The organism is Claveliimonas monacensis (assembly GCF_014982975.1).
GTDB lineage: Bacteria > Bacillota > Clostridia > Lachnospirales > Lachnospiraceae > Claveliimonas > Claveliimonas monacensis.
Genome location: NZ_JADCKL010000004.1, coordinates 173014 through 227792, shown reverse-complemented (window position 1 = coordinate 227792; position 54779 = coordinate 173014). Strand labels below are relative to the sequence as shown.

Below are 54779 nucleotides of genomic sequence, written 5' to 3'. Positions count from 1 at the left end.
CGGGATGGACTGGCCGCTGGTGTATCTGTTGACTTACCAAGGTCATGGCAGAGTAGCCAAGCCGGGAAGGGATAAACGCTGAAGGCATCTAAGCGTGAAGCCCCCCTCAAGATGAGATATCCCTACGAAAGTAGTAAGACCCCTTGAAGACGACGAGGTAGATAGGGCAGAGGTGGAAGTGTGGTAACACATGGAGCTGACTGTTACTAATCGGTCGAGGGCATAACCATAAAGGTTCGGGAAGAGATGGAAGATAGAGAATTTCTTGTATGTGGTTTTGAGGGTACATAATAGATGAACCAGAATGAGTCGTAAGAGACGCGTTCTGGTTTTTTATTGTGTCGCTTTTTGTTGGCCAGACAGGTGCGCCAGGGTGTATAATATTCTCAAATACAAAAGATACGGATGATGAGGGAATGAGAAAGAGAATATTTGTACTGGCAGCGCTGGCTGTTTATCTGGAACTTGTGTTCCATCTGTATATGGGGCTGGATATGCGGTATGCTCCTGTATTTTTGTGCGCTGCGGCGGCTTGGGGACTTCTTGCCACGGCTGTGGTCTTACTTTTGCCCAGGAAGGTCCGGCGGGCTGTGGGAGCCGTCATCACGCTTCTGATGACAGTGGTCTATATGGCGGAGTGCATCTGTAAAGTGATCCTCCAGCAGTATTATCAGATCATAGGAGGGCTGGAGACCGCCGCCGGCAATCACCTGGGAGACTACAGTGCGGCTGTGTGGGGAGCCCTGGCGGAGAACATCCCGGGTATCCTTCTTATGGTGGTGCTGCCTCTGGGCGCATATTTCCTGGCGACAAGGGAGACGAAGAAAGATCCCGGAGAGGCTGACATCGATGGACAGGCAGACAGCGACGTGAAAAAAGAGAAACGGACAGAATGGAAACAGGCGGTCCTGGCATTCGTGGCTGCATGTGTTTTTGGTGCTGCCTGTCTGGCGGCGGTCTTTCTTCTGCCCTGGAAGGGGGATATCAACCCTGCCTATCTGGCTCGGACAGACCTTTACACAGACGACCAGGTGGAACAGCTTGGCCTTGGGACCATGCTGTTGCAGGATGTCCGCCACAGTATATTCGGAACTCCCGGGGAGACGATGCCCCAGGTGGAGGAGGCGGCGGAAGGGCAGCAGGAACCGGAGGAGCCGGTGTATGATTACAATCAGATGGATATTGATTTTGAAGGGCTGGCAGCAGCGGCGTCCAGCGATGAAGAGAGATGGCTCAGTGAATATTTCGGAAGTGTGCAGCCGGCACAGCAGAACGAGTATACGGGCATGTTTGAGGGGTACAATGTGATCTTTATCACAGCGGAGGGCTTCAGCGGCTATATGATCGACCCGGAGCTTACGCCCACCCTCTACAAAATGTCCACAGAGGGATTTGTGTTTAAAAACTTTTATTCTCCGCTTCATTTTACAAGCACGTCGGGCGGAGAATTTCAGGATCTGACAGGACTTTACCCGAGGGCAGGATTTCCGGTCAGCCTGACAGAGAGTGGAAAGCAGTCTACATACCTGCCGTTTACACTGGCAAATGTGCTGAACGGGGAGGGCTATACTTCCATCGGATATCATTTTAACCAGAATATGTACGGGCGGGAACTGTCCCACCCCAATCTCGGATATGAATGGCGGCAGGCAGATGCCTGCGCACGTCCGGTGACAAAGGAGACCGACGAGGGCGGCCGCGAATACTGGCCCCAGTCGGACGACTACATGGTACAGCAGACGTTTGAGGACTATGTGGATAAAGAACCATTTAACATCTACTATCTGACTATCAGCATGCATCTTCCCTACGGGTATGACAGCAATGAGATGTCCAGGCGAAACTGGGACCAGGTGGCCTCTCTTCCCTACTCGGACAAGACAAAAGCCTACCTTGCGGCAGGGCTGGAGCTGGAGAAAGGACTTACCGATCTGGTCAGCAAACTGGAAGAGGCAGGGATCGCGGACCACACACTGATCGCAATGGCGCCGGATCATGTGCCCTACTCGGATCTGGATATCCTGGAAGAACTGGCAGGGCGGGATTTCGGTTCTGACTCGGTGGAGACGCTGGACGAGGAAAATGTGAGCCTGGATGTGTACAAGAATACCTGGATCCTATGGTCAGCCGGCATGGAGGAACCTGTGGAGGTGGAGAAAGTCTGCTCCCAGGTGGATATACTCCCCACCCTTCTCAATCTTCTGGGCGCAGAATATGACTCCCGGATGCTGGCGGGCATTGATGTGCTGTCTGACCAGGAAGGGATGGCGGTCTTTTTCTCCAGATCCTGGATCACGGACCAGGGGACTTACAGCAGATATACAGAGGAGTTTCAGCCTGCACCGGATGTGGAGATGACAGAGGAAGAAAAGAATGTGTATGTGGAAAATAAAAAGTACCTGGCGGACTGCCGTCTGCGGCTGGGAGAACTGATCATTGAGACGGATTACTACCGCAAGGCGCTGCCGTAGCCTTCCGGTTTTTCTGGTATTAATAGGGCCATGCAATAGTCGCATGCCTCTATTTCGGGCATATGACAGAAAAGTTATTGACATATACCCGAAATAAGACTATACTTTACAGAAGAGAAGGTGACAGTCACCAGAAAAGGGAGAGAGAAATGCGACAGGAGGAGATGAAAAATGCCAAGACCCAGAAAATGCAGACGGGTGTGTGAGTATCCCCGGACTCTTGTATTTGCTCCGGCAGGGGGCAGGAAGAAAGAGACCGTGAACATGACTGTGGACGAGTACGAGACGATCCGTCTCATCGACGGCGAGGGATATTCCCAGGAGCAGTGCGGAAAGCAGATGGAGATTTCCCGCACCGCGGTCCAGCTTGTCTACGCCTCCGCCAGAAAAAAGCTGGCGAGGGCACTGGTGGAGGGGCTGACTCTCTCCATCGGCGGAGGGGATTACCAGCTCTGCCGGGGAGACGGGGACTGCGGGGCCTGCGGCGGATGCTACAAATACGCCATCAGCCGGAAATATGAAAAACCGAAGGGAGACAGGATCATGAGGATAGCAGTTACATATGAAAACGGACAGGTGTTCCAGCATTTCGGACACACGGAGCAGTTTAAGATTTACGATGTGGAGGAGGGGAAGGTCATCGCCTCGGAGGTGGCGGATACGGACGGACAGGGACACGGAGCCCTGGCAGGCGTGCTCTCTGCTCTGGGTGCGGATGTGATCATCTGTGGAGGAATCGGCGGAGGCGCCGTACAGGCGCTGACTGCCGCAGGTATACAGCTTTACGCCGGAGTGTCAGGGGATGCGGACCAGGCGGTGGAGGAGCTGCTGGCAGGAAAGCTCTCGCCTAACGCAGAGGCCAACTGCGACCACCACGGACACGGGGAAGGACACCATGACTGTAAAGGACATGGCGAGGGACATCACGGGTGCGGAGGACACGGAGAAGGGCACCACGGGTGTGGACATTAAGGAGAGTAGGGGAAAAGCACAGGAAAGGCATGGGAAAAGTACGGAATTCAAATATAAGAAGATAAAAAGAGGCAGGGCGCCCTCTGCTAGCGATCAGCATGCAGAAGGCGTCCTGCCTTTTCCATTTCTTCAGCAGAAGGGGGAAGGACATCTTCCAGAGAGTAGGGGATGCCCAGTTCCTTCCACTTGTAGACTCCCAGCGTGTGGTAGGGAAGCACCTCCACCCGCTCCACATTGGCGAGGGAGCGGATAAAGGCATCCATTTCACGCAGGTCCGTCTCTTTATCTGTGAGGCCGGGGACAAGGACGTGGCGTATCCAGACCGGCACGCCCAGCTCATCAAGGAGGCGGGCCATGTCCAGGATGTTGTCATTTCCCCGGCCGGTCAGCCCAAGATGTCCCGCCGGGTCCATCATCTTCAGATCCAGGAGCACAAGGTCCACGTACTTCATCAGCTCCAGAAACCTGCTGTAAAAGGGCTCTTCCCGGGTAAAGGGGGCGCCGGAGGTGTCGAGGGCAGTGTGGACGCCGGCCTCCTTTGCCTTCCTGAAAAACTCCACCAGGAAATCTATCTGGAGCAGGGGCTCCCCGCCGCTGACCGTGATGCCGCCGCCTTTGCCCCAGTAGGGACGGTAGCGGAGAGCCTGGGCGAGAAGCTGGTCAGCGCTCACCCTGAGAGCCTGGCCGGAGGTCAGCGCCCAGGTGTCCGGGTTGTGGCAGAAGCGGCACCGCAGGGGACAGCCCTGCAGGAAGATGAGAAACCGGATGCCCGGTCCGTCCACGGAGCCGAAGCTTTCCGTGGAGTGGACAAGGCCCCTGATCTGGCCTTTGACGCTGCCCGGCTGTGACAAATGTTCTGACAGGTGTTCCATCTGCAAGTTCCTCCTGTTTGATAGGTGAGCGATAGGCGTGTTACATGGTCTTGTGGCAGGTCCGGGCGATCACGTCCAGCTGCTGTTCTCTTGTCAGGCTGATGAATTTCACCGCATAGCCGGACACCCGGATGGTGAAGTTGGCGTACTCCTCCTTCTCGGGATGCTCCATGGCGTCAATGAGCTTCTCCACGCCGAATACATTGACGTTGAGATGGTGGGCGCCCTGGAAGAAATAGCCGTCCAGGATGGAGGTGAGATTGCGCACCCGCTCTTCCTGGGAGTGTCCCAGAGCGTCGGGGTGGATGGTCTGGGTGTTGGAGATGCCGTCCAGGGCCCACTCGTAGGGGAGCTTGGCCAGGGAGTTGAGGGAGGCCAGAAGCCCGCTCTTTTCTGCTCCGTAGCTGGGATTGGCTCCGGGAGAGAGGGGTTCTCCTGCTTTGCGCCCGTCAGGCAGGGAGCCGGTGGCTTTGCCGTACACCACGTTGGAAGTGATGGTGAGGATGGAGGTAGTCGGCTCGGAATCCCGGTAGGTGTGGTGCTGGCGGATCTTCTGCATAAAGGTTTTTAAGAGCCAGACCGCAATGTCGTCCGCGCGGTCATCGTCATTTCCGTATCTGGGGAAATCCCCGATCGTCTCGTAGTCCGTCACGATGCCGTCCTCATCCCGGATGGTCCGGACTTTGGCGTATTTGATGGCGCTTAAGGAGTCCACCACATGGGAGAAGCCGGCGATGCCCGTGGCAAAGGTGCGGCGCACGTCGGTGTCGATGAGGGCCATGAGGGCGGACTCATAGTAGTACTTGTCGTGCATGTACTGGATCAGATTCAGGGCATTTACGTAGAGCCCTGCCAGCCATCCCATCATGGAATCAAAGCGGTGCATCACCTCATCGTAGTCCAGATACTCGGATGTGATGGGCCTGTTTTCCGGTCCCACCTGCTCCTTGGTGCGCTCGTCCACACCGCCGTTGATGGCGTAGAGGAGACATTTTGCCAGATTGGCCCTGGCACCGAAGAACTGCATCTCCTTCCCGGTCTGGGTGGCAGACACGCAGCAGCAGATGGAGTAGTCGTCTCCCCAGATGGGCCGCATCACATCGTCATTTTCATACTGGATAGAACTGGTATCTATGGAAATGCGGGCAGCGTAGGCCTTGAAGTTCTCCGGAAGACGGGTGGAGTAGAGGACCGTCAGGTTAGGCTCGGGAGAGGGCCCCATATTTTCCAGTGTGTGGAGGAAGCGGTAGTCGGTCTTTGTCACCATGGAGCGGCCGTCCTGCCCCATGCCCGCCACCTCCAGGGTCGCCCATACGGGATCCCCGGAGAAGAGCTGGTTGTAAGAGGGGATGCGGGCGAATTTCACCATGCGCAGCTTCATGGCCAGGTGGTCGATGAGCTCCTGGGCCTCACGTTCTGTCAGTATGCCTGCGGCAAGATCCCTCTGGATGTAGATGTCCAGGAAGGTGGAGATGCGCCCCACGCTCATGGCAGCCCCGTTCTGGGTCTTGATGGCCGCCAGGTAGCCGAAGTAGAGCCACTGCACTGCCTCCCGGGCGTTTTCGGCGGGCCGGGAAATGTCAAAGCCGTAGGAGGCCGCCATCTCCTTCATCTGTCCCAGTGCCCGGATCTGTTTGGCCAATTCCTCCCTCTGGCGGATGATGTCATCTCGCATGGAGCCGTAGCCGCAGTGGTCGAAATCCTCCTTTTTGGCCTGGATCAGAAGGTCGATGCCGTAGAGGGCTACCCGGCGGTAGTCCCCCACAATGCGGCCTCTGCCGTAGGTGTCCGGCAGGCCGGTGATGATCTTGCTGTGGCGGGCCTTCTTGATCTCCGGGGTGTAGGTGTCGAACACGCCCTGGTTGTGGGTCGTGTGGTACTCGCTGAAAAATTTGTGGAGCACAGGGTCAGGGGTGTAGCCGTAGGTGGTGCAGGCCTCCTCCGCCATGCGGATGCCGCCAAAGGGCATGAAGGCCCGCTTCAGGGGCTTGTCTGTCTGCAGTCCCACCACCTTTTCCTGGTCCTTCAGGGCCTGGCTTATATAGCCGGGCCCGTGGGAGGTGATGGTGGAGACGATATCCGTGTCCATGTCCAGGACGCCGCCTTTCGCCCGCTCCTCTTTCTGGAGCTTTTGCAGCTCGTTCCAGAGAAGGCGGGTGGAGTCAGCCGGACCCTCCAGGAAAGAGGCGTCCCCCTCGTAGGGCGCGTAGTTGTGCTGGATGAAGTCCCGGACATTGATCTCTTCCCTCCAGAGCCTTCCCTCAAAACCATTCCACTGTGTTTTCTGCATCATATGGTCATCCTCCTTCATACACTGCCCGGGATCTGTCCTGCACCTGCCGGCCTGGAAGACACAAAAAAAGACCGTCCGGGCATACATTTTATGCCCAGACGGTCGGCTCTTATCATTCCCTATACTTCATGTGGTCCATTCCACTTCCGTCAGTCGTATAAGTACTTTCTAATATAGCATTTCCAAAATAAATGTCAAGTGAGAAATTTTGCTTACTGCATATCCTCCTGCACCTGCCGGATCTGTTTTTCCAGACTCGCAGCCGCCTCGGGAGAGAGGCTGTCAAGAAGAGACTGGATGCCCGTGCGGATCTTCTCCGGGTCATAGGGGATTTCCAGGGCAAAGTCGCTGTAGGCGCGGATCTTCTGGAAGTAGAGGAAGGCCTCCTTCTCTTCTTTTGCGTCCCGGCACATCTGGTACATGGCCACACAGTCTGTGGCGTCCACATCGGTGCATTCTTTGCAGATCCATTTTCCAAGAAAATAATATGTTCCGCCTGCCTGGTAGATAAATCCCGGTAGGCCAAGAAGTGTCTCGAGCATGATGATTGTTCCTCCTTTTTGTGACCGCCCTGCACAGAGGGCGGGTTTCCATTCTGTATCAAGTATAGCATAAAGGAAGAGGGGCGAACATGAAAACTTGTTATTTTTCCTGCCTGCCTATATAATGAGGATACCGGGGTCCCGGGCGGGACTTCGTGATTTTTGAAATTCTTGTAAAGGGCAATGACCTGGGAGGAGGACAGACGATGGAGCTGAGCCATTTTGAGGAGAGCGGACGGGCTGTCATGGTGGATGTGACAGAGAAAAAAGACACAGAAAGACAGGCAGAGGCCACGGGGAAGATCCTCGTGAACCGGCAGGTCTTTGACGCTATAAAGGCAGGCACTGTGGGCAAGGGAGACGTGCTGGCAGTGGCGCAGACAGCCGGGATCATGGGGGCCAAGAGGACCTTTGAGCTGATCCCCATGTGCCACATCCTGCCCATCACCGGGTGCCGTATCCACTTCGACATGGATGAGGAGGAATGTGCGGTCCGCTGCACCTGCACAGTGAAGGTTACCGGCAAGACCGGGGTGGAGATGGAGGCCCTCACCGGCGTGAGCACCGCCCTTCTCACGATCTATGACATGTGCAAGGCGCTGGATAAGAGCATGGAGATCACAGAAGTCTACCTGGTACACAAGACGGGCGGAAAGAGCGGTGAGATACGCAATGAAAAGCACAGAGCTGCGCAGCAGGCAGAACAGACAGGAAAGAGGCTGAAGACATGGGATTAGAAAAAGGAATGAAGCTGATACGGACGGAGGATGCGGCGGGGACAGTTCTCTGCCACGATATTACACAGATCATTCCGGGCAAGGTAAAAGGCCCGGTGTTCCGCAAAGGGCATATTGTCCGGGAAGAGGACATACCGGTCCTTCTGTCTGTGGGAAAAGAGAATTTGTACGTGTGGGAGACGAAAGAAGGGATGCTCCACGAGAATGAGGGAGCTGAAGTTCTGCGGCAGGTCTGCCAGGGAGAGCATATGAGCCCTTCGGAGGTAAAAGAGGGGAAGATCGAGCTGACGGCAGATACAGACGGACTTTTGAAGGTAGACAAAGAGAAGTTGGACCGTATTAACGGCCTTGGGCAGATCGTCATCGCGTCCCGCCACGGGAATTTTCCTGTGAAAAAGGGCGACAAGATCGCCGGCATGCGGGTGGTGCCACTTGTCATAGAGGAGGAGAAGATGGACCGGGTGAAGGAGATCGGCGGGCAGGAGAGCATTTTCTCCCTTCTTCCCTTCCGGAAGATGAAGGCCGGCATCGTGACCACGGGAAGCGAGGTCTACCACGGCAGGATCAAGGACCAGTTCACCCCTGTGGTGAAGGAGAAGCTCCTGGAGTATGGCATGGAAGTGCCGGGCAATATCCTCTGCAGCGACGACGCCTCCATGGTTGAGGATGCTATAAATGAATGGATCGAAAAAGGCATGGATCTGGTGGTGTGCACAGGGGGTATGAGCGTGGACCCGGATGACCGGACGCCTCTTGCCATCCGGAGCGCATCGGATGAGGTGATCACCTACGGGGCGCCTGTCCTTCCCGGAGCTATGTTCATGATGGGATATAAAAAGCGGGCGGAAGGCGGCGACATCCCGGTGCTTGGACTTCCCGGCTGTGTCATGTACGCAAAGCGGACCATCTTTGATCTGCTCCTTCCAAGGATCGCGGCGGGAGAGCGGCTGTGCCTGGAAGATTTCACGGGAATGGGAGAGGGCGGACTGTGCCTGTCCTGCCCGGTGTGCACATTCCCCAACTGTGGGTTTGGGAAGTAGGAATTAGATAGCGAAAAACAGATAATGATTGCTTGTCTGGTATTATTATGTTACCATTTAAGCGGGGAAACCGAAGCCGGGCGGCTTACCCTCTGATTAGTTGGAGGGGCAACCCTCCATTTACAAGAAAGGAGGGGATGCCAATGAATGTTACATACTCGGACTTGATCCAGTTGCTCATTTTCATTGTTGCCCTTGTCAGTCTGTGTTATCAGATTTTCAGGGAAAAGAAATAGCCGCCACTACTGCAATAGTGACGGCTGCCCGTTAGGGTAGTAAGAATTCTATTGGGGTACGCCGCTTTCGGTTTCCCTTTTCTATATAAAAATATAGCATGGAAGCGCGTAAAGTTCAAGATGTGCCTTGCAAGGAAAGCCTTGATTTTGAGAGGAAGACATACTAAGATGAAAAAGAATAAAAGCAGGACGGGATAAGAAATGAAGGGAAAAGAATTCTATCAGATATTAAAAGAGAGGCAGGCAGCCGGGGCCACCGATCTGACAGCTGCGACCATTCTGGAGGGAGCGGAGGCCGGAGAGAAATTTCTTCTGGAGGGAGAGGAAAAGGTCAGGGTGTTTGCAGACAGTTATACGGAGCCACAGGTGTTCATGGAGCGGCTGGGGCGAAGCCCAAAGCTCCTCGTCTTTGGCGCCGGCCATGTGTCCATGCCCATTATACGGATCGGAAAAATGCTCCAGTTCTCTGTGACTGTGCTGGAGGACCGCCCCAAATTTGCGGACCAGGCCAGGAGAGCCGGAGCGGACCGGGTGATCTGTGAACCTTTCTCCCAGGGGCTGGAGCAGGTGGAACTGGAGCCGGATACCTATGCGGTGATCGTGACGAGAGGGCACCGGTACGATGAGGATTGTCTGTACGGTGTTCTGTCCCGGGAGAAAGAGAGCGGGACTGCCTGCGCCTATGTGGGGATGATGGGCAGCAGGCGAAGAACTGCCATGGTCCGGGAGCGGATGAGGGAGCTTGGTATTGCCGAGGAGGAGATCCGGCGCCTCCACGCGCCCATTGGCCTGGCTATCGGTGCGGAGACACCGGAGGAGATCGCCGTCTCCATATTTGCCCAGATCATCCAGGTAAAAAATGAGGCAGAGCGGACAGAAGGGTATTCGGAAGAGCTGCTGGATGCCATCCTGGAGGGTTATGGAAGCGGCGAAAAGACCGGGCGGGCTGTTCTTGCCACTATCATTTCCAGGCAGGGCTCTGCCCCGAGGAGCGTGGGGACCAAGATGCTGATCCGGGAGGACGGGACTACCCTTGGCACCATCGGCGGGGGCTGTGCGGAGAGCGCTGTCATGCAGAAGGCTTTTCAGATGATGCGGATCCCGGAGAGTCCCCGATTCCTGGTCACGGTGGTGGATATGACGGCCCGGGAGGCGGAAGAGGAGGGCATGGTCTGCGGAGGACGCATTCAGGTCATGCTGGAGGTGACAGGAAGTTGATCTTAAAGAAAGAAGGAGGAACCTACAGGGCATGTTTTTCCCTGCTTGAGGCGCTGGATCTGGGAGAACGGCGGGACGTGCGGGTCTGCGCGGCGGGAGCCGGCGGGAAGACCACACTGCTGAAGCGGCTTGCATCGGAGTACAAAGAGAGGGGAATCCCGGCTGTGGTGACTACCACCACCCGCATGTATGCGGAGGATGATCCCCGTTTTCTGCTGGAACCCTCCCCGGCGAAGATGAGGGAGATCCTTGAGAGAGAAGGGGTAGTCTTCCTGGGAAAAAAGGACAGGAATGGGAAGATGAAAGCCCCGGGGAAGGAGTGGATGCAGGACATCCTGGATCTGCCATTTCCGGTTCTCATAGAGGCGGACGGTTCCCGGCGCCTGCCTGTGAAGGTACCCGGGGAGGCGGAGCCGGTTTTCCCGGAGGAGACGACCCATGTGGTGTATGTGTACGGCATGAGCGCCCTGGGGCGCAGCCTGGAAGAGATCTGCTTCCGCCCGGAGCGGGCGGCGGCTCTTTTGGGCCGCAGGAAAGAGAGCCTGGTGGAAGAGGCGGACATTGCCCGGCTGGCCGAACATCCCCTGGGAGGAAGAAAGAGTGTCCGGGACGCATGGCCTTTCACCGTGGTGCTTACCCAGGCGGACCGCCCGGGACGGCTGGAGGCGGCGGAGCGGATCGGTCTGCTGACAGGGGAGCAGGTGCTGATCTGCTGACGAAGAGAAGGAGAATGGAGACAGGAGAGAATGAAGATACTGATCAGGGGAGCGGGAGATCTGGCCACCGGCATTGCGGCCAGACTGTACCGCTGCGGACATGAAATTCTTATGACGGAGATAAAAGAGCCACTGACTGTGAGAAGGACCGTGGCTTTTTCCAGAGCTGTCTACGAGGGGCACGCAAGGGTGGAGGATATGGAGGCTGTCCTTGCAGGAGATCTGGAGGAGGCCCGTCAGATCCTGACCCGGGGAGACATCCCCGTCATGGTGGATGAGAGAGCCGATGTGCGGGAGACCTTCTGCCCGGACGTACTCATCGACGCCATTATCGCCAAGAAAAATACGGGGACAAAGATCACGGATGCGCCTTTTGTCATCGGGGCAGGACCGGGATTTACAGCGGGGAAGGACTGCCACTGTGTCATCGAGACAAAGAGGGGACACACCCTGGGCAGACTGATCTGGGAGGGGACAGCTATTCCCAACACAGGTGTGCCCGGCAATGTGGGCGGCTACACTATAGAGCGGCTTCTGCGGGCTGCAGAGGAGGGACGGATCGAGCCTACAGTGTCCATCGGCAGTCAGGTGGAGAAGGGGCAGATCGTGGCCTACACAGGGGGCGTGCCTGTCTATGCGGCCATGTCCGGTATTGTGCGGGGCATGCTCCAGGAGGGAGCAGAGGTGAAAAAGGGCATGAAGATCGGAGATATTGATGCCCGGTGTGAGACTGCCCACTGCTATACCATCTCCGACAAGGCTTTGGCTATCGGGGGAGCGGCTCTGGAGGCAGTGGAGCTGTACGGGAGGATAAAGGGAAAATACGGTCTTGTCATCCTGGCAGCAGGCCGGGGGGAACGATTTGGCGGGGACAAGCTGTCCAGCCAGATCCACGGCAGGCCGGTCTATCAGTATACGCTGGATCTGGCCCGCTCTTTTCCCGGCGTGGAGAAGATGATCGTCACAGGCAATGAGAGGATTGCACAGGCGGCTCTGGAGGCGGGAGTGACGCTGGTGGAGAACCGGGAGCCGGACAGGGGCATTTCCTGGTCTCTGAAGCTGGGCCTTAAAGCTATGCGGGAGAAGAAACCGGAGGTGGAGGGCATCCTGTTCTGTGTCTGCGACCAGCCCGGCCTTCGAGCTGCCACCATACAGAAGATCTGGAATCGGGCAGCAGTCAAGCGGGAGAAGATCATCTGTGCCGGCCACGAGGGGAGGAGCGGAAACCCGGTGCTGTGGCCGGGGAAGTATTTTCCGGAACTCATGGAGCTGGAAGGCGATGTGGGGGGGCGGGCAGTGATGGCCCGGCATCCGGATCAGGTGGAAATCGTGGAGTCCAGGGATACAGAGCTGCGCGATATAGATCGAAAGGAAGATTTAGAAGAAATCTGGGAGAGAAGATGGGGGATCTGAGCAGAGGACGGCGATCTTACGGACAGGATTGAAGTGATTTATAATACTGTAGACACTTCAAAGGCAGGCATATATGAAGTGACCTACAGGGTGACGGACAGCCAGGGCGTGAGCTCTGAGAAGACGATCAAAGTGACAGTCACGGAAAAGACAGTTCCGCAGACACCGGATAAGGACGGTCAGATGACAAACGGATCGACTTCAGATAAGGGCGCGCAGACATCAGTGAAGACAGGAGATCCTGTCCATCCGTTCATATGGTCTGCGTTGTCGGCTCTGTCCTTGACAGGAATTCTGTTCGCAGTACTGCATAGGCGAAGAAAGCAGACCTGGACAAAATAGCATAGAAGATTTATCGGGCCCGCACAGCAGCCAGTGCGGGCTCTTTTTATAGGGGGAGAACTGCCTTTAGTCATGATACTATTTCTGTTTTCAAGTTGTTTTTGAAAATAACTTGCTATATACTGAGAGTGTCTCACATGAAAGTGACAGGATGAAACATACAGACAGGGAGGTATATGAAAATGAAAAGAAACAAGATCAGTCGTCTGCTGGCAGTATCTATGAGTGTATGCCTGCTGGCAGCGGGAGTGACAGGGTGCTCGTCTTCCCAGGAGGACAGCGCGGACCAGACAGCAGAAGAGAACACATCAGAAACAGAAGGGGAGGAGACAGAGATCCTTGTGGCAGCGGCAGCCAGCCTGGAGTACGCCTATGAGGAGGAGCTGATCCCCATGTTTGAGGAAGAAAATCCGGAGGTGACTGTAAAGGGAACGTATGACAGCTCAGGAAAGCTGCAGACTCAGATCGAGGAGGGACTGGAGGCAGACGTGTTCATGCCAGCGGCCACCCAGCAGATGGATGCCCTGACGGAGGAAGGCTTTGTTGACGGGGAGAGCGTGACAGATCTTCTGGAAAACCAGATCGTGCTCATCACATCTGCGGAAAATGAGCTGGGACTTGCGGAGTTTACGGACATTACAAAAGCAGATACCATTGCCATCGGTGATCCGGCCAGTGTTCCGGCAGGACAGTACGCCCAGGAGGCCCTCACCAGCCTGGGAATCTGGGACGAAGTGCTGGCAAAATCCAGTCTTGGGATCAATGTGACAGAAGTGCTGAACTGGGTAGCAGAAGGAAGTGCCCAGGCGGGGATCGTCTATGCCACAGACGCGGCTACCACAGACAATGTAAAGGTGATCGCCCAGGCGCCGGAGGGAAGCCTGGCAGAGCCGGCTATCTACCCGGTAGGACTTGTGTCCGCTTCTGCACACCAGGAGGAAGCACAGGCATTTCTTGATTTCCTGCAGAGTGACGAGGCGATGGCTGTGTTTGAAGCCTATGGATTTACCAGCCACGCAGTCAGTGAATAGGAAAAAGATCAGTGAAAGGAGGGGGGACAGATGGATCTTTCGCCTGTTTGGATATCGGCAAAGACAGCGTCAGTCTCCATTGTCATTACATTTTTTCTGGGAACAGCGGCGGCATTTTTCATTTTCCGGATGCGCCATGAGAGGCTGAAGATACTGTGGGATGCCATCCTGACCCTCCCGCTTGTTCTGCCCCCCACAGTGGCGGGATTTTTCCTTCTCTATATTTTCGGTGTCAGAAGGCCGGTGGGCGCCTTTTTCCTGGAGTATTTCGGTGTGAAGATCGCCTTTTCCTGGGGCGCCACCGTGCTGGCCGCAGTAGCCATCTCCTTCCCTTTGATGTACCGGTCAGCCCGGGGGGCGTTTGAGCAGGTGGACCGTGATCTGCTGGATGCAGGGAGGACTCTTGGCATGTCGGAGTGGCAGATTTTCCGAAAGATCCTCATGCCCGGCGCCATACAGGGACTTTTGTCCGGCGGTATCCTGGCTTTTGCCAGGGGGCTGGGAGAGTTTGGCGCCACGGCCATGATCGCCGGAAATATTGCGGGTCAGACGAGGACCCTTCCCCTGGCTGTCTACTCGGATGTGTCAGCGGGGAATATGGAGTCGGCAGGCAGGTATGTGCTGATCCTGGTGCTCATCTCCTTTATTGTTGTCACCGGGATGGGCTATGCAACGTATGTGTTTCAGAGATTTAGCCGGAAGGAGAACCGTTGAGGATGCTGGAGGCAGATGTTTCAAAAAAACTGAAAAGCTTTGATCTGGATGTCCGCTTTGAGGTGGAGGGAGGATGTCTGGGCATACTGGGGGCTTCCGGCTGCGGGAAGAGCATGACGTTGAAGGCTGTGGCAGGGCTTGTGAAGCCGGATCAGGGACAGATCCGCAGAGACGGACAGGTTCTTTTTGACAGCGCCCGGAAGATCGATGTTCCGCCCCGGAAAAGACAGGTGGGGTATCTGTTCCAGAATTATGCTCTGTTTCCCAACATGACGGTGGCGGAGAACATTGAAGCCGGGCTCCTTAAGGGGCGGCCAGGCAGAGAGGCCCGGAAGGAGCGGATGAGAGAGCTGGTCCGCCAGTTCCGTCTGGAGGGGCTGGAGAACCAGTATCCTGCGCGGATCTCGGGAGGGCAGCAGCAGCGGACCGCCCTGGCCCGGATCTTTGCGTCGGATGCCAGGTGTATTCTACTGGATGAGCCGTTTTCTGCCATGGACAGCTATCTCAGGGAGGAGATGCAGATGGAGCTGGCCCGGATGATTCGTGAGTTTGACGGGTGCATGGTTCTCGTCAGCCACGACCGGGATGAGATCTACCGGCTGTGCAGCCATACCATGATCATGGAAAAAGGGAGAAATGTAGTCTGCGGACAGACAAAGGAGCTCTTTGACCAGCCCCGGAAAGTGGCTGCGGCCAGGCTTACCGGATGCAAGAATATTTCCAGCATACAGAAGACAGGGGATTTTCAGGTGTACGCAAAGGACTGGAAGGTCCTGCTGCACACAGAGATAAAGGTGCCGGATGCGGCCACCCACGTGGGGATCAGGGCCCACGACATCCTGCCGGCGGCAGCGGGCGAGAACGTCCCCAACCGGATCCGGGTGCTTCCTGTGGAGCAGGTGTCCTCCCCCTTTGAGTGGACGCTGATCTTTCAGAACCGGGAAGATCCCGGGGCGGGCATCTGGATGAAGAGCGACCGGAGCCAGAACCAGATTCCCGGTGAAGTGACTGTGGATCCGTCAAAGATCCTGCTTCTGGAGTAATAATATCTGTAAGAAAAAAGGCTGACAGGAGGAATTCCCTTGGAAAGAGAAGAAATGAATGGAAATGAAAACGAGAAAGAAGAGAAAGGCTTCCATTTGCGGGTAAAACTGCAGATCAACACGGATGAGCCGGTCCTGGGACCGGGCGTTGCTGAACTGCTGGAACTTGTGGGGGAGACCGGATCCATGAAAGAGGCCTGTGGCCGGATGGGCATGTCTTACAGCAAGGGCTGGAAGATCATAGGCAGAGCAGAAGAGCAGCTGGGATGCGCCCTTATCCGCCGCCATCACGGCGGAAAGAGCGGTGGGAGCTGCTCCGTCACGGAAGAGAGTCTTTCTCTGGTAAGACGGTACAGAGAGCTGGAAGAGAAAGTGAAGCAGTATGCAGAACGCGCATTCCATGAGATATTTGCAGAGTTATGACCTGCTGTTATCTCATCTTGGAATTTGGATAGAGCTGCTTCATTTTTGTGTCGTCAAAGTGGGTGTCTATGATGCGCTCCCAGCCGGAAGTGGCGGCAGGGCCGCCGTCCCGTACGCCGTAGCGTATGAGCGCTGCGGCGGAGACAAGGATATTGGCAGCCATGAAGGCCACCAGGATCCAGGTGGCTATGTACCCGGCGGCTTTTGGGATCTTCTCGATCCAGGCTGCGAAGTGAGGGTAGAGCCCTTTGATCCACACGACGGCAGCAATGCCCCAGAAAAAGCAGTAGAGCAGATTGACGCGGCCGCCCAGATTGAAGGGAATCTCACTGTAGTCCCAGAAAACCTGGCCGAACACCAGCTCTGACAGGACGCTGCATGTATACTCGTAGGCGCCCCCGAGAAAGGTGCCGATGAGAAAAATGTGGCGGTCCGGTTTATCCCGGTCCTTGTAGAGAAGGGCCGTGGCAAGTACGATAGCAAAACCCCAGACAACGCTGAAAGGACCCCACACGAGACTGCTTCGGAACATCCATTCTCCGGCAGTGAGCCGGCAGAAGATGGTCTCCGTGATGTCGCCCAGCAGTGAGCCGATGAGAAAGAGCCAGAAGAGCTTGTAAAATCCGCAGCCCTCGGCAAATTTTCCCTCCCGGAGGATCTCTTCGGTCTTTTCCTGGATCACAGGGTAGGCTTTTGCCATACGGTGCTCTGCAAAGCGGATCAGGACGAGCCGCGATTGCTCTGTGCTGGAGGTGCGAAGGTGCAGCGCCGCAGCCAGGGACACCAGCGCGTCCAGGAGCACGTATCCCATCAATACCCAGACAAGGATGGAAGTGACAGGCTCCGGTATCTGCCTGTACAGAGTCATAAAGAGGGGATTGCCGCCTTTCAGGCAGATGACGCCCAATATGCCCCAGAGGACTGTATACTGGAAGCAGATATATCCGTCAAAGTTCCATTTTTTATCTGAATAATCCCACCATTTATGATGGTTCAGCCGTTCCAGCGTCTTTCCTGTGATCCACTCTACAATGGTGGCCTGTATGGCGCAGCTGACAAACAGAAGAAAAAAGTTGTCCAGCAGCTCCGTCAGAGTCACGGTCATAAGGATGGCCCCGGCTCCGTATACGAGACAGAAGGGGCCTGTTGAAAATCCGCGGTTGATAAAGCTTCTTTTTTTGATCGTTCCCACGGCGGCCTCGATGATCCAGCCGATAAAGGAATAGATGAGGAACAGCCAGAAAAGTTGTGTAAATGTGTACTCCATGATGTTTATCCTTTGTCAGTAAAATCTTTCTTTAAAAGTTGCTAATTGTTTCCATCATAATATGAGGTGGAAAGCAGGTCAAGCAAAGTCTGAAAACTTAAGAATTTCTTTATTCAAAAATAGAAGACGATCCTTTTGGCATGACAGCATATAGAGTGTGTCTATAACTGTATAGATAAAAACGATTTGTAGAAACGTATCTCCAATGCTATGATTTTGTAGGAATCGAAAGGATGGAAGCTATGCAGAAAATCATATTTGTTTCACATTGTATTTTGAACAAAGCAGCCAAGGTGGAGCAGGATGAAAGTGAACTGAAGGAGGAGTATGAACTCCGTGCCAGACTTCTGGAAGAGATCGTCAGACAGGATGTGCAGGTTATCCAGCTGCCATGTCCGGAGTTTGTCATGTATGGATCCAGAAGATGGGGGCATGTAAAAGACCAGTTTGCACATCCATTTTACCGGGATACATGCCGGAAATTGTTTGAGCCTGTACTGATGCAGATCGAAGAATATGCCGGAAACCCGAAGAAATTTCAGCTTATTGGTATTGTCTCGGTGGAAGGAAGCCCCAGCTGTGGCAGAAGCCTCACCTGCAGAGGGGACTGGGGAGGAGAGCTGTCTGATCTTGACAAAGTTCAGAAGAAAGTGAAGAGACTGACGATGGAGCAGGAGATGGGTGTCTTTATGGAAGAGATCAGCAGAATGCTCAGGGAAAGAAATATTCAGCTTCCGATATTTACGATGCAGGAAACAGTCGCATATCTGTGCGGCGGAGAAAATGGAAAGGAATGAGTATCATGAAAACAAATAGGAAAGTATACGTAACAGCCTTCTGCGGTATCGCTATCGCAGTCAATATTGTCCTTGGAATTGTCACAAGTGCCCTTGGAATTCCGCTTTACCTGGACACACTGGGAACAGTCCTGGTGGCAGCTCTTGTAGGTCCGCTTCCGGGAGCTGTAGTAGGAGCCCTCACAAATATCATTACAGGACTTATGTACAGCGTTACAGATATCCCGTTCTGTCTCGTCAGCATTGCAGTGGCGCTGATCGTTGGATTTACTGTAAAGAAATTTAAATTTACCCTGCCGGTGGCTATCATTCTTGGTCTTGTACTTAGTGTGGTATGCCCGGTTATCGGTACACCTATCGGCATCTTTGTGTACGGCGGACTGAACGGATCTTTCTCCGATGTCCTTGTTATGGGGCTGGTGCAGAGCGGACAGTCTATCTTTGCTGCTTCCTTCCTGAGGAATATAGCATCCAACCTGATCGATAAGGTGGGAACTCTTGTCATTGCCTGGGCGATTGTGAAGTGGCTTCCAATGTCCATTATGCAGAATTTTAAGAAAGAAAAATAAAAATGATAAAAGTATCAAATCTTGTCCACTCCTATTTAAAGTATGGAAAAACTGAAGAAGATACGATTTCTGTTAAAGCGCTGGACCATGTGGATATGGAGATTGATAAGGGGGAATTTATTGCCATCATCGGGCACAATGGATCGGGGAAATCAACATTGGCAAAACATTTTAACGGGCTTCTGTTTCCGGCTGAGGGCACTGTGTGGATCAATGAGCTTCCTACCAGTGACCATAAGAATCTGGGACAGATCCGCAGGACCGTGTGTATGGTATTTCAAAACCCTGATAACCAGATCATAGGCGCAACAGTGGAAGAAGATATCTCCTTTGGACTTGAGAATATGCAGATCCCGCGGGAACAAATGCAGGACAGGATTGACCGGAGCCTGGAGGCTGTCCGGATGACCGACAAGCGTCAGGCCAATCCGGGCAGCCTTTCTGGCGGTCAGAAACAGAAGACGGCGATTGCAGGGGCGGTGGCGGTCTCCCCTGAATGTCTTGTGCTGGATGAGGCCACAGCCATGCTGGACCCAAAGGCACGCAGAGAAGTCATCGGGATCGCGCGGGAACTGAACGAAAAGCAGGGAATTACGATCATCCTGATCACCCATTTCATGGATGAAGTAGCCCATGCGGATAAAATTTTTGTCATGGATCACGGGATTGTGGCAGAGAGCGGCACCCCGGAAGAACTTTTCAGGGAGCCGGAACTCTTAGAGAAGTATCGTATGGAGCTTCCTCCGGTAACAAGGCTGGCATATTCCCTCAGAAAAAAGGGCCTGCCTGTCCGTCTTCCGGTTATGGAGCCGGAAGATCTGGCAGAGCAGATGGAGAGGATATACAGAGGTGAACAGATATGTTGATGGAAATTGAAAAGCTGAACTACACATATCCGTCATCCGGCGAGGAGGCAGTACATGCTCTCCGGGACGTCACTCTTTCTATTGAGGAGGGCGAGTTCCTCGCTCTGGCAGGGCGGTCCGGATCCGGCAAAAGCACATTTGTCAGACACTTAAACGGACTTCTCCGGGCTGACTCGGGAGATATAAAATACCGGGGACAACCCATCTATGCCAAAAAATATCCTCTGGGGAAACTCCGGCAGAAAGTTGGACTTGTCTTTCAGTATCCGGAGCATCAGCTCTTTTCCAGAACCGTTTTGGACGATGTGGCTTTTGGTCCCCAAAATATGGGGGCCGACAAGAGCCAGGCAGAGGACATGGCCAGAAAAGCCCTGGAGAAAGTGGGGATTGGAGAGGAGCTTTTTTCCTCCTCACCCTATGAGCTGTCCGGAGGGCAGATGCGCCGTGTAGCCATTGCCGGCGTCCTGGCTATGGGGCCGGAGGTACTGGTGCTGGACGAGCCGACGGCAGGACTCGATCCCTATTCAAAAAGGCAGCTCTTTGCACTTCTCAGGGAAATGCAGGGAAATGGCACAACTATAATCCTCGTCTCTCACTCCATGGAGGAGATTTCCGAATACGCGGACCGGGTTGTCGTGTTTCTGGACGGGACTGTATGTATGGACGGAAGTCCGGAGGATGTCTTTTCGCAAAAGGAGCTGCTGGATGGAGCGGGCCTGGAAATGCCCCAGATCATGGAAACTCTGTGGAAAATGCAGCAGAAGGGTATCCCCGTTGAAAGGCTTGTCTGCGATGAGGAGAAAGCGGCGGAAGAGATTTTTAACGCAGTAACAGACAGGAGAGGTGGAACAAATGCTTAGAGATATCACAATAGGCAAATATTATAATAAAGCCTCTGTCATTCACCAGATGGACTGCCGCACAAAGCTGGCAGGCACACTGCTCTATATTATAGCCCTGTTTTTTGTGGAAAATCCAATCGTGTACATTCCCTGCCTGGTCTATCTTCTGATCCTTTACAGACTTGCCGCTATACCGTGGAGTTATATCCTGAAAGGGCTGAGAGGATTTGCTCTTCTTTTGCTCTTCACCTTTGTTTTCCAGAGTCTGATTACAGATGGGAGAGCGCTTTTCTCTATAGGGATTTTTACTGTGTCTCAGGAAGGGCTTCTGAAGGCAGTCCGGCTTGTGTCCAGGATCGTTTTGATGGTTCTTATGGCCTCGCTTCTGGCCTACACGACCACGCCGACGCAGATGGCGGCGGGGCTGGAAAAAAGTCTTGGCTTTCTGGAAAAAATAAAAGTACCGGTCCATGAAATGGCCATGATGGTGTCCATTGCATTTCGCTTCATTCCTGTGTTTATTGAGGAAGTCAATATTATTATGGATGCCCAGGCTTCACGGGGAGTGGATTTTCACAGCGGAAATGTGGTTAAGAGAATGGGAAAAGTTATGCCCCTCGTAGTGCCTCTGTTCGTATCTGCCATCCGCAGGTCTGCCGACCTTGCCATGGCCATGGAGGCCAGGGGATATACAGATGCAGGAAGCCGTACCAGATACAGGGAGCTGGTCTACACATCAAAGGACAGAACCGCTTATCTGGTGATCCTGGTCATGACGTCAGCGGTCATTGCTGCAGGCCTGCTGGTATAAGATATGTATATGTATAAAAGAAACAGCGTGCAGATCGCACGCTGTTTCTTTTTATAATCTGGAAATTGGAAATCGTGATGGAAATACAAATTCGGGGCTATTTTTATATATTTTGTATTCCGAGTACAATATAGCACAGGGGGAATTCTTTGAATATATTTTTTTGATACATATATTTGGAAAATAATTGTGATCCGAGCACAAAAATGATATCCTTATATACAAAGGAGAGTTTATCTATGGCAGTTGAATTGCAATATTTGTACAGGGAGATACGCCCGGAATACGAAGTAAAACTTCACACGGCTTCCTGCTATGACAGGAAGATCAGCTGGATCCACACGGTGGAGGGCAGCGAGCTTGCCCAGTTTCTCCACGGAGACGAGCTGGTCTTTAACTCTGGACTGAATTATAAATCAGAAGAGTGGCTGAAAGAATTTTTGGAGACCATGGACAGAGCGGGAGCCGGAGGGGTGATCATCGCAGTCCGGGAAGGGAAAGAATTTCCAGGAGAGATCATCGACTGGTGCAATGAGAGAAAACTGCCTCTCTTTTCGGCTTCCTGGAAGACCCCGTACATTGACATTATGAGGAAATTTTCCGAGATCCTGCTGAAGAACGAGCAGAGGGAGACCAACCTGGTCACAGCTATGAAAAATGCTATCTTTTATCCGGAAAATGAAGAGCTCTATATGAACCATCTGGAGCGGAACGGATTCCCCAGGGATCTCTCCTACACAGTCATCATCATGAGCTGTCACGCCTATGATACGGAGCGAGGAAACCGCCTGCTGGAGGACATTCAGAGAAAACTGCATTTTTCCATGGAAAAGACCATCTTTTACGAGGAGGAGGGAAAGCTGATCATCCTGGCAGCGGGCTACCGGGGAGAATGGCTCCGGGATCAGTTCCGAAGGCTGTCCGGGGAAGACCCCAACCTCTATATCGGAGCCGGCACCACAGTGGGCCGCATGAAAGATATCCACCGGTCCTACGAGAATGCTTACACCGCCTACCAGCTGACAAAGACGACCATCCCCAGGAACTTTCTGGCCTACGATGAGCTGGGGATCTACAAGATCCTCACAGATGTGAAAGAGACAGCCATCTATCCGGATTTTGTCCGGGAAGTGCTGGGAAAGCTGATGGAGTATGACAGGGAGCACAGGACAGAATATGTAAAAATCCTGAAAGCCTATTTTGAAAACGACTGCAGCACAGTCTGCACAGCGGAAGCGCTGTACTGTCACAAAAATACCCTGACTTACAAGCTGAACAAGATCAAAGAAGTGCTGGGATATGATATACTGAGCAATGAGAACAGGGTCAGAATCATGGTGGCTTTTTATATTCTCCAGCTGGAGACAGGGGATTTTTAGTACACGGACTGAAAAAGGTAAGAGGAAAGGAGAAGAAGAAATGTCAAAAGAAACGGTATGCTGCTGTATTGAACACCACGCAGTGCTGTTTGCCCTTATGGCCAAACATGGGGTGGAACTGTGCGGGGAAAGGGGGAGAGAGTCCATCCTTAAAGGCATGACCATCTACGGGAAGGAGCGCGGACGCCGGATGGCCTGGAACGCCCGCCAGCGGGGAGATGAGATAAACACGTTGACGAACCAGGCCTACGGGGAGTGGAAGCCGGATTACGACGGACAGATGGAATTCGGACAGATCGGCATCCAGCCTGCCCTTCGGACGTACATCTCAAAATGCGCCTGGTGTGACGCATGGAAGAAGCATGGCCTTACGGAGTACGGGAAACTCTACTGTGTCAATGTGGACAATGCGGTGTACCAGGGCTATCAGGACACCTATGTCTGTACTCAGATGACAGAACCCATGAGCTGGGGCGGGCAGCGCTGTGAGTTTGACTGGGGGTGTGCCCTGACGCCGGTGGAAAATGAGGCTCTGGCGGCCAAGAAGAGGGAGCTGGGCACTTCCTGTATGAAAGATTTTACGTTCCACACGGCCCACATAAAGGCTGCCATCAGCCGCACGCTCATTCAGGATCTGGGCGAAGACGGACAGAAGGCTGTGGACATGGCGCTGGCAGAGTTTGCCGGCATGTTCGGCAGGGAGTATCTGGACGTGCTGGAGCGAGTCCCGCAGGAGGAGATCTACCCGGAGGGAGCGTTTCCGGAGGGCCCGCTCAAAAAATGAGAAAAGAAGTGAGTCAGGAGTGAGTTGTAGAAGAGAAAGGAGAGGGACATGGACCATATAAAGAAGGAGAATCGGATCGCAGCCTGGCTGGCGGATCACCGGGAAGATGTGATCCGGACTGCGGACTATATTTTCCAGCACCCGGAGACCGCCTACAAAGAAGAGCTTTCCAGCGCCTGCCTGGCCGCCTTTTTGGAGAAAAATGGTTTCCAGGTGGAGAAGAAGACAGCGGGGATAGACACTGCGTTTACCGCTGTCTGGGGAGAAGGGAGGCCGCGCATCGGGTTCCTGGCAGAGTATGATGCCCTGCCGGAGCTGGGGCATGCCTGCGGACACAACCTGCTTGGCGCCGGGGCTGCAGCGGCAGCCTGCGCCCTGAAGGCGGATATGGAAAAGACAGGCGCGCCGGGGACGCTGCGGGTATACGGATGCCCGGCAGAGGAGATCATGTCCGGAAAGATCGTTATGAATCAGGCTGGGGTTTTTGACGATCTGGATATTGCGGTGACATGGCATCCCTTTGACAGAAACCGGGTCAGCAATGACATCTGGCAGGCCCAGGACATCAAGAACTACACATTTCACGGGGTAAGCGCCCACGCTTCCCGGTCCCCGGAGGATGGCAGGAGCGCCCTGGATGCGGCGGAGCTTATGAATGTGGGCGTCAACTATCTGCGGGAGCATGTGCCCACAGATGTGCGGATGCACTATGCCTACAGAGACAACGGACAGCCGGCCAATGTAGTCCCGGATCTGGCGAAGACCAATTATTTTATCCGCTCCAGCTTGCGGGCAAGGACGGAGGATGCATCCCGGCGGGTGGATGACTGTGCCAGGGGAGCGGCTCTTATGACAGGGACCACGGTGGAGATCGAGCTGGTGGCAAGCTGCAGAGAGATGAAGATCGACCGGGGACTGACAGAACTGTATTATGAGGCCATGACTAAGGTCCCCACGCCGGTGTACACAGAAGAGGAACTGGAGTTTGCTGGCCGTATCAGCCGGGAGGCGGGGCTGGACAATGGCGGAGAGTACTTCCGCGGGCTGGAGCCTTTAGAGGACGAGCCGGTGCCAATCTCCATCGGGACAGACGCTGCGGAAGTGAGCCACACGGTTCCCCTCATCACCCTCAGCGCTGCCACCATGTGCAGGGGAACGCCCCTCCACCACTGGGCAGCAGCCCGGCAGGCAGGGATGAGTATCGGCCAGAAGGGCATGCTGTACGCGGCCCGGTGCATGGCGGAGGGAACGAAGCTGTGGATGGAAAGGAATACCGAAAAAAATTATTTTGAAAAAAGGACAAAAAAGAATCAGGAGGGAATGATACTATGATCACAAAGAAAATCGGATGGATCGGATGCGGAAACATGGGAGGAGCCATCCTCCACGGCGCTCTTAAGAGCGGGGTGCTGGCAAAAGAAAATGCCATGGTCTACGATGTCAGCCCCGCAGCGATGGAGAAGGCAGAGGGATGGGGCGTGAGCCTTGGGGCAGACTGTGCGGATGTGTGCCGGAACAGCGACCTGATCCTGCTGGCAGTGAAACCTCAGTATGCAGAGCAGACGCTGGCTCAGTGCCAGGATGCCCTGGACGGCAAGGCAGTCATCTCCATCGTGGCAGGCGTCACGGCGGAGAGATTGCGGGGAATGATCAAAGGATGCCCGCGCATTCTGCGTACCATGCCAAACGCGCCTGCCATGGTATTTGAAGGGGCTTTCGCCCTCTGCTCTGACAATGACCTGACTGCGGACGAGATGACTGCAGCGGAGGAGCTCTTTAGCTCCATCGGCGTCGTGGAACAGGTGCCGGAGAAACTTATCGATGCAGTTTGCGGCCTGAGCGGCGGCGGTCCGGCCTACGCGGCCATGTTCATTGAAGCCATGGCTGACGGCGGCGTGAAGCAGGGACTTCCCCGGGCTACAGCCTACCGCCTGGCAGCGCAGACATGCCTTGGCACGGCGAAGATGATCCTTGATATGGATATACATCCGGGCCAGCTCAAAGATATGGTCACCTCCCCCGGAGGAACCACCATCGAAGGCTGCGAGATGCTGGAAAAAGGCGGCATGAGAGGAACGGTCATGGCGTGCGTCAACGCAGCCACAGAGAAGTCGAAAAAGCTGTAAGACAAAGCTATTTGCCCGCCCCGGGCACCTGGTGCAGGGCCCGGAACTGGCGGGGCGTCAGGGTGGTGTACTTTTTGAACTGCTTGGAGAAGGAGAAGCTGTCCGGATAGCCTGTCCGTGCGGCGATCTCCTGTACGGACAGATCGTCCTGCAGGAGAAGTTCCTTGGCGTTGTTCAGACGCTTCTGTATGAGGTAGGTGTGGGGAGGGATCTGGAATTCCTGGCGGAACAGCTTCCGGAAATTCTCATATCCAAGCCCCAGATACTCAGCCGTGCCCCGGCAGCTGTCGTCCGGGATCTGTCCGCTTCCAAGGAGGTCTCTTGCCTGGTACAGGAGACTGCGCACAGATGGGTGGAGACTCTGCTTCCTGTGCATGTCATAGATGCCGAAGACAAGCTGCTGAGCCTCCAGAAGCAGGTAGGGGAGCTGCTCCGGGGAGGAGTGCTCCAGGTGGTCGTAGAATAAAAGGCACCGGTCCAGAAGGGACTGGTTAAGACCTGGGCAGAGAACCGGCTGGTCCTGGAGGAGCCCCATGTGGGTGAGGGTCCGGTAGGTCTCATACCCAAAACAGACAAAAAACTCCAGCCATTTCCCATCCTCCTTTGTGATGGTGGAATGGCGGACATAGGGAATACGCTGTATAAAGCATCCGGGATAGATCCGGGTGCTTTTTCCGTCTCTGTCAATGTAGGTGCCCTCCCCGCTCAGGAGAAGAAGGGCGCCATAGTATTTAAAAACCAGATTTTCGTTCTGGGGGAGATGGCGGGTGTGGTGGATAAATCCACAGCTTAGGATAGAGTTGTTGGGATCCAGTCCCAGCGTTCTGTGGACGGATCTGGTGACGAAAAGTTCCTTTGGGATCTGCAGCAATGAGAAATCCTCCCTTCTTTTACCAGATATGACATTTTTTCTACCATAACAGACATGTAGATCATAGCACCCGGCAGATAAAATGTAAATAATGATAAAAAAGAAAAGGAGCGGGAAACAAAGATGGATTTTGACAGGAAAAGATGGGTGCAGGACATGATCCGCCCGGGAAGGAAAAGACCTCTTCCGGTACTTTCCTTCCCGGGTATCCAGATCACGGGACACACGGTGGAGGAGACAGTAGGAAACAGCCAGCTGCAGGCAGAGTGCATGAAGGCGATTGCGGACAGATTTGACATGGCAGCCGTGCTGGGGCTGATGGATCTGTCCGTGGAGGCGGAGGCTTTCGGAAGCCCGGTGCGCTACAGCAGCCAGGAGGTGCCTACTGTGACGGCAGCCATCATCCAGGAGGAGGAAGAGGCGGAGGCACTGCAGGTGCCGGAAGTAGGGGCAGGCAGGACCGGGGAGTGCCTGGAAGGCATCCGGAAGATTGCAGAAGTGACAGAGGACAGGCCTGTCTTTGCGGGCATGATCGGCCCTTACTCCCTGGCCGGAAGGCTTCTGGACATGACAGAGATCATGATCCTCTGCTACGAGGAGCCGGAGATGGTGGAGACGGTGCTGGAGAAGGTGACAGGATTTCTCTGCGATTACGCCAGAGCTTTTAAGGAGGCAGGAGCCCACGGCATTGTCATGGCAGAACCGGCAGCCGGACTTCTCTCTCCGGGGCTTTTTAGAGAGTTCTCTGTGCCGTATGTGAAAAGGATCTGCCAGGCGGCAGAGGAGGCAGGGCTTGTGATGATCTATCACAACTGCGGCATGGTGGAACCCCTTCTTGGGGACATCGCAGATATCCCGGCACACGGATACAGTTTCGGGAACGCGGTGAATATGGAGACGGTGCTGAAGCAGATGCCGGCAGACAGGCTGGTGCTTGGAAACATCGATCCGGTGGGGATCCTGCGCAGCGGCACACCGGAGGCAGTAAAACATGCCGTGACAGAGCTTCTGGAAACCTGTGGGAAATATGACAACTTCCTGCTCTCCAGCGGATGTGATATCCCGCCGGTGACACCCCTTGAGAACCTGCAGGCATTTTTTGATGCGGCAGAAACATTTTATGGGAAAGCGTAAGAGGGTATAGAACAGAGAGGAGAATAAAGAGATGGAACTTTTACAGGAAATGTCGGAACTTCTGCAAAAAGGAAAGGCTAAGAAAGTGAAGGCGCTGGTGCAGCAGGCACTGGACGAGGGAGTGGACCCGAAAGAGATCTTAAACGAGGGACTGCTCTCGGGCATGATGATCATTGGGGGAAAATTCAAGAACAACGAGGTGTTCGTGCCGGAGGTGCTGGTGGCTGCCCGCGCCATGAACGCCGGGCTCTCCATCCTGGAGCCAAAGCTGGTGGAGGTCGGAAATGAACCGGTAGGCCGGGCTGTCATTGGAACTGTCCAGGGAGATCTGCACGATATCGGCAAAAATCTGGTCTGCATGATGTTCAAGGGGGCCGGATTTGAAGTCTGTGATCTGGGCGTGGACGTCAGCTCAGACGCCTTTATTGATAAGGCGGAGGAGATGCACGCGGACGTCATCGGTATGTCAGCCCTTTTAAGTACCACCATGTGTCAGATGCAGGCCTGCATTGACCGCTTAAAAGAGAGGGGACTTCGGGAAAAGTATATTGTCATGATCGGCGGCGCCCCTGTCACAGATGACTTTGCCCGGCAGATCGGGGCGGACTACTACACGCCGGATGCGGCTTCCGCGGCAGAGACAGCCAGAAGCGTGGTCCTGGAAAAGAAGAGTGCGTAATGCGGTACACGGATTTTCACATCAGTATTTCAGCCGAGGAGGTCTGCCGCCTGCTGGACGGGCACAAAAGCACTCTTGGCGGGGAACTGGCAGAAGAGCTGGAAGAGATGCTCCCGGAAGCCTTTGAGCGGTTGGAGCCGGAGGCGTTTCTGGGTGTGGGGGACACGGAAGGCGTCCTTTATGAGGAAGAGGCGGAAGAAGGCCAGGAGGCCCTGTACGTCATCACCACAGTGGGGGAAGCGCTCAGCGGCTGGTCCGGGGAGCTTTTCAGAGAGGGCGACTGTGTGAAGGCCATGCTGGCAGATGCCATTGCGGATCACTGTCTCTTTCAGATGGATAGGCAGCTTCGGGAGCCTGTCCTGGGGCTGTGCAGGCAGCAGGGCCTGGGGATCAGACGGCGGCTGGAGGCGCCCCAGGACGCTCCCATGGAGATCCAGAAGAAAGCCCTCCAGGTCTCCGGCGCCGGAGAGGGAGGCATGGAGATCACGGAAGGTCTTATGTACCGGCCGGTAAAAAGCGCCTGCCAGGTCTTTCTCCTTACAAGGGACAGGGATCAGTTTTTCTGGGAACATGACTGCAGCGGATGTCCCGACACTTCCTGCCGGATGCGGAAGGGCCGTCCCCCTGTTCTTGAGGTGGAGACAGTGGACAGGGACGGATTAAAGAGAAGACGGATCAGAGGCCATGTGCAGGCAGGACAGAGTATTCTGGAGACGCTGCGGGCGTGGGGGATTTATCTGGATGCCCCCTGCGGCGGGAGAGGCACCTGCGGGAAGTGCCGGATCCGCCTTGTAAAGGGTGAGCTGGCCGTGACAGAGGCGGATCGGAGCCATTTCTCTGAAGAGGAGCTGGAGAGAGGCGTACGCCTGGCCTGCCGGGCCCATCCTGCGGGAGATTGCGTGATCCGGCTTAAGGAAGCCCGGGAGGATGCCTTCTATATTCCTGGCAGCCGGGAAAAAGCCGGGGAGGAAAGCCTGGAACGTAAGAGCGCAGAAAAGGCCGGCAGGAAGGGCGTGGCTGTCGATATCGGAACCACCACCGTGGCCATGGAGCTGGCGGACCTGGAGACAGGGGAGAGGCCTCGGATCTACACGTCTCTTAACACCCAGCGGCAGTACGGGGCGGATGTCATCAGCCGGATCCAGGCGGCGGACGAGGGAAAGGCAAAGGAGATGCAGGACTGTATCCGGGATGTCCTGCGGGAAGGACTAGCCCGTCTCACGGATGGCGGGAAGGAACATATAGACCGGATGGTCATCGGAGCCAACACCACCATGGTCCATCTGCTGATGGGATACCCCTGTCATTCCCTGGGAGTCTATCCCTTTATGCCCTGCTCCACAGAGCGGATAGACACAGACGGGCAGGCGCTGCTGGGGGAGGCGGCGGAGGACTTTGACGTGTCCGTTTTCCCGGGGGTGTCGGCCTACATCGGAGGAGATATCACTGCCGGCCTCTATGCCCTGGATTTCCACAGAAAAGAGGAAGTCAGCGTTCTTGTGGACCTGGGGACCAACGGGGAGATGGCGGTTGGAAATAAGGACCGGATCCTGGCAGCCTCCGCAGCCGCGGGCCCAGCCTTTGAGGGAGACAATATCATCTGCGGCACCGGAAGCATACCGGGGGCCATCTGCGGCGCCCGGTGGAACGGACAGCAGATGGAGCTTCAGACCATCGGCGGCGGAGCACCTGTGGGGATCTGCGGCACCGGGATCATCGAGGCTGTGTACGAGATGATGGAGGCCGGGATCCTGGATGAGACCGGGCGGCTGGAAGAGCCCTGGGATGAGGAGGGATTTCCCCTGGATGGGGAGGGAAAGATACGGATCTTCCAGAAAGATATCCGGGAGATCCAGCTTGCCAAGGCGGCGGTGCGGGCCGGACTTGAGACTCTCCTTGCCGCATGCGGCGTGGAGGCCCGGGATGTGGATACGTTCTACATTGCCGGGGGATTTGGCTGCCAGCTTGATATAGAGAAGGCAGCAGGCATCGGACTTCTGCCCCAGGACTGTGTGGGGAAAGCCCGCCCTGCGGGAAATACGTCCCTTGAGGGGGCGCTGCGGTATCTGAGAGAGGCGGGCGGAGGGGCCGCTGTGGATGAGATCGCCGGAAAGGTCCGGGAGATCTCCCTGTCCACAGACCGGAACTTCCAGCAGCTTTATATGGAATATATGTACTTCGGGGAAGACGAAGAATAAAAAAGAAGGAAAGGTGAAAAGAATGACGCCAAGAGAAAATCTGCTTCATTTGCTGAGAAGGGAAGGATATGAGACCGTGCCTGTGGAGTTCATGCTCTGCCCCAGCCTGGAAAAGAGTTTCCAGGAGGAGATCGGAGGGCCGGGCGCCGACTATATGGAGTATTTCGGGATGCCCTGGCGCCGGGTAGGTGAGCTGATCCCGGAGGATACGGATATCACCAGGTTTTACCCCTACTACGATGAGATCAAGGACAATATGGAGATCGACGAGTGGGGAGTGGGCCACGAGTCCAGCCCCACCTCCATGCACATGACAAAGATGCACCATCCTCTGGAGGACGCAGAGGAGGTGGAGGAGATAGAGAGCTATCCCATCCCGGTCTACACGGAGGAGAAAAATGTATGGGTGAAGGACAGAGTGAAGGAGCTCCATGAAAAGGGGCTGGCCTCTGTGGGAAACATGCAGTGCACCATCTGGGAGACCGCCTGGTATATCCGGGGCATGGAAAATCTCATGATGGACATGTTAAGTGACGAGGAGCTGGCGGAGGCAGTCTTTGACATGGTGGAGAAGATGTCCACAGACCGGGCGCTGATCTACGCAAAGGCGGGGGTGGATATCCTCTATCTGGGAGACGACATCGGCATGCAGCACAGCATCATGATGAGCGAGGAGATGTACAGCCAGTGGCTCTATCCCAGACTGAAGCGGCTTATCTCAAAAGTGAAGGAGGTGCGGCCGGACATCATCGTCATCTACCACTCCTGCGGTTACATTGAGCCCTTTATCAATTACCTTATCGATGCAGGCATTGACGTGCTCAATCCGATCCAGGCGGAGTGCATGGAGTTTAAAGAGATCTATGAAAAATACGGGGACAGGATCTCCTTCCACGGTACCATCGGCACACAGACAGTCATGCCTTTCGGGACGCCGGAAGAAGTGAAGGAAAATGTGTGGGGAAACCTGGACATTGCGGGAGAGAAGGGAGGCCTTATGGTGGCCCCCACCCACCTGTTGGAGCCGGAAGTGCCATGGGCCAACATCCTGGCCTACGCGGAGGCATGCAGGGAGTATAAGAAAAAGTAAAACATAGACGGAGCGCGTAAAGGCTCCCGGACAGACCTAGGGCTGCCTCGAAAGAACCAGGGAAGCAGTGGAAAAGTCTATCCCTACCCGGTGACAGAAAAGATCAGCTACGAGAAGACGGACCACGTGTACCGGGCGGTGTTCCTGGAAAACCAGTATCTGAAGGTTATGGTGCTGCCGGAGCTGGGGGGACGCATCCAGCGGGCTTACGACAAGACAAACGGCTATGATTTCGTCTATTACAACCATGTCATCAAGCCGGCCCTTGTGGGGGTTACCGGCCCCTGGATCTCCGGAGGCATCGAATTTAACTGGCCCCAGCACCACCGGCCCACCACCTATCTTCCGGTGGACTGGAAGATGGAGAAGCAGGCGGACGGCAGCGCTTCCGTCCTGGTCAGCGACGTAGATCAGATGTACGGCACAAAAGGCATGGCCAGATTTACCCTGTATCCGCCAGGCGCTGACCTATCCGGAGAATTTAGGAGAGGGGCGCCTGGAAGGAACCAGGGACAATCACCTCTGGTATCACCTGGGGCTGGCCCTGCGGGAACTGGGAGATGAGAAGGGAGCCTGCGCCTGCTTCAACAGCCTTCTGGACTACGGGGAGCGGCATCTGGAAGACCGGCCCCAGGTGGACTACTTTGCTGTGTCCCTGCCGGACTTCCTTGTCTTTGAAGAGGACCGGACCTTAGCTGATCAGGTTCACTGCCACTATCTGATGGGGCTTGCCTGCTTCGGCTACGGGAGGAAGGAGGAGGCAAGCCGGGCTTTCCGGAGGGCCCTGGAGCTGGACAACAGCCACCTGAACTGCCGCATCTATCTGGAGATGGCAGAGGAAACAGCCGGGTAAATAAAATGGATAAATGAGACAGATAAATAAGGCAGCCGCTTGTCCTGCACCCTGAAATGTGTTATGGTATTATAAATAGAAATTATAGTTTTGAATTTATAAAATAAGGTTGAAGACATGTCGTTTACAGAAGCAAAAAGAGACGCTATAAGAAGGTATATGATGGACAAGATCCGGGACGGCTGCAGTGATTTCCTCAAGAGGACGGCGGAGAATTTTGGTATTTCCGAGACATCGGTGCGCCGGTACGTCAAGGAGTGCGCAAAGCAGGGAATTCTGGAGGAAGATGAGAGCTTGCCTGCAGGCTGGAAGCTGCGCACGGTCTCGGAGAACTGGGAACTGAAAAATGACGGAGAGCTTGAGGAGGACAGCATTTTCTGGGAGTACATCCACCCGCACCTGGACGGGCTGTCTGACAACGCAAAGGATATCTGGTACTATGCGTTTACAGAGATCATGAATAACGCCATTGAACATTCCGGGGGCAGCAGGATTCTTTTCGCCCTGCGGCAGGACCCTCTGTATACAGAGATTTCTATTACAGATAACGGGACAGGCATTTTTCGGAACATACAAAATTATATGAGGGAGAAGAAAGGTGTCACTCTGGACAGCGCCCAGGCGGCCCTGGAGCTGTACAAGGGAAAGCTGACAACGAACCCGGAAGGGCACTCCGGGGAGGGCATCTTTTTTGTGTCAAAAATGCTGGCGCAGTTCGCTATATGGTCAGAAAATACGGTCTATGCCTACCGGTGCGGCGACAGACACAGATTTGTGCAGTCCCATCTGATTTCCTATTATACAAGACTGGAGGGGATAGGAACTATGGCAGTGATGAAACTGGACAATGATACAAAGCGCACATCCAGGGAAGTATTTGACACATATGCGCCTCTGGAGGAGGGGTTCGTGAAGACGGAGATCCTTCTGCGGGAGATGTGCCCGCTGGGAGATCCGGTGGCCAGATCCCAGGCCAGGCGTATCCTGCGCAGGCTGGATGAATTCAAGGAGGTTGTCTTTGACTTCAGAGGGATAGACTTTATGGGGCAGGGCTTTGCGGACGAGGTGTTCCGCGTGTTCCAGAGCCGTCACCCGGATATTACGCTGACCGTGGTCAATGCGAATGCTTCTGTGCAGGGGATGATCCGGCATGTGAGGCGCTAGCCGGCGGCTGTGCTGTAAAATCATTGACATCTGTCCTGGTTTGTGATATAAACTCTTTCATAAAGAGTTAGTCATGACATATACCCGGCGGCTGCGCAGCGTGAATCTTTACGCGGCAGCCGCCCTAAAATTGCAAAAAACTGAAAATAGAGAAGCCATGACATCAGTAAGAACTAAAGAGAAGGCAGGGAAGATGGATGGATCAGGAACTTGTGGAAATCCAGCCCGGCAAGGTGCTTCTTGCCGGGATTGATGTTGGATCAACGACGACTAAGATTGCGGCCGTGGACCCGGAAAACGGGGAAGTGGTCTACTCAGATTACAGAAGACATCATGCCAACCAGGTGCAGAGCATCATTCGTGTGCTGGAGGGCTTCCAGGAGAAATTCCCGGGGGTGAAGATCGAGCCTGCGCTGACAGGATCGGGTGCTAAGCCCATTGCGGAGAAGCTGAAAATCCCTTTTATACAGGAGGTGGCGGCCAACGCGCTGGCGCTGAGAAAGAAGTACCCTTCTGTGCGGACGGCCATCGAGCTGGGAGGTCAGGACGCCAAGATCATTTTCTTCAGAAAAGACGAGAAGACAGGGGACCTGAATGTGGCGGACATGCGGATGAACGGAAGCTGCGCGGGCGGCACCGGAGCTTTCATTGATGAAGTTGCTTCTATATTAAAGGTGCCGGTGGAGGAACTGAACGCCCTTGCGGAAAAGGGAGGATTTACATACGATATCTCCGGCCGGTGCGGCGTCTACGCAAAGACAGACATCCAGCCCCTTCTGAACCAGGGCGTGGCCAGGGCGGATCTGGCCCTGTCCTCTTTTCACGCCATTGCCAAGCAGACCATAGGCGGGCTGGCCCAGGGACTGGAGATCAGAAAGCCGGTGGCTTTTGAGGGAGGCCCCCTCACCTTCAATCCCACCCTTATACAGGTGTTTGCAAAGAGACTGAAGCTGTCCGGAGAGGATGTGATCATTCCGGAGAGGCCCGAGCTGATGGTGGCTTACGGGGCGGCCATCTCCCTGGAGAGCATGTTTGAAAACAGGAAGCGGATCCTGGATACCGGGGAGCTTCTGGAAACACTGCGCAGCCCTTCCTTTCAAGCAAAGAGCGGCCAGGGGGAGGAGGCCCGTCCCTTCTTCGCCTCGGAGGAGGAGAAGGCTGCCTTTGAGAAACGGCATGAGAAGGCCTCCAGACAGTGGAAGAAGCCCCGGCCGGGAGAGAAGGTCAACGTGTACCTTGGCATTGACTCCGGCAGCACCACCACCAAGTTTGTGCTGATGGATGAAAAAGAGGAGATCCTGGACTCCTTCTATGCTCCCAACGAGGGAGAGCCCCTTCTTGTGGCCAAGAAAGCCATGATCCAGATGCGGGACCGCTACAAAAGGGACAACATTGACCTTAATATACTGGCAGTGGGCACCACCGGCTACGGGGAGCAGCTCTTTGCCAAAGCCTTCCAGGCGGAGTACCACACCGTGGAGACGGTGGCCCACGCCCGGGCGGCAGAAAAGTACGTAAAAGACGCCACCTTCATTCTGGATATCGGCGGACAGGACATGAAAGCCATCTGGCTGGACAACGGCATCATCACCAATATCCTGGTCAATGAGGCCTGCTCCTCGGGCTGCGGTTCTTTCCTTGAGAACTTTGCCGCCTCCCTGCATATCCCGGCCAGAAAGATCGCGGAGGCAGCCTTTGCCTCAAAGCATCCGGCAAAGCTGGGAAGCCGCTGTACGGTCTTTATGAACAGCAGCATCATCACCGAGCAGAGAAACGGCCGCCTGCCGGAGGACATCATGGCGGGACTTTGCCGCTCCATCATAGAGAATGTATTTACAAAGGTGATCCGTATCTCCAACCTGGACTCTCTGGGAGAGCGCATTGTGGTCCAGGGAGGTACCTTTGAAAATGACGCCGTTGTGCGGGCCATGGAAGAGTACACAGGCCGCCAGGTTGTCCGAGCCCCCTATCCAGGTCTTATGGGTGCAGTGGGCGTGGCCCTCATCGCCAAAGAGCGGCATGCAAGAGAGCCCGAAAAACGCACCTTCATCGACCTGGACAGCCTGGACGACTTCTCCTACACACAGGAGTCCAACGCCCCCTGTCCCTTCTGCACCAACCACTGCCGGAGGACCATTGTCACTTTCTCAAACGGCAATTCCTGGGTGACAAACAATCGCTGCGAGAGGGGAGAGGTGCTGGGCAGACCGGAGGACGCCCAGGCAAGAAAACAGCTCAGGGAGAAGACCCAGAAAGTCAACAGAGTGCCCAACATGTACAGGAGAAGGGAAGAGCTTCTCTTCAAAGACTATCCCTGCCCGGAACCGGCTGTAAAGAGGAATCTCACCATCGGCCTTCCCAGAGTCCTCTCCAATTGGGAGTTCATGCCTTTTTGGAGCACCTTTTGGAAAGCTCTTGGGTACAAGGTACAGCTCTCGGACATAAGCACGAGAAAAATGTACGAGTCGGGACTTTCCGCTGTTACCTCGGACACCGTCTGCTTCCCGGCCAAGCTGGTACACGGACATCTCCGGAACCTGGCGGCGAAGAAGGTGGACCGCATCTTCATGCCCGCTGTGACCACCATTCCCACAGAGAACACGGAGAAGACAAGCGAGTCCATGTGCGCCGTGGTGAAGGGCTATCCCATTGTGGTGAAAAACTCGGACAACCCCAAGAGACAGTTCGGCATCCCCTTTGACGAACCGCTGTTCCACTGGCCCTCAAAAGAGGACCGGAACCGGCAGCTTACCATCTATATGAAAGAGCATTTCCAGATACCGGAGGCGGAGACAAAGAAAGCTATTGCAGCGGGAGAGCAGGCCCAGGAGAGCTTCCGGGCAGAGCTGAAAAGGCAGGGAGCCGCCATCATTGAGAGAGTGAAAGAGAAAGGGAAGTTTGCTGTTGTCCTGGCGTCCAGGCCCTACCAGAACGATGCCCTTGTCAATCACGACCTGCCGGAGATGTTTGTCACCATGGGAATTCCCGTGCTGACAGCGGACTCGGTTCCGGGTATCGAGGATGTGGACCTCAATAAAAGCAGGATCGACATTGTCAACAATTTCCACGCAAGGATGCTCTCCTCCGCCATCCTGGCGGCTCAGAGCGACTGTCTGGAGTACGTGCAGGTGGTGAGCTTTGGCTGCGGCCATGACGCCTACCTGTCGGATGAGATCATCCGGCTGATGCACGAGATATCCGGGAAAATCCCTCTTGTCCTGAAGCTGGACGAGAGCGACATCCAGGGCCCCTTGCGTATCCGCGTCCGGTCCTTCCTGGAGACAGTGGCCATGGGAAGAGAGAAAAAGAAAAGATTGGAGACGAGGGAGCTTAAGGACCCCTATCCAGTGAAATTTGAAAAGAAGGACAGGGCGGACAAAATGGTGCTGGTGCCCAACACGTCCCACGCCTTCAGCCGGATCATGGCCGCCTCTTTTGCGGGGCAGGGCGTGAAGACCGTGCCCCTGGAGATCGGAAGAGGGGAGGCCATCCGGCTTGGAAAGCAGTATGTCCACAACGACATCTGTTTCCCGGCCCAGATCGTTATCGGTGAGGCCCTGGAGGCCCTCCGCAGCGGAAAGTACGACCCGGACCACACGGCGATCGCCATGGGCAAATACGTGGGCGACTGCCGTCTGACCCACTACAGCGCCCTTCTTCGGAAAGCGCTGGATGACGCGGGATTTTCCCAGGTGCCCATCCTTACCAATGATGATGCGGACTCCCACAACCTGCATCCTGGATTTAAGATGAACCTTTCCACCTCCCTGAAGATTGCCTTCTCTCTGCCCATGATCGATGTGCTGGAAGAGCTGCTGCGGAAGATCCGGCCCTACGAGAAGGTAAAAGGAAGCGCGGACACAGCCTTTGAGAAAGCCCTGGACGCCGTGGTGGAAGGGCTGGAGACAAAGGGCATCCCGGGCGCCAGGAGGGGCTTTAAGAAGGCCGTGGATATTATGAACCAGATAGAGTACGACCGAACCAGCCCCAGGCCGGGCGTGCTGATCGTTGGAGAGTACCTGCTGAATTTCCATCCCGGCGCCAACCATGATATCGAGGACTACCTGGAGAAGAACGGATTTGAGATCATAGAAGCCCGCATGACGGACGTTATCCGGAAAACCTATTTCTACCAGAACAGCCAGAACAGGGAGTACCACCTGAAGCGTCCTCTCATCCAGAAGATCTGGTATCATGTGGCAAACAAAGCCTTTGACGTTGCCCACGACATGACAGACCGGATCGCGAAAAAGCATCCTCTCTACCAGCCTGCTCTCAGAATGGAGGAGATGGTGAAAGACAGTGACCAGGTCATCCATCACACCTTTGACGCAGGGGAGGGCGTGCTGATCTCCGGCGAGATCCTCCACCACGCAAAGCGGGGATGCCGGGCCTTTGTCATCCTGCAGCCCTTCGGCTGCCTGCCTAACCATGTGGTAGGGCGGGGCATTGCCAAGAAGCTGAAAGAGCTGTATCCCGACGTGCAGATCCTGCCTCTGGACTACGATCCGGACGTCAGCTTTGCCAACATCGAGAACCGGCTCCAGATGCTGGTGATGAATGTGAACCAGCAGAAGGAAGAGGCATCTTAAAAAACACAAAAACATAAAAAGTTCTTCACAATTCCATCACAGGATCGCTCTATAATCAGTCTTGTAAAAAGAAAAAAGATCATTTCTTACGGAGGAAAGAGGCTGAGACTATGATGGATGAAAGATATACAGAAGGATACAACGAAGAAAGTAAAGAATCCCAGGAGGCAGGTCAGCAGGCAGGAGCTGCCGGATATATGGACTACACAGAAGCCGGGAGCGCCGTACCGGAAAAGAAGCTGAAAAAGGCAAAAAAATCTAAGAACGCTCCCAAAGGCCCCATGAGCATGAAGAAGAGATGGGCAGTGCTTGTGGCCATGGCCCTGGTCTTTGGAGCAGTGGCAGGAGGCACGGCCTTCGGGGTGAATGTGGCAGCCAGCCAGGTCTACAACAGAAAAGCTGCGGAGAACGGCATAAGCAACACAGAAACCGTGTCCGGCACGGACAGCACGGACAGCACGGGAACCGTGGCCCAGGTGGCTGAGAATGCCATGCCCTCCCTTGTCACCATCTCCACCATGTCTGTGGAGGAGATGAGGAGCTTCTTCGGCGGCACCCAGGAGTATGAGGTGGAAGGAGCAGGAACCGGTGTCATCGTGGGAAAGAATGACACGGAACTTCTCATCGCCACCAACAATCATGTGGTAGAAGGAGCAGACAGCCTGTCTGTGGGATTTGTGGATGAGACGGCAGTGGAAGGACAGATCAAGGGGACAGACGCCACCAACGACCTGGCTGTTGTGGCGGTGAAGCTGTCGGATATTTCCAGTGACACCATGGGACAGATCAAGATAGCCACCATCGGCGACTCGGATGAGCTTGTCCTGGGCGAGCAGGTGGTTGCCATCGGAAACGCCCTGGGTTACGGGCAGTCCGTCACAAGCGGCTATGTAAGCGCCCTGGACCGGAATCTGCAGATCTCCAGTGACAATGGAACGACAAATACGTACACCGGGCTGATCCAGACCGACGCGCCCATCAATTCCGGAAACAGCGGCGGCGCCCTTCTGAACATGAAAGGCGAACTGATCGGCATCAACCAGGCCAAGAGCTCCACGACACAGTCCGGCACAACAGTTGACGGTATCGGCTTTGCCATCCCCATCAACAAAGCCCAGGAGAGTCTGCAGAATCTTATGAACCAGACTACCCGGGAGAAAGTGGATGAAAGCCAGGCATCCTACCTGGGTATCCAGGGGACGGACGTATCCTCAGAGGCGTCCCAGATGTACGGTATGCCCACAGGCGTGGCTGTGTCGGCTGTAGTGGAAGACGGGCCGGCTGCCCAGGCCGGTATGCTGGCAGGGGATATCATCACAGGATTTGACGGCCGCACCATCACCGGCATGTCGCAGCTCCAGGATGTGCTCCAGTATTATGCATCCGGCGAGACAGTGGAAGTGACGGTACAGAGAACCGACCAGGGAGAGTACAAGGAGCAGACAGTGAGCGTGACACTGGGATCTGCCAGTGACGCCCAGACAGAAACAATGCAGAAATAAAAAAGAGGCAGGCACGGCCCAGATGGGTCATGTCTGCCTCCTTGCTTATGCTATTTTCTATACCGGTAGATGATTTTCCCGTTTTCCTTTTCCTCCGTGATCAGCTTTTGTTTCAGCATGTACGGAAGGATGGAATCCAGAAATTTTCCCGGATCAGTTACCGCCATGCGCTCGCTGTTAAACGGCTGCTTCGCGGTCAGATCTTTTACCACGGGTTCCAGCTCCCTGCGGGTCATGGGACCCTTTTTGCGAAGGGCTTTTCGGACTTTTGTTATCCCCTTTGAACTGAGCATGTTCGACAAATCCTGTTTCTGCCGCATGGTGCGCCATATGCCCCATGTGTAGATGACGGCTGTGGCTGCGGCAAACAGAAGAATATACGGGATATAATGAAGTATCAGTTCCATTTTTCTCCTTTCCAGTGGATCAGATGATTGTCACGGAGGATCTCCAGGAACTTGATCAGTCTGGAGAGAGACTTCTCCATGCCGGGAAACTGAGCATCCAGTATGTTTGAGAGCTGGTGCACATCCCGCATATCATCTATGGACAGCCAGACAAAGCTGCCGTAGTTGTCAAGTTTTACTTCGCTTACCCTTGGGCGGTGAAAAAATTTCTGGGCGATCCGGTGATAGAACCCTTTCCACTCAATGAAAACAGTCACAATGCCGTCCTCGCCTGTCTGATATTCAATATCCGGATTTTTAACCGGTACAAAATCCATGTAATTCCGTTGGTCTTTTGATCTCATTTTTTATTTTTCCTTTTTCATGCACAGTCTGTACAGATAGAACAGAAGCAGGATGAAGATCACAAGGCTTCCGATCTGCGGCAGAGAGAATGGAAGAGTGATGGCGCCGTCCAGCTCAAGCACTGCCAGGACAGCAAGGACGATACCCATGATACCCTCTCCGGCAATAAGTCCGGATGTGAAGAGTACGCCGCGGTCTGCACGCTCTTTTTTCTCCTGCTCTGTACCTTTGATACGCTCCACGATGTAACGCACGATACCACCGGCCATGATACCAGCACTTAAGCTGAATGGCAGGTACATACCTACTGCAAACGGCATAACCGGTACTTTCAGAATCTCTACAACGATGGCGATAAATACACCTGTGAAGATGAGCGGCCAGGGAAGATCAGCGTTCATGATACCCTCTACAAGCATCTTCATCATGGTTGCCTGTGCGGCAGGGATCTGCTCTGTACCGTATCCCCATGCCTCGTTCAGCAGGTAGAGTACGAATCCGATAGCAGCGGAAGATACAACGACACCGATGATCTCACCGATCTGCTGGGTCTTAGGTGTGGCACCGACAATGAAACCTGTCTTTAAATCCTGTGAAGTATCGCCGGCGATGGCTGCGATGACACAGATGATACCGCCGATGGCGATAGCGCCAACCATACCTGTTGTTCCGTCTGTTCCTGTTGCTTTAAGAGCAAGAGTAGCAATGATCAGAGTAGCGATAGCCATACCGGAAACCGGGTTGTTGGAGGATCCGATGAGACCTACCATACGGGAGGAAACGGATGCAAAGAAGAAACCAAATACAACCACGATCAGAGCGCCCAGCGGATTTACCGGGAATGCCGGTACAAGCCAGATGGCGATGATGATCACTACAATGATTGCCAGCAGAACAGGCATCGGAAGATCCCGCTCTGTACGAAGCGCGTCTTTGTTTGCGTGTTTCTTGGACATGCTTGCCATTGCCTGCTTGAATGTGCGGATGATCAGCGGGAATGTCTTGATAAGGCTGATAAATCCGCCGGCTGCAACGGCGCCTGCACCGATGTACTTGATGTAATTTCCCCACAGGTCGCCAGGAGCCATGGAGGAGATCGGGTCTGTTCCCGGGAAGATGGTAGCGTCCCCGCCGAACAGTGCGATCAGAGGCATCAGCACGAACCAGCTCAGTGTACCACCGGCCAGCATGTAGCTGGAGATCTTCGGTCCGCAGATGTATCCCACACCTGCCAGTGAAGGCAGTACCTGGATACCGATCTGGGATCCTGCATAGCTCTTGAATGCATAGCCGATCTCACTCGGGAAGAGGTGAAGACCGTCTGCAACGAATTTGTAAACGGCTGCAATTCCGAGACCTTTGAATACGGTTCCGGCTTTTGCACCGCCCTCCTCACCAGCAAGAAGAACCTCGGCACATGCGGTTCCTTCCGGGAATGGCAGTGTTCCATGTTCCTCAACAATGAGGGCCTGGCGCAGAGGTACCATGAAGCACACGCCCAGGATACCGCCGAACAGAGCTACGAGGAAAAGCGTCATGATACTTGGGAAATCAGTTTTTCCCTCCTCTGCCCATAAGAATAATGCGGGGAGAGTAAAGATTGCTCCCGCTGCGACAGACTCGCCGGCAGAACCGATGGTCTGTACAAGGTTGTTCTCAAGAATGGAATCCCTGCGCAGGATCACGCGGATAATTCCCATGGAGATAACGGCCGCAGGAATAGAAGCGGAGATCGTCATACCAACGAGAAGGCCCAGGTAAGCGTTGGCTGCGCCAAACACAATTGCCAGAAGGATACCTATGAGAACAGAAGTGACTGTAAATTCCGGCACGATCTTGTCAGCCGGAATATACGGTTTGAATTCTGACTTCTTGTCCATGTCATTCATTCCTTTCTTAGAATATAGATTTTTTCTTAGTGCCGATTTAGCGCACTAAAAAGGATTATATCAGTTTCTTATTGAAAAAGGAAGAGAAAACGAAGAAAAATTGATCGATTTTAAGCAATATCTTGACTTAATATATGTTTTGTGATATTTTAGCAGAGCATGTAAACGAATAATGCAGTGATTGCCGCCGGGTATGTCTTATTTATTTCAGTAGGCCTTTGTTGAAATAAATGGGACTTTTTTTATTCTGTCCATGTTTTTCCAGGATCCGGGGCGAAATCTGACCACAAGAGCCGGAGGTATGATGTATGCAGAAAAACAGTTGTTTTAGAGAGTTTATCAAGTATTCATCTTTGAATGTGCTGGGAATGATCGGCCTGTCCTGCTATATTCTGGCGGACACATTTTTCGTGTCCAAAGCCCTGGGGGCAGACGGGCTGGCAGCCCTCAACCTTGCCATCCCGGTGTACAGCTTCATCAACGGAAGCGGACTGATGATCGGAATGGGTGGCGGCATTAAATACACCATCTTCAAGAGCCAGGGAAAGGATGAGAACGCGGACCGGGTGTTCACAAATGCGGCGGTGCTGACGGTTCTCATTGCGGCCGTCTTTTTCTTCCTGGGGCTGCTTTGCTCCGGCGTGCTGACCCGCCTTCTTGGCGCGGACGCGGAAGTGTTTGAGCTGACAAGATCCTACCTGCAGGTGCTGATGATGTTTGCCCCCATGTTTATGGCAAACAACCTGTTCCTTTGCTTTGTCCGCAACGACGGGGCCCCCCAGCTTGCCATGGCGGCCATGATCGTGGGAAGCCTCTCCAACGTGGTGCTTGACTATGTGTTTATGTTCCCTCTTGGGATGGGCATGTTCGGCGCTGCCCTGGCCACGGGGACGGCCCCGGTGATCAGTATGCTGATACAGTCCTCCCACCGCCTTAGAAAGAAAAACCAGTTTCATCTGCGCAGATGCAGGCTGTCTCCAAGACTGGCCCTGGGGATCTTCTCAAGCGGCTTTCCGTCCCTTCTGACAGAAGTGTCCTCCGGCATTGTCATGATCGTGTTTAATATGATCATCCTGGGGCTGGCAGGCAACACCGGCGTGGCGGCCTACGGCGTCATCGCCAATATTTCCCTTGTGGTGATCTCCATCTACACAGGGATCTCCCAGGGGATCCAGCCTATCCTGAGCAGCAACTACGGGCAGGGAAACCAGAAAAATGTATCCGCCATCCTGCGCTACGCCCAGTGGGCGGTGATCCTTATTTCCGCGGCGGTGTACCTGCTTATGTTTTTCGGGGCAGCGCCCATTGTGGGGATTTTCAACAGCGAGGGGAACGCGCTGCTGCAGCAGATCGCCGAGACGGGCCTTAAGATCTACTTTACAGGGTGCGTGTTTGCAGGGCTTAATATCGTCCATTCCGTGTTCTTTACCTCCACGGAGCGACCCCTGCCGGCCCACGTCATCTCTCTTCTGCGGGGATTTATACTGATCATCCCCCTGGCCTTTCTCCTCTCCAGCCTGGCGGAGCTGTACGGCGTGTGGGCGGCCTTCCCGGTTACGGAGCTGCTGGTCTGCGCTGTGGGTGTGGTCCTGCTTTCCAGGTATAGATAACTATACGCAACAGGTATTTGCCATGGCCGGGATCCGGCGGTAAACTGTAAAGGAAACAAACTTTCTTGACAGTGGAAATAGTTTCTAATAAACTATAGAAAGAAAAAATGCGGAGGTGAAAGCATGAAGGTTCTCGTGATAGACGGACAGGGCGGTGGCCTTGGACGGCAGCTTGTGGCGGCTGTGAAGGCCGGATATCCGGATGTGGAAGTGCTTGCAGTGGGAACCAACAGCGCCGCTACAGGCGCCATGCTGAAAGCCGGCGCAGATATGGCGGCCACGGGAGAAAACTCTGTGGAGGTTGCCTGCCGGAAGGCGGATGTGATCATGGGGCCTGTGGGCATTGTGATCGCGGACTCCATGCTGGGAGAGATCACACCCCGGATGGCAGCAGCCGTCGGGCAGAGCCAGGCAGGGCGGATCCTGATCCCGGTGAACATGTGTGACAATATCGTGGTAGGCATAGCCGATCTTCCCATGACAAAAAAAGTGGAGAGCGCGGTGGAGGCGCTGGCTGATTTTATGAAATAGACAGATGACATCCGGCAGGAAGCCGGGGCATGGCGGCAGAAGCCGCAAAGCGTACAGCCAGAGAACGCTCCGGACAGCGTGCAGGCGTCGTGGGATATGTATGTTTGATGAAATGAATAGATACCAGGAAGGTATCTGCACTCAGAAGGGGGCAGGTGCCTTTTTCTTTTTGGTGTAAGAAGACAGGAGAGATGATATGACTTTAGAGACATTTTTCAGAGAGGTGCCCAGGGCGGCCCTGGCTTTCTCGGGTGGAACCGACTCGGCGTTCCTTCTCTGGGCGGCGAAAACGTATGGATGTGATGTGCAGACCTACTATATAAAGACGGTCTTTCAGCCGGACTTTGAACTGGAGGACGCGGTGCGGCTGGCAGAGCAGCTTTCTGTCCCCATGAAAGTGGTGGAGATGGATATCTTAGGAGTGGCTGAGGCGGCGCAGAACGGCCCCAGGCGGTGTTACTACTGCAAGAGGGCGCTTTTTACAAAGCTGCGGGAGCAGGCGGCAGCGGACGGCTACACCGTACTGCTGGACGGCACCAACGCATCTGACGATGCGGGGGACCGGCCCGGCATGCAGGCTCTGCGGGAGCTGAAGGTGCGCTCGCCGCTGCGGGAATGCGGCGTCACAAAGGAGGAGGTGCGCGCTTTCTCCCGGGAGGCAGGCCTTTTCACATGGGACAAACCTGCCTACGCCTGCCTGGCCACCAGGATTTCCACCGGGACAAGGATCACCCGGGAGGCTCTTCTTCGGGCAGAGCAGGGGGAGAGGGCCCTTATGGAGCTGGGCTTTTCGGATTTCCGGGTGCGGCTTACAGAAGGCGGGGCCCGTCTCCAGGTGACAGGGGAGCAGATGACTCTTGTGTTTGAAAAGAGGGAAGAAGTTATGGCGGCGCTGAAACCGCTTTTTGGGACCGTGCTTCTGGATCTGGAGCAGCGCAGTCCCTCTGTGTCAGTGAAAGGAGGAAGGTAGAGATGGATAACAAACAGGATATACTGGAGCTTCTGCGGAGCGTGGCCCGGGGACAGACCACCCCGGAGGACGCCCTCCTGTCCTTGAAGGAGGAGCCATTTGCAGATCTGGATTACGCGAAGATTGATTTTCACCGCAGCATCCGCCAGGGTGCGGCGGAGGTGATCTACGGCGCAGGAAAGACGCCGGAGCAGATCGTGGGCATTGTGAAAGCCATGGGAGAGAGGAACTGCCGCAATATCCTTGTCACACGGATCGGGCAGGAGGCGGCGGAGGAGCTGGCGGCAGCAGTCGCCGTGCAGTACCATCCCATCCCGAAGCTTGCCATCGCCTTTCCGGAGGAGAGACCTCTTCGGGGGCGGATCGTGGTAGCTACCGGAGGCACAAGCGACATGGCCGTGGCGGAGGAGGCGGCTCTGACGGCGGAGGCCATGGGCAACCAGGTGATCCGGCTCTACGATGTGGGAGTGGCCGGCCTGCACCGGCTCCTGGCCAGTCTGGATGAGCTGATGAGCGCCCGGTGCGTGGTGGCCGTGGCAGGTATGGAGGGAGCCCTGGCGTCCGTGATCGGGGGACTTGTGGACTGTCCGGTCATCGCCGTGCCTACAAGCGTGGGGTACGGGGCCAGTTTCGGAGGGCTGTCGGCCCTTCTGTCCATGCTGAACTCCTGCGCCTCCGGGTGCAGTGTGGTGAACATTGACAACGGCTTTGGAGCAGGCTACCTGGCCAGCATGATCAACCAGATGGAAGGGATAAAGGAGGAAGAAAGATGAAGACACTTTATATAGAATGTAAGATGGGGGCAGCGGGAGATATGCTCATGTCCGCCCTCTATGAACTGCTGGATGACAGGCAGCAGTTTCTGGATACCATGAACAGTCTGGGACTTCCCGGCGTGCATCTGGAGGCCCGGGCCGCATCCACCTGCGGCATCGCAGGCACCCACATGGCGGTGACAGTGGACGGGGAGGAGGAGACGGAACCCGGCCATGAGCATGACCACCATCATGAGCACCATGCTCACGATCATGAGCATGATCACGGGCATGACCACCACCACGACCACGATCACCATCACGAGCATGACCACAGCCACCACCATCATCATGCCACACCCGGCCATATCCGGGAGATCATCAGCGGACTGGAACTTCCGGCCCGGGTGAAGGAGAATGCCAGCGCGGTGTACGACATGATCGCGGAGGCGGAAGCCAGAGCACACGGCTGTCCGGTGGGGGACGTCCATTTCCATGAAGTGGGAGCCCTGGACGCTGTGGCGGATGTGACAGGGGTGTGCTATGCCATGTACCTTCTGGGGGCGGAGCAGGTCATCGTCTCCCCGGTGCATGTGGGGAGCGGCACGGTCCGCTGTGCCCACGGCGTCATGCCGGTGCCGGCTCCGGCCACGGCCAATATCCTGGAGGGAGTCCCGGTCTATGGAGGGGAGGTGCAGGGGGAACTGTGCACCCCTACAGGGGCGGCCCTTCTGAAGTTTTTCGGCTCATCCTTTGGTCCCATGCCGCTGATGAGGACAGGGCGGCCCGGCGTAGGTATAGGAACAAAGACCTTTGAGCAGGCCAACTGCGTCCGCGTCTTCCTGGGAGAGACAGAAAGTACAGAAGGAAAAGGCGACGGGGAGATCACGGAGCTGGTGTGCAATATCGATGACATGACGCCGGAGGCCCTTGCCTTTGCCTGTACGCGGCTGATAGAGGAGGGCGCCCTGGACGCCTACACCATCTCCGGCACTATGAAAAAGGGCAGGCCGGGACATGTGCTGACTGTGCTGTGCCCGCCGGAAAAAGAGGGAGAGATGGCCCGGTGCGTTCTGGCAGAGACTACCACCAACGGACTCAGAGCCCGCAGGTGTACCAAATATTTTCTGCAGCCCGGTGTAAAGACAGTGGAAACCCGGTGGGGGCAGGTGCGGGTAAAGACGGCGGAGGGCCGTGGGATCCTGCACCAGAAACCGGAGTACGAGGATGTGGCGGCCCTGGCAAGGGAACACCAGGTATCCTACGAGACGGTGTACCGGGAAGCGCTGCGAAACTGCGGGGAAGAATAAAGGAAAAGAAAGGGGCAAAACAACATGATGAAGAAACGGCTGATTTCCGGCCTCTTGACCGTTGCTCTGGGGGCTGGCCTGCTGGCGGGCTGCGGCGGCAGTTCATCCTCCGGGCAGGAGGGCGGCGACAGGCAGGATACGTCCTCTGTGGTAGTTGCCATGGGGCCTACATCAGAGCCCGAGGCAGGCTTTGACCCGGCTTACGGCTGGGGAGCGGGAGAGCATGTCCATGAGCCTCTGATCCAGAGCACCCTCACGGTGACCAACACGGACCTTACCATTGGCTGCGACCTGGCCACAGAGTACGGGGCCAGCGAAGACGGTCTGACCTGGACGGTGAAGATCCGGGACGACGTGTCCTTCACAGACGGGGAGCCGCTGACAGCAGAGGATGTGGCCTTTACATACAATACAGTGAAAGAGGAAAGCACGGTCAACGATTTCACTATGCTGGACTATGCGGAGGCAGTGGATGACACCACCGTCCTTTTCCACATGACCAGGGCTTTTTCCATCTGGCCCTACACCATGGCTGTGGTGGGGATCGTGCCGGAGCACGCCTACGACAGCGCCACCTACGGTTCCAATCCTATCGGCTCCGGCCGGTATATACTGAAGCAGTGGGACAGAGGGCAGCAGGTGATCCTGGAGGCCAATCCGGATTACTACGGGGAGGCGCCGAAGATGAAGCGTGTCACCATTCTCTTTATGGAAGAGGACGCCGCTTTTCTGGCGGCCAAGGCCGGGGAGGTGGATCTGGCATACACGTCCGCCACCTACTCGGACCAGCAGGTGGAGGGCTACAATCTTGCCTCCTACGCCAGCGTGGACAACCGGGGCTTTAACCTGCCGGCAGCGGGGGCGACCACTGACCAGGAAGGGCGCACCGTGGGAAATGATTTTACAGCGGACGTCCTTGTGCGCCGGGCTATCAACATAGGGGTGGACCGGCAGGAGATGATCGACCATGTGCTGAACGGTTACGGCAGTCCGGCCTACAGCGTCTGTGACCAGCTTCCCTGGTACAATGAGGCTTCCCAGGTGGAGTACGACCCGGAAGAGGCGGCGGCGCTTCTTGACCAGGCGGGATGGACCATGGGAGAGGACGGCGTCCGGGAAAAAGACGGACAGAAAGCGGAACTGCATCTGCTCTATTCCACTGGGGACTCTGTCCGCCAGGCACTGGCAGCGGACTTTGCAGGGCAGATGGAGGAGCTTGGGATTTCCTGCACCACCGAGGGCGTGGGATGGGATACAGCCTACGACCGGGCACTGGCGGATCCCCTTCTGTGGGGCTGGGGAGCTCACACGCCCATGGAACTTTACAACATCTATCACACCATGGAAGGGACAGGCACTGCCCAGTACTCTCCCTACTCCAACGAGACGGTGGATACGTACATGGACCAGGCGCTGGCAAGCCCGGATCTGGAGAGCTCCTATGAACTCTGGCAGAAGGCCCAGTGGGACGGCTCTGCCGGGGTGACCCAGGAGGGGGACATTCCCTGGGTGTGGCTGGTAAATATCGACCATCTCTACTGGGTGCGGGACGGCCTCCAGGTGGCAGAGCAGAAAGTACACCCCCACGGACACGGGTGGTCTGTGGTCAACAATGTGGACCAGTGGACCTGGTCACAGAGCGGAAAGGACTGATTTTCTTGAAACACCGCCTTCAGTTTGCGGCGAAAAAAATACTGCGCATGGCGCTTCTTCTTCTGGGCGTCAGCGTGGTCACATTTCTTCTCATGAGCGCTTCCCCCCTGGACCCGCTGCAGACAAATGTGGGGCAGGTGGCTCTTGGCACCATGAGCCAGGAGCAGGTGGAGCATCTGGAAGCATACTGGGGCGTGGACACGCCTCCTCTGGAGAGATACGCGGGATGGCTGACGGATCTGCTCCACGGGGATATGGGAACCTCCCTTCTCTACCGGCAGCCTGTGACCACGGTGATCTGGCAGCGGCTTTCCAGCTCCCTGCTTCTGCTCCTTACAGCCTGGATCCTGTCCGGGGTGCTGGGGCTTCTGATGGGCATGGCGGCCGGTGCCTGCCGGGGACGGTGGCCGGATAAGCTGATCCGGGGCTGGTGCCTTCTCATCTCCAGCACCCCGGCTTTCTGGCTGGCCATCCTTCTGCTGCTTGTGTTTTCCGTATGGCTGGGATGGCTGCCTGTGGGGCTCTCCGTGCCGGTAGGGATGGAGAGCGGCATGGTCTCTGTGGCAGACCGTCTGCAGCACGCCATCCTGCCGGCGCTGACATTGAGTATCACAGGAGTGGCTAACATGGCCCTCCACACAAGGGAGAAAATGATCGACGTGCTGGAGTCGGACTATGTGCTCTTTGCAAAGGCAAGAGGAGAGTCCATGAAGTCTGTGGTGTGGAGACATGGCCTGCGGGGCGTGGCTCTGCCTGCCATCACGCTGCAGGCGGGTTCTGTCAGTGAGATCATCGGAGGCTCCGTCCTGGTGGAGCAGGTGTTCTCCTACCCGGGGCTTGGGCAGGCCGCGGTGACGGCAGGGCTTGGCAGCGATCTTCCCCTGCTGATGAGCATCACCCTTATCACCTCCGCCATGGTATTCGGGGGAAATCTGGCTGCGGATCTTCTCTACGGCGTGGTGGATCCCAAGATACGAAGGAGGGCTGCAAAATGACGGGAAAATCAAGAAGCTGCTTCTTTCTGAACCGCAGGCAGAGCACCCTCCTTTTCCTGCTTGTGTCCCTGGTGATCCTGGCCGGCATCACGGTGGCAGGGGTTCTCCTGGAGGAGCAGGCCGCGGTGACAGATTTTACAAGGACCAACCTGGCTCCGGGGCGGGCATTCTGGTTCGGGACAGACTGGATGGGCCGGGATATGTTTATAAGGACCATTGCAGGTCTCTCCTTAAGTATCCGGATCGGTGTTCTGACAGCGGCTGTCAGCGCGGCGGCGGCCCTGGTGCTGGGGACGGCGGCGGCCACTCTGGGGAGGCGGGCGGACAGCGTCATATCCTGGTGCATTGACCTGGTCATGGGCATCCCCCACATCCTTCTTGTGATGTTGATCTCTATCGCCTGCGGACGTGGATTTGCCGGGGTGGTGGCAGGTGTGTCCTTAAGCCACTGGCCTTCCCTTGCCAGGGTGATCCGGGGGGAGGTGCTGCAGCTTCGGAACACCCCTTACATCCTTGTGGCGGAGAAGCTGGGGGTGTCAAAACTGCAGATCGCAGGCCGGCATATGCTGCCTCACCTGTTCCCCCAGTTTCTCACCGGGCTGATCCTTCTGTTCCCTCACGCCATCCTTCACGAGGCCAGCGTCACGTTCCTGGGCTTCGGGCTGTCCTCTGAGCAGCCGGCCATCGGCGTGATCCTGTCGGAGAGCATGCAGTATCTGACCACGGGGCGGTGGTGGCTGGCCCTCTTTCCGGGACTCTCCCTTGTGCTGGTGGTGGGGCTTTTCGCCCTGCTGGGAGAGCGGGTGCGGTATCTGCTGGACCCGTCCAGCGTCCATGAGTAGACAGGGGGAATGATGATGGAGAAAGAAAAGAACAGAGAAACCATACTGGACATCCGGCATGTGTCCATCTATTTTACCCGGTATGAGCGGGGGATCAGAAGAAGAAAGCTGCCTGTGATCCGGGATCTGGATCTGCGCGTACACCCCGGGGAAGTGGTGGCGGTGGTGGGAGCCAGCGGCTCCGGGAAAAGCCTTCTGGCCCACGGGATCCTGGGCATCCTGCCCTACAACAGCCGGATGGAAGGCGAGATGTTCTACCGGGGAGAACCGCTGACAAAAGAGCGGGCAGAAAAGCTGCGGGGAAGGCAGATCGCCCTTATCCCCCAGGGCGTCACCTACCTGGATCCCCTTATGAAGGTGGGAGAGCAGCTCTGCCGGGGAAGAAAGGATGAAGAGACGGTAAGGCGGTGCCGGGAGGTGCTGGACCGGTACGGTCTGGGGCCGGAGACGGAAGGGCTTTATCCTTTTGAGCTTTCCGGCGGCATGGCCCGCCGGGTGCTGATCGCCTCCGCTGTCATGGATAAGCCGGATCTCATCATTGCGGATGAACCTACTCCGGGACTGGACGTGGGGGCCGCCAGGCGGATCCTGGGACATTTCCGGGAGCTGGCCCGGGGCGGAGCAGGGGTGCTTTTTATCACCCACGACCTGGGGCTGGCGCTGACCATTGCGGACCGGGTGGCCGTGTTCTACGCCGGGGAGACCATTGAGGAGGCCCTGGCGGCAGACTTTGAGGATCCGGAGAGGCTCCGCCATCCTTTTACAAAGGCCTTGTTTCGGGCCATGCCTGTCCACGGGTTTGCTCCTATCCAGGGAAGCCAGCCCTACCCGGGCACGGTTTCTTCTGGCTGTCCCTTTGCGGGGCAGTGCCAGGCCTGCCAGGAAGCGTGCGTGAGCACGGAGCATATTCCTGTGCGGCAGATCCGGGGCGGCCTGGTGCGCTGTCTGTATCCGGAGGAGGGAAATGTATGACGCTGGAAGCAAGAAATGTGACGTTCTATTATAAAGGAAAAAAGAAAGCCCCTGTGCTGGACCAGTTCAGCCTGTCCGTCTCCTCCGGGGAGCGGGTGGGACTGAAGGCTCCCAGCGGGCGGGGCAAGACGACCCTTTGCAGGCTGCTGGCAGGGTATGAGAAGCCGGTGAAAGGGGAGATCCTTCTGGATGGGAAGCCCCTGGGATCCTACAGGGGAGCCTGCCCGGTGCAGATGGTCTGGCAGCATCCGGAGACCGTGGTGGATCCCCTTTTGCGGCTGGGGACAACCCTTGATGAGGCAGGGCAGGTGGAGGAGAGACTGAAAAGGGAACTCCACATAGAAGAGGGCTGGCTGGAGCGGTTTCCGTCAGAGCTGTCCGGCGGGGAACTGCAGCGGTTCTGCCTGGCAAGAGCCCTTCATCCGGGAGTAAAGTTCCTCCTCTGCGACGAGATCTCTGCCATGCTGGATCTGGTGACCCAGGCCCAGATCTGGCAGTTCCTCCTTGCGGAGGCGAAGAGACGCTCCCTGGGATTGCTGGTGGTGAGCCATGACGACAGCCTGCTGGAGCAGGTGTGCACCCGGGTGGTAGATCTGCCCTTCCCGTCCTGGCGCATCTATTAAGGGCACCGGGAAACCGGGGCCGGAAGCGGTCAGAAGTATCTCAGCAGGAGAAGACCGGCAGCGCTGGCAGCTCCCGCTATGACAAGAGAGAGGTTCTGGCCGGCCAGGGTCAGCAGAAGCGGGCACAGGATGGAGGCCAGCCCGTAGCCGATCATGACCGCGCCGTAGTTGGTGCCCTGGTGCCGGGTGCCGAAGTGGTCTGACACCACCACCGGGAAGATGCTGACCACGCCGCCGTACACAAGGCAGACAGCCGAGGCAAGCAGGACGAAGAGAAGGCCGGTGGCCCGGGTAAGTCCAAGGACAGAGACAGCGGCCAGAAGATAGAGGGCGAAGAGCACTTTCCGGCGTCCGGTCCGGTCTGACAGCCAGGGCAGGGCAAAGCGGCCGATGATGTTGGCCACGGAGGCAGCCATGACGGCGGCCAGTGCCTGCCCGGAAGTAAGGCCTCTCTCCATGCCCAGGGATTTCATGACAGGATTGACCAGCACGTAGGCCGGGACAGCCAGAGCCATGGCAAGGCTGATGATATAGAAGGTCTTTGTGCGCATCATCTGGCCGGGTGTGTACTGTCTGCCGAGCATGTTCGCGGAGGGATCCTGCTTTGGAGCAGAAGAAGAGACCTCCTCAAAGGCGTCTGCGGGAGGTTCTGTGACAAAGAAACCGCCCAGGCTTAAGACGGCGTAGATCAAAGTGACAAGAAGCATGGCCGTCCGGTAGCCGAAGGAGGAGAGGAACCAGTCGCACAAGGGGTTCATAAGAATGCCGGAGAGCCCCACCATGCCGATGGTGATGCCGGAGACCATACCCCGGCGGTCCGGGAACCAGGCCTGGGGAACAGCCGTCAGCATACTGAAGGCGCAGCCGGAACCCAGTCCCCCCAGAGCCCCGTAGCCAAGATCGATGAGCCAGGGCATGGAGCGGGGAGCCATGGCCGCCAGGAAAAAGCCGGCACACATGACAAAGCTGCCAAGGAAGATGGTCTTCCTGGCTCCCACTTTGTGCTGGAGGCAGCCGCCCAGCATGTTGCCCACGGCGAAAATGCCGATGATAATGGTGAAGGGCTGGCTGGAGGCAGCCGTGGTAAGACCGTACTCCTCCTTCACGTAAGGCTGGAAGACAGTCCAGATATATGGATTTCCATGGACAAAATTGACGATAGTGGCCGCAGTCAGCACAAGATAGCGGTTCCGGATATTTTTCATCTGATTTCTCCTCTTTTCCGGGGGTCTTTTTTTCATTATACTCTGAAATATTTCCTTCGTACAGACAAATCAAAAGGCGTAGCAGGACTATCGCGCTGCAGTCACCGGAAAAGAGAACACTGCCCCTTGTCATTTCAGCAATGGGTTCATCTTATACGCCGGATTATGGTATGATGATGGTGGCCGTTCTGATCATGACCATCCCCACGGCACTAATCTTCTTCTTCATGCAGAAGCAGTTTGTGGCCGGAATGACAGGATCCGTGAAGGGCTAACTTAGGAGAGGAGCAATAAAGTTATGACAGCAAAAGAGGCAAAGACTTCCTGGCTTGCAGATCCGGAAGTATTCGCAGTAAACCGGGTGGAAGCGCACTCGGATCATCTGTACTATGAAAAGGAAGAAGAGATCGCTCTGGCGGGGGATATGCCCCTCAGACAGAGCTTGAACGGGACATGGTATTTTTCCTATGCCACCTGTCCCGATATGAGGATCAAGGATTTTTACAGGGAGGACTTTGACTGCCGCAGCTTTGATCATATCCAGGTGCCGGGGCATATCCAGACCCAGGGCTATGACAGGAACCAGTACATCAACACCATGTATCCATGGGACGGGCAGGAGGAGATGCGCCCGCCCCAGGTGTCACAGCGGTATAATCCGGTGGGAAGCTATGTGAAATACTTCCATGTGGATGAACATTTAAAAGGAAAGCAGACATTTCTTTCCTTCCAGGGTGTGGAGACAGCCTTCTATGTGTGGGTCAACGGCGTCTTTGCCGGGTACAGCGAGGACAGCTTCACGCCGGCGGAATTTGACATTACCGGCTATCTGAAAGAAGGAGAGAACAAGCTGGCTGTGGAGGTGTACAAAAGAAGCAGCGCAAGCTGGCTGGAGGACCAGGATTTCTTCCGCTTTTCCGGCATCTTCCGGGATGTGTATCTCTACGCTGTGCCAAAGATGCATGTGCGGGATCTCTTTGTGAAGGCAGAGCTGGACGACACGTACACAGAAGGGTGCCTGCGGGTGGATATGAAGCTGGCAGGGGAGCCGGGGGGCAGGGTGTCTCTTAAGCTGTGTGACAGAG

The 54779-nt window shown here is 55.6% G+C and carries 48 protein-coding genes, 1 rRNA gene, 3 pseudogenes and 1 riboswitch (1 of these 53 running past the window's edge); of the genes and pseudogenes, 43 read left to right on the top strand and 9 right to left on the bottom strand.

Features of this window, described 5'->3' with window-relative positions:
• From INF30_RS07965 to INF30_RS07955, 3 genes are all read left to right on the top strand, one after another.
• A 23S ribosomal RNA gene (locus INF30_RS07965) occupies nt 1-230 on the top strand; the annotation flags it as partial.
• Between the two features lie 186 nt (nt 231-416).
• Complete coding sequence (locus tag INF30_RS07960) at nt 417-2471, top strand: LTA synthase family protein (protein ID WP_226394834.1); 2055 nt, start codon at nt 417-419, stop codon at nt 2469-2471.
• Between the two features lie 171 nt (nt 2472-2642).
• On the top strand, nt 2643-3443 hold the full coding sequence (locus INF30_RS07955; protein ID WP_076779000.1) for a NifB/NifX family molybdenum-iron cluster-binding protein: 801 nt from the start codon (nt 2643-2645) through the stop codon (nt 3441-3443).
• Between the two features lie 86 nt (nt 3444-3529).
• On the opposite strand, the gene pflA is transcribed toward INF30_RS07955, so the two are convergent.
• The 3 genes from pflA to INF30_RS07940 form a co-directional block, all read right to left on the bottom strand.
• On the bottom strand, nt 3530-4315 hold the full coding sequence (pflA, locus tag INF30_RS07950; RefSeq protein WP_226394833.1) for a pyruvate formate-lyase-activating protein: 786 nt from the start codon (nt 4313-4315) through the stop codon (nt 3530-3532).
• Nucleotides 4316-4355: 40 nt separating this feature from the next.
• On the bottom strand, nt 4356-6608 hold the full coding sequence (gene pflB / locus INF30_RS07945; protein ID WP_226394832.1) for a formate C-acetyltransferase: 2253 nt from the start codon (nt 6606-6608) through the stop codon (nt 4356-4358).
• Between the two features lie 85 nt (nt 6609-6693).
• Nucleotides 6694-6775, bottom strand: a riboswitch (ZMP/ZTP riboswitch).
• A 45-nt stretch (nt 6776-6820) separates the two neighbouring features.
• Complete coding sequence (locus tag INF30_RS07940) at nt 6821-7150, bottom strand: hypothetical protein (RefSeq protein ID WP_226394831.1); 330 nt, start codon at nt 7148-7150, stop codon at nt 6821-6823.
• 206 nt (nt 7151-7356) lie between these two features.
• Here INF30_RS07940 and moaC point away from each other — a divergent pair, with 206 nt between their 5' ends.
• The 10 genes and pseudogenes from moaC to INF30_RS07890 all read left to right on the top strand — a co-directional run bounded on the left by moaC (nt 7357) and on the right by INF30_RS07890 (nt 16063).
• Complete coding sequence (gene moaC, locus INF30_RS07935; RefSeq protein ID WP_076778992.1) at nt 7357-7887, top strand: cyclic pyranopterin monophosphate synthase MoaC; 531 nt, start codon at nt 7357-7359, stop codon at nt 7885-7887.
• 8 nt (nt 7888-7895) lie between these two features.
• A complete protein-coding gene (locus INF30_RS07930) occupies nt 7896-8927 on the top strand; it encodes a molybdopterin-binding protein (protein WP_226394841.1) in 1032 nt (343 codons plus the stop codon).
• 437 nt (nt 8928-9364) lie between these two features.
• Nucleotides 9365-10381: an XdhC family protein gene (locus INF30_RS07925; protein WP_226394830.1), complete on the top strand. Its 1017-nt coding sequence runs from the start codon at nt 9365-9367 to the stop codon at nt 10379-10381.
• Nucleotides 10378-11097, top strand: coding sequence for a selenium cofactor biosynthesis protein YqeC (gene yqeC / locus INF30_RS07920; protein ID WP_226394829.1), 720 nt, complete (start codon nt 10378-10380; stop codon nt 11095-11097). The genes INF30_RS07925 and yqeC overlap by 4 nt, the downstream gene beginning before the upstream one ends.
• Nucleotides 11098-11127: 30 nt before the next feature.
• Complete coding sequence (gene yqeB / locus INF30_RS07915; protein ID WP_076778985.1) at nt 11128-12510, top strand: selenium-dependent molybdenum cofactor biosynthesis protein YqeB; 1383 nt, start codon at nt 11128-11130, stop codon at nt 12508-12510.
• A gap of 15 nt (nt 12511-12525) precedes the next feature.
• Nucleotides 12526-12852: pseudogene (locus INF30_RS07910) on the top strand (immunoglobulin-like domain-containing protein); the annotation flags it as partial.
• Between the two features lie 197 nt (nt 12853-13049).
• A complete protein-coding gene (gene modA / locus INF30_RS07905; protein ID WP_408639751.1) occupies nt 13050-13883 on the top strand; it encodes a molybdate ABC transporter substrate-binding protein in 834 nt (277 codons plus the stop codon).
• Between the two features lie 30 nt (nt 13884-13913).
• A complete protein-coding gene (gene modB / locus INF30_RS07900) occupies nt 13914-14597 on the top strand; it encodes a molybdate ABC transporter permease subunit (protein ID WP_226394827.1) in 684 nt (227 codons plus the stop codon).
• A gap of 2 nt (nt 14598-14599) precedes the next feature.
• Nucleotides 14600-15640 (top strand): sulfate/molybdate ABC transporter ATP-binding protein, encoded by a 1041-nt coding sequence (locus INF30_RS07895; RefSeq protein WP_226394826.1) that lies wholly within the window; start codon nt 14600-14602, stop codon nt 15638-15640.
• 39 nt (nt 15641-15679) lie between these two features.
• Nucleotides 15680-16063, top strand: a complete 384-nt coding sequence (locus INF30_RS07890; protein WP_226394825.1) for a winged helix-turn-helix domain-containing protein — start codon at nt 15680-15682, stop codon at nt 16061-16063.
• A 7-nt stretch (nt 16064-16070) separates the two neighbouring features.
• Here the strand turns inward: INF30_RS07890 and INF30_RS07885 are convergent, their stop codons facing one another.
• Nucleotides 16071-17330: a putative ABC transporter permease gene (locus INF30_RS07885; protein WP_226394824.1), complete on the bottom strand. Its 1260-nt coding sequence runs from the start codon at nt 17328-17330 to the stop codon at nt 16071-16073.
• A 242-nt stretch (nt 17331-17572) separates the two neighbouring features.
• Here INF30_RS07885 and INF30_RS07880 point away from each other — a divergent pair, with 242 nt between their 5' ends.
• The 9 genes from INF30_RS07880 to proC all read left to right on the top strand — a co-directional run bounded on the left by INF30_RS07880 (nt 17573) and on the right by proC (nt 25504).
• Nucleotides 17573-18127, top strand: a complete 555-nt coding sequence (locus INF30_RS07880) for a CD3072 family TudS-related putative desulfidase (protein ID WP_076781017.1) — start codon at nt 17573-17575, stop codon at nt 18125-18127.
• Between the two features lie 5 nt (nt 18128-18132).
• Nucleotides 18133-18696: a CD3073 family putative ECF transporter S component gene (locus INF30_RS07875; RefSeq protein ID WP_076781015.1), complete on the top strand. Its 564-nt coding sequence runs from the start codon at nt 18133-18135 to the stop codon at nt 18694-18696.
• A gap of 2 nt (nt 18697-18698) precedes the next feature.
• Nucleotides 18699-19562, top strand: a complete 864-nt coding sequence (locus INF30_RS07870; RefSeq protein ID WP_226394823.1) for an energy-coupling factor transporter ATPase — start codon at nt 18699-18701, stop codon at nt 19560-19562.
• Nucleotides 19556-20422, top strand: a complete 867-nt coding sequence (locus INF30_RS07865) for an energy-coupling factor transporter ATPase (RefSeq protein WP_226394822.1) — start codon at nt 19556-19558, stop codon at nt 20420-20422. The genes INF30_RS07870 and INF30_RS07865 overlap by 7 nt, the downstream gene beginning before the upstream one ends.
• Nucleotides 20415-21215, top strand: a complete 801-nt coding sequence (locus INF30_RS07860; protein WP_226394821.1) for an energy-coupling factor transporter transmembrane component T family protein — start codon at nt 20415-20417, stop codon at nt 21213-21215. Before INF30_RS07865 ends, INF30_RS07860 begins: the two co-directional genes overlap by 8 nt.
• A 239-nt stretch (nt 21216-21454) precedes the next feature.
• Nucleotides 21455-22594: a PucR family transcriptional regulator gene (locus INF30_RS07855; protein ID WP_226394820.1), complete on the top strand. Its 1140-nt coding sequence runs from the start codon at nt 21455-21457 to the stop codon at nt 22592-22594.
• A gap of 40 nt (nt 22595-22634) precedes the next feature.
• Nucleotides 22635-23378 (top strand): L-2-amino-thiazoline-4-carboxylic acid hydrolase, encoded by a 744-nt coding sequence (locus INF30_RS07850; RefSeq protein ID WP_226394819.1) that lies wholly within the window; start codon nt 22635-22637, stop codon nt 23376-23378.
• Nucleotides 23379-23426: 48 nt separating this feature from the next.
• Nucleotides 23427-24710, top strand: a complete 1284-nt coding sequence (locus INF30_RS07845) for an amidohydrolase (protein WP_226394818.1) — start codon at nt 23427-23429, stop codon at nt 24708-24710.
• Nucleotides 24707-25504: a pyrroline-5-carboxylate reductase gene (gene proC, locus INF30_RS07840; RefSeq protein WP_226394817.1), complete on the top strand. Its 798-nt coding sequence runs from the start codon at nt 24707-24709 to the stop codon at nt 25502-25504. The genes INF30_RS07845 and proC overlap by 4 nt, the downstream gene beginning before the upstream one ends.
• Nucleotides 25505-25511: 7 nt before the next feature.
• Here the strand turns inward: proC and INF30_RS07835 are convergent, their stop codons facing one another.
• Entirely contained in the window at nt 25512-26375 is an 864-nt protein-coding gene (locus INF30_RS07835) for a helix-turn-helix transcriptional regulator (RefSeq protein ID WP_226394816.1), read from the bottom strand.
• Nucleotides 26376-26498: 123 nt separating this feature from the next.
• On the opposite strand from INF30_RS07835, the gene INF30_RS07830 reads away from it, so the two are divergent.
• The 10 genes and pseudogenes from INF30_RS07830 (at nt 26499) to INF30_RS07785 (ending at nt 39587) form a co-directional block, all read left to right on the top strand.
• A complete protein-coding gene (locus INF30_RS07830) occupies nt 26499-27509 on the top strand; it encodes a uroporphyrinogen decarboxylase family protein (RefSeq protein WP_226394815.1) in 1011 nt (336 codons plus the stop codon).
• A 31-nt stretch (nt 27510-27540) separates the two neighbouring features.
• Entirely contained in the window at nt 27541-28188 is a 648-nt protein-coding gene (locus tag INF30_RS07825; protein ID WP_076778812.1) for a cobalamin B12-binding domain-containing protein, read from the top strand.
• Entirely contained in the window at nt 28188-30386 is a 2199-nt protein-coding gene (locus INF30_RS07820) for an ASKHA domain-containing protein (RefSeq protein WP_226394814.1), read from the top strand. Before INF30_RS07825 ends, INF30_RS07820 begins: the two co-directional genes overlap by 1 nt.
• Before the next feature lie 22 nt (nt 30387-30408).
• Nucleotides 30409-31476, top strand: a complete 1068-nt coding sequence (locus INF30_RS07815; protein ID WP_226394813.1) for a uroporphyrinogen decarboxylase family protein — start codon at nt 30409-30411, stop codon at nt 31474-31476.
• Between the two features lie 3 nt (nt 31477-31479).
• Nucleotides 31480-31932 (top strand): annotated as a pseudogene (locus INF30_RS07810) (DUF5107 domain-containing protein); the annotation flags it as partial.
• Nucleotides 31886-32038, top strand: a pseudogene (locus tag INF30_RS14910) (hypothetical protein); the annotation flags it as partial. The pseudogenes INF30_RS07810 and INF30_RS14910, both read left to right, overlap by 47 nt.
• A gap of 72 nt (nt 32039-32110) precedes the next feature.
• Nucleotides 32111-32329, top strand: a complete 219-nt coding sequence (locus INF30_RS14735) for a tetratricopeptide repeat protein (RefSeq protein ID WP_226394812.1) — start codon at nt 32111-32113, stop codon at nt 32327-32329.
• A gap of 117 nt (nt 32330-32446) precedes the next feature.
• Nucleotides 32447-33493 carry an STAS-like domain-containing protein gene (locus INF30_RS07795; RefSeq protein WP_226394811.1) on the top strand — a complete coding sequence of 349 codons (1047 nt, stop codon included), beginning with the start codon at nt 32447-32449 and terminating at the stop codon, nt 33491-33493.
• Nucleotides 33494-33690: 197 nt separating this feature from the next.
• On the top strand, nt 33691-38085 hold the full coding sequence (locus INF30_RS07790) for an acyl-CoA dehydratase activase (protein ID WP_226394810.1): 4395 nt from the start codon (nt 33691-33693) through the stop codon (nt 38083-38085).
• Nucleotides 38086-38195: 110 nt separating this feature from the next.
• Nucleotides 38196-39587, top strand: coding sequence for a S1C family serine protease (locus INF30_RS07785; RefSeq protein ID WP_226394809.1), 1392 nt, complete (start codon nt 38196-38198; stop codon nt 39585-39587).
• Between the two features lie 50 nt (nt 39588-39637).
• Here the strand turns inward: INF30_RS07785 and INF30_RS07780 are convergent, their stop codons facing one another.
• Genes INF30_RS07780 through INF30_RS07770 form a run of 3 tightly spaced genes read right to left on the bottom strand, consistent with a single transcriptional unit; the run spans nt 39638 to nt 42228 of the window.
• The gene (locus INF30_RS07780; RefSeq protein ID WP_076778792.1) at nt 39638-39994 is read right to left on the bottom strand and encodes a hypothetical protein; all 357 of its coding nucleotides are present in this window, start codon (nt 39992-39994) and stop codon (nt 39638-39640) included.
• Nucleotides 39985-40338 (bottom strand): PqqD family protein, encoded by a 354-nt coding sequence (locus INF30_RS07775; RefSeq protein WP_076778789.1) that lies wholly within the window; start codon nt 40336-40338, stop codon nt 39985-39987. The genes INF30_RS07780 and INF30_RS07775 overlap by 10 nt, the downstream gene beginning before the upstream one ends.
• Before the next feature lie 3 nt (nt 40339-40341).
• The gene (locus INF30_RS07770) at nt 40342-42228 is read right to left on the bottom strand and encodes an OPT family oligopeptide transporter (RefSeq protein WP_408639750.1); all 1887 of its coding nucleotides are present in this window, start codon (nt 42226-42228) and stop codon (nt 40342-40344) included.
• A gap of 308 nt (nt 42229-42536) precedes the next feature.
• Here INF30_RS07770 and INF30_RS07765 point away from each other — a divergent pair, with 308 nt between their 5' ends.
• The 10 genes from INF30_RS07765 (at nt 42537) to INF30_RS07720 (ending at nt 52489) form a co-directional block, all read left to right on the top strand.
• Nucleotides 42537-43838 carry an MATE family efflux transporter gene (locus INF30_RS07765; protein WP_226394807.1) on the top strand — a complete coding sequence of 434 codons (1302 nt, stop codon included), beginning with the start codon at nt 42537-42539 and terminating at the stop codon, nt 43836-43838.
• A gap of 123 nt (nt 43839-43961) precedes the next feature.
• Nucleotides 43962-44369, top strand: coding sequence for a DUF3842 family protein (locus INF30_RS07760; protein ID WP_076778779.1), 408 nt, complete (start codon nt 43962-43964; stop codon nt 44367-44369).
• A gap of 196 nt (nt 44370-44565) precedes the next feature.
• Complete coding sequence (gene larE / locus INF30_RS07755; RefSeq protein WP_226394806.1) at nt 44566-45339, top strand: ATP-dependent sacrificial sulfur transferase LarE; 774 nt, start codon at nt 44566-44568, stop codon at nt 45337-45339.
• A 2-nt stretch (nt 45340-45341) separates the two neighbouring features.
• Nucleotides 45342-46112 (top strand): nickel pincer cofactor biosynthesis protein LarB, encoded by a 771-nt coding sequence (gene larB, locus INF30_RS07750; RefSeq protein WP_226394805.1) that lies wholly within the window; start codon nt 45342-45344, stop codon nt 46110-46112.
• Entirely contained in the window at nt 46109-47404 is a 1296-nt protein-coding gene (gene larC, locus INF30_RS07745) for a nickel pincer cofactor biosynthesis protein LarC (RefSeq protein ID WP_226394804.1), read from the top strand. The genes larB and larC overlap by 4 nt, the downstream gene beginning before the upstream one ends.
• A 27-nt stretch (nt 47405-47431) precedes the next feature.
• Nucleotides 47432-49057, top strand: a complete 1626-nt coding sequence (locus tag INF30_RS07740) for an ABC transporter substrate-binding protein (RefSeq protein ID WP_226394839.1) — start codon at nt 47432-47434, stop codon at nt 49055-49057.
• A gap of 5 nt (nt 49058-49062) precedes the next feature.
• Entirely contained in the window at nt 49063-50052 is a 990-nt protein-coding gene (locus INF30_RS07735; RefSeq protein WP_226394803.1) for an ABC transporter permease, read from the top strand.
• Nucleotides 50049-50894: an ABC transporter permease gene (locus INF30_RS07730; protein ID WP_226394802.1), complete on the top strand. Its 846-nt coding sequence runs from the start codon at nt 50049-50051 to the stop codon at nt 50892-50894. The genes INF30_RS07735 and INF30_RS07730 overlap by 4 nt, the downstream gene beginning before the upstream one ends.
• A gap of 15 nt (nt 50895-50909) precedes the next feature.
• Nucleotides 50910-51866: an ABC transporter ATP-binding protein gene (locus INF30_RS07725; RefSeq protein WP_226394801.1), complete on the top strand. Its 957-nt coding sequence runs from the start codon at nt 50910-50912 to the stop codon at nt 51864-51866.
• The gene (locus INF30_RS07720; protein WP_226394800.1) at nt 51863-52489 is read left to right on the top strand and encodes an ABC transporter ATP-binding protein; all 627 of its coding nucleotides are present in this window, start codon (nt 51863-51865) and stop codon (nt 52487-52489) included. Before INF30_RS07725 ends, INF30_RS07720 begins: the two co-directional genes overlap by 4 nt.
• 29 nt (nt 52490-52518) lie before the next feature.
• Here the strand turns inward: INF30_RS07720 and INF30_RS07715 are convergent, their stop codons facing one another.
• Entirely contained in the window at nt 52519-53694 is a 1176-nt protein-coding gene (locus INF30_RS07715) for an MFS transporter (protein ID WP_226394799.1), read from the bottom strand.
• 298 nt (nt 53695-53992) lie between these two features.
• Here INF30_RS07715 and INF30_RS07705 point away from each other — a divergent pair, with 298 nt between their 5' ends.
• A protein-coding gene (locus INF30_RS07705) for a glycoside hydrolase family 2 TIM barrel-domain containing protein (RefSeq protein ID WP_226394798.1) crosses the window boundary here: on the top strand, nt 53993-54779 show its 5' portion. 2234 nt of this gene lie beyond the right edge of the window; the window shows 787 of its 3021 coding nt (coding positions 1-787); it begins with the start codon at nt 53993-53995; its stop codon lies beyond the right edge, outside the window.

Coding starts and splice junctions, on each gene's coding strand:
- pflB (WP_226394832.1), bottom strand. CDS start 6,608: ATGATGCAGAAAACACAGTGGAATGGTTTTGAGGGAAGGCTCTGGAGG.
- INF30_RS07775 (WP_076778789.1), bottom strand. CDS start 40,338: ATGAGATCAAAAGACCAACGGAATTACATGGATTTTGTACCGGTTAAA.
- larB (WP_226394805.1), top strand. CDS start 45,342: ATGGATAACAAACAGGATATACTGGAGCTTCTGCGGAGCGTGGCCCGG.
- INF30_RS07760 (WP_076778779.1), top strand. CDS start 43,962: ATGAAGGTTCTCGTGATAGACGGACAGGGCGGTGGCCTTGGACGGCAG.
- INF30_RS07955 (WP_076779000.1), top strand. CDS start 2,643: ATGCCAAGACCCAGAAAATGCAGACGGGTGTGTGAGTATCCCCGGACT.
- moaC (WP_076778992.1), top strand. CDS start 7,357: ATGGAGCTGAGCCATTTTGAGGAGAGCGGACGGGCTGTCATGGTGGAT.
- larC (WP_226394804.1), top strand. CDS start 46,109: ATGAAGACACTTTATATAGAATGTAAGATGGGGGCAGCGGGAGATATG.
- INF30_RS07850 (WP_226394819.1), top strand. CDS start 22,635: ATGTCAAAAGAAACGGTATGCTGCTGTATTGAACACCACGCAGTGCTG.
- INF30_RS07925 (WP_226394830.1), top strand. CDS start 9,365: ATGAAGGGAAAAGAATTCTATCAGATATTAAAAGAGAGGCAGGCAGCC.
- INF30_RS07845 (WP_226394818.1), top strand. CDS start 23,427: ATGGACCATATAAAGAAGGAGAATCGGATCGCAGCCTGGCTGGCGGAT.
- INF30_RS07940 (WP_226394831.1), bottom strand. CDS start 7,150: ATGCTCGAGACACTTCTTGGCCTACCGGGATTTATCTACCAGGCAGGC.
- INF30_RS07770 (WP_408639750.1), bottom strand. CDS start 42,228: ATGAATGACATGGACAAGAAGTCAGAATTCAAACCGTATATTCCGGCT.
- INF30_RS07715 (WP_226394799.1), bottom strand. CDS start 53,694: ATGAAAAATATCCGGAACCGCTATCTTGTGCTGACTGCGGCCACTATC.
- INF30_RS07895 (WP_226394826.1), top strand. CDS start 14,600: ATGCTGGAGGCAGATGTTTCAAAAAAACTGAAAAGCTTTGATCTGGAT.
- INF30_RS07730 (WP_226394802.1), top strand. CDS start 50,049: ATGACGGGAAAATCAAGAAGCTGCTTCTTTCTGAACCGCAGGCAGAGC.
- INF30_RS07740 (WP_226394839.1), top strand. CDS start 47,432: ATGAAGAAACGGCTGATTTCCGGCCTCTTGACCGTTGCTCTGGGGGCT.
- INF30_RS07860 (WP_226394821.1), top strand. CDS start 20,415: ATGCTTAGAGATATCACAATAGGCAAATATTATAATAAAGCCTCTGTC.
- INF30_RS07815 (WP_226394813.1), top strand. CDS start 30,409: ATGACGCCAAGAGAAAATCTGCTTCATTTGCTGAGAAGGGAAGGATAT.
- proC (WP_226394817.1), top strand. CDS start 24,707: ATGATCACAAAGAAAATCGGATGGATCGGATGCGGAAACATGGGAGGA.
- INF30_RS07830 (WP_226394815.1), top strand. CDS start 26,499: ATGGATTTTGACAGGAAAAGATGGGTGCAGGACATGATCCGCCCGGGA.
- larE (WP_226394806.1), top strand. CDS start 44,566: ATGACTTTAGAGACATTTTTCAGAGAGGTGCCCAGGGCGGCCCTGGCT.
- INF30_RS07960 (WP_226394834.1), top strand. CDS start 417: ATGAGAAAGAGAATATTTGTACTGGCAGCGCTGGCTGTTTATCTGGAA.
- INF30_RS07780 (WP_076778792.1), bottom strand. CDS start 39,994: ATGGAACTGATACTTCATTATATCCCGTATATTCTTCTGTTTGCCGCA.
- yqeB (WP_076778985.1), top strand. CDS start 11,128: ATGAAGATACTGATCAGGGGAGCGGGAGATCTGGCCACCGGCATTGCG.
- INF30_RS07765 (WP_226394807.1), top strand. CDS start 42,537: ATGCAGAAAAACAGTTGTTTTAGAGAGTTTATCAAGTATTCATCTTTG.
- INF30_RS07880 (WP_076781017.1), top strand. CDS start 17,573: ATGCAGAAAATCATATTTGTTTCACATTGTATTTTGAACAAAGCAGCC.
- INF30_RS07720 (WP_226394800.1), top strand. CDS start 51,863: ATGACGCTGGAAGCAAGAAATGTGACGTTCTATTATAAAGGAAAAAAG.
- INF30_RS07785 (WP_226394809.1), top strand. CDS start 38,196: ATGATGGATGAAAGATATACAGAAGGATACAACGAAGAAAGTAAAGAA.
- INF30_RS07875 (WP_076781015.1), top strand. CDS start 18,133: ATGAAAACAAATAGGAAAGTATACGTAACAGCCTTCTGCGGTATCGCT.
- INF30_RS07885 (WP_226394824.1), bottom strand. CDS start 17,330: ATGGAGTACACATTTACACAACTTTTCTGGCTGTTCCTCATCTATTCC.
- INF30_RS07725 (WP_226394801.1), top strand. CDS start 50,910: ATGGAGAAAGAAAAGAACAGAGAAACCATACTGGACATCCGGCATGTG.
- INF30_RS07930 (WP_226394841.1), top strand. CDS start 7,896: ATGAAGCTGATACGGACGGAGGATGCGGCGGGGACAGTTCTCTGCCAC.
- INF30_RS07820 (WP_226394814.1), top strand. CDS start 28,188: ATGCGGTACACGGATTTTCACATCAGTATTTCAGCCGAGGAGGTCTGC.
- modB (WP_226394827.1), top strand. CDS start 13,914: ATGGATCTTTCGCCTGTTTGGATATCGGCAAAGACAGCGTCAGTCTCC.
- INF30_RS07870 (WP_226394823.1), top strand. CDS start 18,699: ATGATAAAAGTATCAAATCTTGTCCACTCCTATTTAAAGTATGGAAAA.
- INF30_RS07795 (WP_226394811.1), top strand. CDS start 32,447: ATGTCGTTTACAGAAGCAAAAAGAGACGCTATAAGAAGGTATATGATG.
- INF30_RS07865 (WP_226394822.1), top strand. CDS start 19,556: ATGTTGATGGAAATTGAAAAGCTGAACTACACATATCCGTCATCCGGC.
- INF30_RS07855 (WP_226394820.1), top strand. CDS start 21,455: ATGGCAGTTGAATTGCAATATTTGTACAGGGAGATACGCCCGGAATAC.
- pflA (WP_226394833.1), bottom strand. CDS start 4,315: ATGGAACACCTGTCAGAACATTTGTCACAGCCGGGCAGCGTCAAAGGC.
- INF30_RS07825 (WP_076778812.1), top strand. CDS start 27,541: ATGGAACTTTTACAGGAAATGTCGGAACTTCTGCAAAAAGGAAAGGCT.
- INF30_RS07790 (WP_226394810.1), top strand. CDS start 33,691: ATGGATCAGGAACTTGTGGAAATCCAGCCCGGCAAGGTGCTTCTTGCC.